Source organism: Streptomyces ureilyticus (genome assembly GCF_011045025.1).
In the GTDB taxonomy this organism is placed as follows: domain Bacteria; phylum Actinomycetota; class Actinomycetes; order Streptomycetales; family Streptomycetaceae; genus Streptomyces; species Streptomyces ureilyticus.
Genome location: NZ_JAAKZX010000045.1, coordinates 1 through 53539, shown reverse-complemented (window position 1 = coordinate 53539; position 53539 = coordinate 1). Strand labels below are relative to the sequence as shown.

The window sequence follows — 53539 nt, the reverse complement described above, 5'->3', positions numbered from 1 at the left end:
GCTCCCCTCCCCCGTCCCCGAGTCCGGCAACGAAGCCGGACGCCCGAAGGATCCGCCATGCCGAAAACCACCACGCCGACGGCACCCGCGGCCCCACCGACCGAGCCCGACCCGTACGCCCTGCGCGCCGAGGACGTCCGCGAGGCGCCCGGTACCTTCACCGGGCGGCTGCGCCATCTCGGCCCCGGTTTCGTTCTGTCGGCCGCCGTGGTCGGCTCGGGCGAGCTCATCGTGACCACCTCGCTCGGCGCCGAGGCCGGGTTCGTACTGCTGTGGCTGGTCGTCATCAGTACGGCGGTGAAGGTGTGGGTGCAGATGGAGCTGGCCCGCTGGACGATCCTCAACGGCCGTACGGCGCTTGACGGTTACCGCGACGTCGGCCCCCGTATCGGCCGGGTGAGCTGGATCAACTGGCTGTGGATCGGCATGGACTTCGCCAAGATGTTCCAGCGGGGCGGCATCATCGGCGGTACGGCGGCGGCCTGTTCGGTGATGTGGCCGGTCACCGGGGAGGCGCTGAGTTTCCGTTCGCTGGCCGTGTGGACGGTGGTGGTCACCGCGCTGGCCGTGATCCTGCTGCGTACGGGCCGGTACAGCGTGGTGGAGCGGGTGTGCTTCGCCTCCGTCGTCGTCTTCACCCTCGTCACGGTGGCGCTGGCGCTCGGCTTGCCGATGACCGAATTCGGGTACGGGGCAGGCGAGTTGGGCGAGGGCTTCAGCTTCCTCATTCCCGCCGGAACGGCCGGGGTGGCGCTGGCCATGTTCGGGATCACCGGGGTCGGCGCCGACGAGATGACGACGTACACCTACTGGTGCATCGAGAAGGGCTACGCCCGCTGGACGGGCCCGGACGACGGGAGCGAGGAACGGGCGCGGCGGGCCGAGGGGTGGCTGAAGGTGATGCGCCTGGACGTCGCCGCCGGCTGGCTGGTCTGCACCCTGTGCACGCTGTCCTTCTACGTCATCGGCGCGGCCGTGCTGCATCCGCAGGGGCTGGTCCCCGAGGGCAACGCGATGATCACCACGCTGTCGCGGATCTACACCGACACGATGGGTCCCTGGGCCGAGTACCTGTTTCTGATCGGCGCGTTCGCCGTCCTCTTCTCGACGCTGGTCGGGTCGACCGCGAGCGTGCCGCGGCTGTGGACCAACACGCTCGGGCTGCTCGGTGTCATCGACTGGCACGACGTGCGCGTACGGCGGCGCACGATCCAGATCCTGACGTGCTGCCTGCCGCCGGTCTGGGCGTCGTTCTTCCTGTGGGTGCAGTCACCCGTGCTGATGGTGCGGATCGGTGGCATCGGCGGCGGTGTCTTCCTGCTCGCCGTGGTGATCGCGGTCTGGCGGCTGCGGTCCACCGGCGTCGACAGGCGCTTCCGCGCCAACCCGTGGCTGACGGCGGCGCTGGCCGTCAGCAGCGCGGCGATCGTGTTCCTCGGCGTCTACGGCGTACTGGACGTCTTCGGCATCAGCCTCGCGGGGTCCTGAGTCGGCCGGGTGCGGGCGGGGTACCCGGGAGCCGCGACACGGTGCCGGCCCGCGGGAGTCACGGGCCGGGGGAAGGAGCCGGACGTGGCTGAGAAGGACCGGCTGCGGACCTACCGCGGCAAGCGCCACTTCGACCGGACCAAGGAGCCGCGGGGAACCGAGGAGCCTCAGGGAGCCGGGGAACCTCGTGGCCAGGACGCGTCCTCGGACGACGGGCGGCACTTCGTCGTGCAGATCCATGACGCGAGCACCATGCACTTCGACTTCCGGCTGCAGGTGGACGACGTACTGAAGTCCTGGTCGGTGCCGAAGGGCCCGTCGGCCGATCCACAGGACAAGCGGCTCGCGATGCCGACCGAGGATCATCCGCTGGAGTACGAGGAGTTCGAGGGGGTGATCGCCGAGGGCGAGTACGGCGGCGGAACGGTCATCGTCTGGGACCGCGGTACGTACCGGCCCATGAGCCATGACCGGCGGGGGCGGCCGGTGCCCTTCGACGAGGCGCTGGAGCACGGTCATGCCAGGTTCTGGCTGGACGGCTCGAAGCTGCACGGCGGCTACGCGCTCACCCGTTTCCGCGGCGGCGAGCGCGAGGCGTGGCTGCTGGTGAAGACGGACGATGAGCGGGCCCGGCCCGGTGATCCCGGTACGCCCGATCCGCGGCGGGCCCGCTCGGTGCGCAGCGGGCGCACGCTGCGGCAGGTCGCCCGGGAGGAGTGAGCGGCGATGACCGACACCGACACCACCGGCCTCCTGGGCACGCTGTCCGCCGACGAGAGCCGGCGGCTGCGCGCGGCACGCCCCGGCGTGGAACTGGCCGACCGGCCGATGCTCGCCACACTGAGCGACCGGCGGGACTTCCCCGGCGGCTGGATCTTCGAGCGGAAGCTGGACGGCGTCCGGGTGCTGGCGGTCCGCGAGAGCGGGCGGGTGCTGCTGCTCTCCCGTACGTACAGGCGGCTCAACGACACGTACCCGGAGATCGTCGAGGCGCTCGACGAGCAGTCGTGCACGGACTTCACAGTTGACGGCGAGATCGTCGCGTTCGCGCACGGCCGGACCGACTTCGCCCGGCTCCAGCAGCGGATGGGGCTCACCCGGCGGCGGGAGATCGAGGCGACCGGTGTGGAAGTGACGTACTACCTGTTCGATCTGCTGCGGCTGGACGGCGCCGACACCACCCAACTGCCGTTGCGCTCCCGCAAGTCGCTGCTGCGTCGCGCCCTGACGTTCCGCACCCCGCTGCGGATGAGTACGCATCGCAACGCGGGTGGAACCGAGTTGCTGGCCGAGGCCTGCGCCCACGGCTGGGAGGGGCTGATCGCGAAACGTGCCGACAGCCGCTACCAGCCGCGCCGTTCGCCGGACTGGCTCAAGCTGAAGTGCTCCCAGGGGCAGGAGTTCGTGGTCGCCGGTTTCACCGAACCGGCCGGCAGCCGCGTCGGGTTCGGTGCGCTGCTGCTCGGCTACTACGACGGGGACAGGCTGCGCTACGCGGGCAAGGTGGGCACGGGCTTCGACCATCGCACCCTGGTCGCCCTCCGCGAGCGCCTGGACGCACTCCACACCTCGGCCTCGCCCTTCACCGACCGGGTGCGGGAGCCGCGTACCCACTGGGCGGATCCGGAGCTGGTCGCGCAGGTCGAGTTCACCGAGTGGACGCGGGACGGCATGCTGCGGCATCCGCGGTTCCTCGGACTGCGAGGCGACAAGACGGCGCGTGAAGTCGTCCGCGAGCGGCCGGCGGGATAGGCCCGCTCGGGATGCGCCGCATAGGCCCGATCGGGATGCTCAAAGTGCTCGGGGCGCTTGGGGTGGTCAGGATGCTCAGGCGACGACGCGGATCGTGCTCAGTTCCGGGTCCGAGGCGTCCGGGAGGTTCATGCCTCCCCGCAGCCCCGTCCGCAGATAGCGCAGGACGGGCTCGGTGAACCGCTCGCCCGGCAGGACGGCCGGGATGCCTGGCGGATACGGCGTGATCATCTCGGCCGCGACCCGCCCGGCCGCCCGCTCCAGCGGAACGGCCTCCGAGGGGCGGAAGTACGCGTCGCGGGGCCGGCAGGCCTGTTCGAGCCGCATGTCGTCACCGCTCGGTACGTCGATGTCCGGCAGCCCGGCCGCCAGTTCACCGGCATGCTCGGCGAGATCGCGCAGGGCATCGGTCAGCGGCCGGGTGGTGTCGACCGAGTCGGCGTGGGTGAGCTGGGCGTTGATGCGCCGGTGGTCCGCGAGGTGTACGTCGATGTGGTGCTCGGTGCGCAGCCAGTCGGCCGCGCGGTAGCCGCTCGTACCGAGACCGCTGACGTCGATGACCGTGGGCAGCGGATCCGAGTCGACGGAGAGGCTGGGGCCCACGAGGTCGTCGTGGCCGAGGACGTGCAGTCCGGGGATCTCGTCGATGGTGCGGCGGACGTCAGCGGCGAGTCGCAGTGCGCCGTCCAGGAGGTCCTTGCCGTGCAGGACCATCTGGCGGCGCCAGGCGTCGAGTCCCGCGTAGATGAGGACCGAGGGGCTGGTGGTGCCGAAGAGGTCGGCACGCGACCGCAGGGTGTTCGTCTCGATCAGGGAGCCCTGGAGGTGGTAGACGGAGCCCTGTTCCAGTCCGCTGCCCATCTTGTGGATGCTGGTGACGCAGACGTCCGCGCCGGCGTCCATCGCCCAGGACGGCAGGCCGGGGTGGAAGGGCAGATGGGCGCCCCAGGCCTCGTCGACGACGAGGGGCAGTTCGCGCGCGTGGAGAACGTCCGCGATGTTCCGCAGGGCGGCGCAACTCCCGTACGGGGTGGGGCTGGTGACAAGGGCGCCGCGTGCGTCCGGGTGGCGGATGAGGGCCTCCTCGAAGTCCTCCGGGCCGGGTGCGTGCGCGAAGCGTTGCTTCTCGTCCCATCGGGGATCGGCCCAGACCGGTTCGATGCCGGAGAGGATCAGTCCGGAGATCACCGACTTGTGGGCGTCGCGTCCCACGATGAGCTTCTCGCCCGGGCCCGCCACGGCGAGCATCGCCGCCTTCACGGACAGGGAGCTGCCGCAGGTGGTGAAGTACGTGTGCTCGGCGTGCACCGCGTCCGCCATGAGCCGCTCCGCCCGCAGCAGCACATCACCTCTCGTACGCCGGTCGTCGAGGCCGCCGGAGGCCAGGAGGTCGGAGGCGTAGACGGCGTCGCCGAGGATGGCCCGGGCCTGCGGTTCGGCGCCTCGCGCCTGCTTGTGGCCGGGCGGGCTGAAGGCCAGTTCGCCGCGCTCGTGATGGCGCCGCAGGGCCTCGAGTACGGGGGCTTGCGTGTGGTCCACGGTCGCCGGCCTCCCTCGGGCGGGGACGTCGGGGGTTGGGGTGCGTGCTGCTCAGTCGGAGCCGCCCACTTCGGTGGCTTCGCGGTTCGCCCGCGTGCTCGGGGTGATGGGGTCGCCCGGTCCGCGGTCCCGGCCCTCGGTGGTGTCCGTGTCGTCCTCGTGCCCCTGCTCCTTGATTTCCTCCAGGGCCTCTTCGGTAGCGGTGCGGGTCTCCTTCTGGCGCCCGGCCGGGCGCCGCATGATCTTGCGCATACGCGGCGGGTACCCGCTGGGCCGGTGGGCAGTCCGGTCCGGCGTCTGTGGGGAGCGGTCCGGTCCACCGCCCGTCATGGCGCAGTCAGGTCCGCCGCCCGTCATGGCGCAGTCAGGTCCGCCGCCTGTCATGGCAGCCGTACCGGCACCGCTCCGGCTCCGGCTCCGGCTCCGGCTCCGGCTCCGGCTCCGGCTCCGGCTCCGGCTCCGGCTCCGGCTCCGGCGAGCCGACACGAAACCCGTCCCGAAAAACGCCTCCGGCGACCGCACGGGCCGAGCCCGATACGGCCGCCGGAGGCTCATCGCGACGGCGAGCCGGGCCTACCGGCCGGTCCTCTTCGCGCGGTCGGCGGGCTTCTGCGCGGCTTCCTGCGCCTGGCCCGATATCTCTTCGGCGCGACCCTCGGCCTCCTGGCTCCGGTCGCCGGTGGCCTTGCCGGTGGCTTCCTTCATCTTGCCCTTCATCTGCTTGGCCTTGCCCTTTGCCTTCGCCATGATGATCCGTCCTTTGCGGGGAGTTGGACTGGCGTATCCACCCTGCGCCCGGGTCTGCACCTTCGCAATTCGTGAACACTTCGCCACGCTGAGTGAGCACATGCACTTCGAGGCGGCCCGCACTGGCACACGGCTGGACAAGTGGCGACGATGGAGGAACACGTCAGCGCTCCGACCCCGGAGGGGACGATGACCTCACATACCCGTTCGGGAGCTGTCGAGCCGGCCGGTGACCCACAGGAGGCGACCGTGCCTGACGAAACGGCCCGGATCGTCGCGTTGCAGGAAGAGGTCGGCCAGTTGAAGGAAGCCGTGACCTCGCATGCCGTCGTGGACCAGGCGATCGGCATGACGGTCGCGCTGGGGCGGGTGACACCCGACCAGGGCTGGGCCGTTCTGCGGGAAGTTTCCCAGCACACGAACATCAGGCTGCGGAATGTGGCGGAGCTGATCATCATCTGGGGACAGAAGGGCGAACTGCCGCCCGATATTCGCGCCACGCTGGAAGACGCCCTCGATCGTCACGGGCCGACACAGATTCCGGGCGAACCACCCCTTGAACCGCCTTCCTGAAGCACCCTTGGGGAATCGCCCCCCTAATCACCTCCGGAAATCCGCACGACGGACCCGGTGATGTGTCTTCAGCATTCCCCAACAGGGCAGGGCGACTGCTTTGTTCGGACGGATCCGAAGCGTTTCGGATCCGTCCTCGTGGTTAGTTCGGACATCGGCGGCACACTGGCAAACCGCTCCCGGGAGGGTTCGGCAGTGAGCTCGCCGCTCGGTCGCCCGGGCCGGGGACACCGGCACCGGGCGACCGAGTTCGTCCGCTCCGGGACACGGCGCGGACACGACGGCGGGCCGGACATCAGACGGCGGCCCTGTCGGCGATCAGACGGCCTTCTCGGCGAGGGCCTTCTCCCTCAGTTCGGCGCAACAGGCGCTGAGCAGCCGGGACACGTGCATCTGCGAGATGCCGAGCTGATGCGCGATCCGGCTTTGTGTCATCCCTCCGAAGAAGCGCAGGTAGAGGATGGTGCGTTCGCGTTCGGGGAGTTCCTGCAGACAGGGCTTCACGGCCTCGCGGTCGACGACCAGATCGAACCCGGCGTCGGGTTCGCCGAGGACGTCTCCCAGTGCGTAACCGTCGTCGCTGCCCGGCAGCTCGGCGTCCAGCGAGAGGGCGGTGAAACTGTCGAGAGCTTCGAGACCGATCCGTACGTCGTCCTCGCTCATCCGCGCGTACTCGGCGATCTCACTGACGGTGGGCCGACGGCCGGACGACGTCTGCGAAAGGTCCTTCACGGCCGTACGGACGCGATTGCGCAGGTCCTGGACCCGGCGCGGTACGTGAAGAACCCACATATGGTCCCGGAAGTGGCGCTTGATCTCGCCGGTGATGGTCGGGATCGCGTAGCTCTCGAAGGCGCAGCCACGGTCCGGGTCGTAACGGGCGACCGCCTTGACGAGGCCGAGGGCCGCGACCTGGCAGAGGTCCTCGACCGACTCGCCGCGCCCCCGGTACTGGGTGGCGATGCGGTCGGCCATGGGCAGCCAGGCCCGGACGATCTCGTCGCGCAAGGCGTCGCGCTCGGGCCCCTCGGGCAGGGCGGCGAGCCTTTCGAAGGCCGCGGCCGTGTCGGGGGCGTCGTCGTGCGGGTGTTGCTTCGATCTGACGGTGACTCGCATGGTGCGTCGCAACTCCCTCAGAAGGTGCCGAGACAGTCACCATGGGAGAAGGCGCACACGGACCGTTCGGAACACACCCGCGATCTGGCGGACCAGCCCCCACGGACGTGCCTCCTGTCCGAAGCACTTATGAGTGCATTTGCCCGGTATTCGCTCACCCAAACGCAATCGTTCAAACCCAGTGGGCAGTACTCGTTCGATCCACCGGCGTGGGAATGGCGTGACACCGAGCTATCAACCGGTCCCGAGATGCGACGAGCCCGGCTGAATACCCGTAATTCGCGGCCGGAAAATGCCGAACGGGAGCCACAAGCCGCTGTTTCGCTCGGCCGCGCCGGGTACTCGCGAGTGATGGACATCGTCACGACACGACTGGCCATCGACTCCGCGGTGGCTGGTGGCGTGGTGCCGTTCCTGGTCGGGCTCATCGTCGTCGGCGGCCTGATCTGGGCCGTGGTGCGCGGCCGCCGGATCCGCGCCCGCGAGCCCGCACCGCCACGCCCCGAGGAGCAGCCGAGGCCGCCCGACTCCGGCCCCGTGCATGAGGTCCGCGAGCGGCGCGAGCCCGTCGAGGTGCCGCGCGGCCGCCACCGGACCACCCCGCACCGGCTACGGGGACACGGCAACCTCCGCACCCGCCGCGCCGCGGACCAGGAGGCGCCGAAGTGCGACGAGAAGTCCAGCGGAGGCTTCGGCAGCGGCGGCCCCGGGCGGACCTGATCCGTCGACGCCCGGAAGGAACGGGAAGGAACACGCACATGAGTCACACCGACCGCGACACCCTGCCCCTGCCCGACTTCGACCATCTGCCGCTGGGCGGCCTGCGGACCCGTATCCGGTCGCTGTCCACAGACGAGGTCGAGCAGATACTGGCCTACGAGCGCGCACACGCGGACCGTACGCCGGTGGTGGAGATGATCAAGGCCCGGCTGTCCGAGCTCGCTTCCGGGGCGGAACCCACGGGCGGCGACCCCACGGCCGTACGCCCCGAACAGTCCCCGCAACGCGCGGGCCGGACGGTCTCACCCGCCACCGCCGCGGAGGCGACCCACCCGCCGCCCCACGGAACTCCGGACCAACGCGGCAGGCCGAAGGGCAACCAGACCTGAGGCTCCGCCTACCCGGTGCCGGGGCCTGCCGGGGCATGTGGCCGACTCCGTATGAGCCGGACTACCGTGGATACCCGTCATCCCCATGAAGGCGCTGATCATCAACTGCACCCTCAAGGCCTCGTCCGAACCGTCCAACGCGGAAGCCCTCGGTGCCGCCCGAGCCCTGGCCGACCGGCGGCCTCTCGGGGCACCTGAGGGCTGAGGCCGCCCCGCGTGGGTGCCCTTCTCGCACTGGCTTCCGCAGCCCTCTACGGCGTCGTCGACTACGCCGGTGGGCTGCGTCTGCTTCCTGGGCGACAGGCCCACGCTCCTGGCCTGGCTCGGCATCTGCGTCACGGTGCCCGCGCTGTGGCTCGTGTCCGGTGGAGAGACCCGCCACGGAGCGGGTGCGACGCCGGCGACCGTGGACGGTCTCCTCGCCAGCCTGGGCGTGGCCGTGCAGTACATCGGCCTGGCGCAGGCGAGCGCGGGCAGTGGGGTGTGGCCGGTGGTGGCGGGGCGGGTGGCCGCGGTCGTCGTGGTGCTGCCCGGCGTCTGGCGGCGTGGCCCGCAGTTCCGGCAGTCCCCGAAGGCACTGGTTCAGGCGGTCGCAATCGGGGCTGGCGCCGCTCTCGGACTGACCCTCTACCTCTGGGCCACTCGGCTGCAGATGCTGGCCCTCGCCGTCGTACTGGCGTCACTCTATCCGGCCATCCCCACGGTCCTCGGGCTCGCGATGCTCCACGAGAAGGTCAGCCGCAGACAGCTGGTTGGCCTGGTGAGCGCGGGCACGGCGATCGTCCTGCTGACCTTGGGGTGATGACAGGGTTCAGCCCTCGATGCCGTACAAGCATTCGAATACAGGCGTAACCTGACCCATGTCCACCCACCTCCAGGGCTCGCTCTTCGACCAGACCGACGACATCCGCCTCGGCCCGCCGCACGGGCTGCGCAGGACCCGGCTCGGTGACGGTGCCTGGATCGATCTGCTGCCGGGGTGGCTGAGCGGGGCCGGTGCGCTGTTCACGCGGCTTGCCGGCGAGGTGCCCTGGCGGGCCGAGCGGCGGCAGATGTACGAGCAGACGGTGGACGTCCCGCGGCTGCTCGCCCACTACGGTGCCGATGACGTGCTGCCGCACCCCGTTCTGGACGAGGCGCGGGATGCCCTTTCCGCGCACTACGCCGAGGAGTTGGGGGAGCCGTTCACCACCGCCGGGCTCTGCTACTACCGGGACGGCAGGGACAGCGTGGCCTGGCACGGGGACCGGACCGGGCGGGGCGCGCGCGAGGACACGATGGTCGCCATCCTCTCCGTGGGCACGCCGCGCGATCTGCTGCTGCGGCCCCGGCGCGGCGGCAGCACCGTACGGCGCCCGCTCGGCCACGGGGACCTGCTCGTGATGGGCGGCTCCTGCCAGCGGACCTGGGAACACGCGGTCCCCAAGACCACGCGGGCGGCCGGACCCCGGATCAGCATCCAGTTCCGGCCGCACGGCGTGCGATGACCGGGCCCTCAGGTCCGGGCCCACAGGTCCATGACCTCAGCGGAGGTCGCTCTCCTTGAGGTAGTCGGAGCCGATGAGCACCCTCTTGTAGTTGCTCTTGTCGACGCTCACCGGCTCCAGCAGGTAGGCGGGCACGACCTTCTCCCCGTTGTCGTACGTGTTCTCGTCGTTGATCGCCGGCCGCTTGCCGTGGACCACCGCGTTGACCATGTACGAGGTGATGAGCGCGAGTTCGCGGGTGTCCTTGTAGACGGTCTGCGTCTGTTCACCGGCGATGATCGACTTGATCGAGGGGATCTCGGCGTCCTGCCCCGTGATGATGGGCAGACGTCTGCCTCCATCGCCGTAGCCGTGAGCCTTCAGCGCTCTGACGATCCCAAGGGACATGCCGTCGTACGGAGAGAGGACCGCGTCGACGCGCTCGTTCTCGTAGTGGGAGTCGAGGAGTTCGTTCATGCGCTTCTCGGCCCTGACACCGTCCCAGCGCAGGGTCGTCATCTTGTCCATCTCGGTCTGCCCGGATCTCACGACGAGTTCGCCGCTGTCGATGTAGGGATCCAGAACCTTCATGGCGCCGTCATAGAAATAGCGGGTGTTGTTGTCGTCGGGCGAGCCGGCGAACAGCTCGATGTTGAACGGGCCCTCGGCACTGCCGTTGACCAGGCCCAGCTGCTCGACGAGGAAGTCGGCCTGGAGCTGGCCGACCTGCTCGTTGTCGAAGGTGGCGTAGTAGTCGACGTCGGGGGTGTCCAGGAGCAGGCGGTCGTAGGAGATCACCGGTATTTTCGCCGACTCGGCCTTGCGCAGCACCTCCTTGAACGCGCGTCCGTCGACCGCCGCGATGACCAGGGCGTCCACACCGTCGTCGATCATCGCCTGCACCTGCTCGACCTGGGCCTTCGGGTCGTCCTCGGCGTACTTCAGGGTGGCGCCGTAGCCGAATCCCTTGACCTGGTCGACCATGCTGCGGCCGTCGCCGATCCACCGCGGGGACTTCGTGGTTGGCATCGCTATGCCGACGCTTTCGTCTCCTGAACTGCCCACGTCTCCACTCTCCCCGCAGGCGGCGAGGGACAGGGACAGGGCTGCGGACAGGGCCGCGGCTACGGTGATGCGGACGCGCATGGTCATCTTCCTCACAGAGTGACAAGTCACCGCACCGGACTCGTTCGTACGGCTCGTACGGCCGGCGGGTGCGCCAGGTGAACCGACACCCGGGAGCGGTGAGCTTCCGGGGTCGGCCGGCCTCACCGGGGCCCCGGCGAGGTGGTGCGGCGGCAGACCGTTCGGTATGTGTCTCGGAGCGGTTTTCCGTTGAACCCGCACACGAGCAGGCCGGAGTGACCGGCCCCCACGCGCGCGGACTCGAACGTGGGGCGACGGGAGCGTATACCGACGGAGACGCTCTGTGGTCGACTTTCGTCACATTGATTGCGTCAGCGCACGACCAACGAGCAAACGTGCAACAGAAAGCGTCCCGATCCGAACCGGAACCGGCCTACAACTCGGCTTACTCTGGGGTCAGTTGGGCAACCAAGTGCTCGGCGAGCGCGCGGACCTGCGACATCAGCCCGTTCCAGGATTCCGTCTCGTCCCCGAGATAGATCGACCGCGCACGGGCCAGTACGGGCCGGTGCCGTTCTGGCAGGCGGTCAAGTGCCCAGTCGGCAGCGGCATCCTTGGAGGTGATCGTTCCGGTTTCCAGCGTGGTCCAGATACGGGCGAGGGTCAGCAGGACGTTGCGGGTGTCCGACTCCAGCTCGGCGAGCAGCTCCGGCACACCGGCGACGATCGCCCGCCGCAGGTCCTCGTGCGGGACGGGATCGAGAACGTCCGCGGGCGGCGGGCCGAACAGCGGAGCGTTCCCGAGCAGCACCATCGTGATCAGCGGCGCGAGATCGGGCGCGGGCGCCGGAGCGGGCACCACCCCGCGCTCGAACTCCTCGCGCAGCCACTCGCCGTAGAGGAACTCGCAGCGGGGCGGATAACGCCAGGGGCGGACGTCGCCCCAGGCCACGACGGTGAGTTCGACGGGACGGCGGCCGGTTCCGCTCGGGGCCTGCCTCCCGGAGACCTCGAGCAGGCCGTGGACCAGGGCCCGCCGCTCCTGCTCCGTCGTTCCCCGTCGTGCGACGACGAACAGGTCGAGATCGCTGCCCGGCCGCAGTCCGCCGAGAACGGCGGAGCCGTGCAGGTAGACGCCGACGACGTCCGTACCGAGTACGCGGTGCACCAGGCGCAGGACGTCAGCGGTCTGGGAATCGGGGAGGGAGCCGGAAGGAGGCGTGCGGTCGTTCACGGTCGGGATCGTAGGGTCAGAGCCCCGCGTCGCAGCACCCCTCCCGCCGCATCAGCCGTCCGACCTCGAGCCAGTCCTCCTTCTCCATCGAGTTCCCTGGCGGGTGCTCCTCCGAGCGCCGGGTCGCGGGCTCGTACGAGGCCACCAGGTCCTCGGTCGTGTACGGCACCCCGCCCCGGAGTACGGAGACCGTACGGACGAGGGTGTCGAAGTCCGTGAAGGGGTCGCCGTCCACCACCGTCAGGTCGGCGAGCCTGCCCGGCCGTACGGTGCCGAGGTCCCCGTCGACGCCGAACAGCCGGGCGGGCAGCACGGTCACGGTGCGCAGGGCCGCCGCAGGGGACAGTCCGCCCCGGTGCAGGGCGCGCAGGCCGAGGTGGAGGGAGAGGCCGACGGGGACAAGGGGCTGGTCAGTGCCGAGCGCCACGAGGCCGCCCGCGGCGAGGATCCGCCGGTAGATGTCGGTCTCGGTGCGCAGCGTCGCCAGCTGGGCGGGGGTCGGGGGCACGCCTGCGGACTGCTGGACCAGCGCTACGTCCCAGGGCGGCATCACGGCGGTGACCCGGGGGTCGTCGGCGAGCCCCGGGTCCGCGCCGAGAAGCGGCGAGGAGGTGAACGGCGTGGCGCTGAGGCCGAAGTTGACTCCCCGCGCGCTGTAGATCTCCACCAGGTCCTGGTAGGCCCGCCCGGAGGCGGTCACCGCATGCCCGAACTCCCCTCGCTGCGTGGCCTGCAGATGGGTCGTCAGGTCCTGGCCGAGCTGGACGCCCGGCGACAGGAGATGGCCACCCGTCCGTACGCCGAGGCGCTCGTGGGCGAACCGCGCGGCCTCCTCCATCACCCAACTCGGCGCTCGCACATAGGTCTTGACGAAGTCCCAGTCGAGCGCGGCACCCCGCTCCAACGAGCGCCGCAGCCCCTCTCTGGTGGCGTGGGCGCGTCCCATGCTGTAGGCGACGCGGGGCCCGTCGAGCAGTTCCCCCGTGGTCAGCAGCCGGGGTCCGGCCAGCTGCCCCGTCGCCACGGCCTCGCGGATCCGGGCCTGCTCGTGGGCGAATCCGCCGAGCGACACGGCGGTGGTGATGCCGTAGGTGAGCTGGCCGACGGTCTGGCGTCCGCCGTAGGTGATCTGCCAGGGGTGAGTGTGGGTGTCCCACAGCCCGGGGACGACGGTGTGGTCCGAGGCGTCGATGCGCCTGAGGGCGCCGCGCCGCCGGTGCGGTTCCACGGCGGCGACGCGTCCGCCGCGTACCACGATGTCGACGTCGTCCCGTACGGATTCACCTGTGCCGTCCCACAGTTGACCGGCGTGCACCACCGTGTCGGCGGGTACGGGTCTGCGCTGATCGAGCGGTACGCGGACCGTCCGCGCCGGTCCGCCGTCGATGTCGGTGAGCCGCGGCCGGGCACCCGACACGTACAGCAGGGTCTTCGAGTCGCCGGACCAGGAAGGGTGATCGGCCGGTTCGGTGGTGAGGGTGCGCAGGGAGCCGCGCGGGGTGCCGTCCGATGCGACGGGCAGCAGGCAGAGCGCGGATTCGACGATCACCGCCATCCAGCGGCCGTCGGGCGACCAGACAGGTCCGGAGTCGTACCGGTCGGCGAGTGAGACATGGGGTGCGACGGAGTGCAGGCGGTCGGTACCGGTGCGGGTGTCGACGACTCGGATGAGGTTGTACCCCTCGCGGAAGCGGAGGTTGAGACGGCCCCGGTCGCAGAGCGCGAGGTAACGGCCGTCGGGCGACCAACTGGGCCGGCCGGGCAGCCCGCCCGCGCCCAGCGGGGTCGCGAGCACCCGTTCCGTACCGGCCTCCAGATCGCGGACGACGAGCCGCCCGGTCATGTCGAGGCAGGCGAGCCGCGTGCCGTCGGGCGAGAGCGCGGGATGCACTCGGCCGCCGGTCGCGAGCGCGGTCTCCCTCCCGGTGGCGAGATCCCGCCGGTACACGCCGAGCAGTCCGTCGCGGTCGTCGGCGTACAGCAAGGAGCGCCCGTCACGGGCCCACACGGGCCCGAGGAGATAGCGGGTGGGGTCCGACCGGCGCAGCCGCTCCGGTGCCCGGCCGCCCGAACTGTCCGCCAGCCACAGCGAGTTGAGCGCTGCGAACGCGATCCGCCGCCCGTCGGGCGACAGGGCGGGCAGGTGGATGCCCCGCACCGGTCGCGCACGCCCCTCCCCCAGGTCGTACTCCTTGACCCGATAACGCGGCCGGTCCACGGGCAGCACGCCCTCGAAGGGGATCGCTTCCGGCTCCGCCGGTCTCTCCGGTCGTACGAGGGTGAACTGGCCGTCCACGGTGAGCAGGAGCTCTCCCGCCGTCGTCCAGCGCGGGGGCACCGGCGCGAGGTCCCCTGCGACCGTGACGAGCTTGCCGTCGACGACCAGCGTGCACGCGCCGTTGGGCGCTGCCGTGACCCGCAGATACGCCAGGCGTCGGCCGTCCGGTGCGAGGGCCGGAGTCATGACCTGCGCGGTCTGCGTCTCGGTGTGCTCCACGACGACCGGTCCGGTGCCGTCGGGCGGCACGGCTGCGATGGTCCGGGCTTCGAGTGCGGGGCCGGAGGCGGTAGTGACGCCCTTGGCGCGTACGAACAGGATCCGCTTCCCGTCCGGCGACCAGGTGGGGTCGAAGTCCTCCCAGGCTCCGTCCTGGAGAGGGCCTTCCTGCCCGGGGAGGCCGGTGACGCGGGTCAGTTCGCCGGTGGACAGGTCGAGCACATGGATGCGGTACGGGCTCCCCGTCACCGGGTCGCCGCCGCGCTCGGAGGCGAGGGCGAGGCGGGTGCCGTCGGGCGACCAGGCCGGACCGCGGTCGTCCCAGGGGCCGTCGGTGCGCTGCCGTACGTCGGAGCCGTCCGGGCGCATGGTCCACACGTGGAAGCCGCCGCCCTCGTAGGCGCAGAACGCGATGAGCTTGCCGTCGGGGGCGTACACGGGCCGGTTCGGTTCGAGCCCGGCTGGGGTGAGGGGGACGGCCTTGCCTCCCGTACGCGGCAGCGACCACAGGACGTTCTGGATCTCGGCGATCAGCCGGTCGCCGCCGGGAGCGAGGGTCGCGGAGCCATTGGTGGCCGCGGTGAAGGACAGCGCGAGCCCGGTGCGCGGCTGTGCCACGGCGGGCGTGGCGCCGACGGCGGTGACGGCTCCGGCGGCGCCCGCGGCGGCGAGGAGTTGCCGACGGGAGAGTGCGGATGAAGGGGACGGCGAGGGGGTGGCGTTGCTCCTGTCACGGTCCATGACTGAGCACGCTCGCGTATCGCGGAGCGCGTGAGCAACAGGGCCATTCAGCCAAACGGGTTGGCCCTTCGGCGGTCAGACGCGCTTCGCGTGCAGGGTGCGCGCGAGCCGGGTACCGAGCCAGCGCTTCAGTCTGCGCAGCGCCTGGAGTTGTTCCGCCGCCCGGTCGATCCGGTAGTAGAGCTGCGGCGGGACGTACGGCAGCAGCGGGGAGTGCCGCTGGCCGAGGAGGGCGAACATCCGGTGCGGAGGGAGGTGGATGTAGCGCGGCAGGTTCTCGTACCACTGTGCGCTGAGGCGGGCCGCGCTCTGTACGGAGAGCAGGGCCGACTTGCGTTCCTTCTCGTACGCGGCGAGGGCGGGGGCGAGTTGGGGCACTCCCTGTTCGGCTCCGCGCAGGGCGGCGGCCAGGGCGATGGCGTCCTGGAGGGCGAGCGTGGTGCCCGCGCCGATGGAGTAGTGCGTGGTGTGGGCGGCATCGCCGAGCAGGACGAGGTTGCCCCGGGACCAGGTGCGGTTGGTGAGGGTGGGGAAGTTGCGCCACCGAATACTGCCGCCGGGGTCTGTACCGCCGGAGTGTGCGCGGCCGATCAGCCGGTGCCCGTCGAGCAGTTGGGCGAAGAGTTCTTCGAGGAGCGCGAGCCCTTCGGCCTCCCCCGCCCGGTCGAGGCCGAGCCCGGTCCAGGTCCGGGGCGAGCACTCGACGACACAGGTGCTGGCGTCCCGGCTGAAGCCGTACGCGTAACACCAGATCCAGCCGTGCGGCGTCTCCACGAAGGCGAACGTGAACGAGTCGAAGACCTTGGTGGTGCCGAGCCACAGGTACTTGTTCCGGCCGAAGGCGACCTCGGTGCCGAAGTGCCCGGCGTGCCGCTCGCGCACCGCGCTGCGGACGCCGTCGGCGGCGACCACCAGGTCGGCTTCCGGCAGTTCCGCCTCGCCCGCGATCTCGTGCCCGAACTCGAGGCGTACACCGAGGGATTGGGCCCGCTCGGCGAGGAGGTCCAGCAGCCGGCGGCGGCCGATGCCGTAGCCCTCGTCGCCGTGGTGCCTGGTCGTACGGTCGTCGATGTGCGCGACCCCGTCGCTCCAGCGGACGGAGCTTGCGCGGATGGCGCGTGTCGACTCCGGGTCGCCGGCGTGCAGTTCGTGGAGGAGATCGCCCCAGTACGTGACGCCCCAGCCGTACGTGGAGCCGGCCGGGTTCCGCTCGTAGACGGTGATGTCGTGCGACGGGTCCTGCCGCCGCATGAGGATCGAGAAGTACAGGCCGGCCGGGCCGCCGCCGACGCAGGCGATCTTCATGGGCACCCCAATGGTCGCTCGTTGTCTCCAGGTGATCAATCGACAACACAGGGTAGGAACGAGGCGGGCGGCGCGCCGGGCGCACCACGCCGCGTGGCGTGCCGCCGAACCGGGAAAGGTGAACCGGAAGAAGCGCACGCAGAAGCGCACTCCGGGACGAGGCGAGGCAGGACGCATGGACACCAGTACGTGGGTTGTGGTCCTCCTGGTCGCCGCCCTGCTGGCCGCGGTCCTCACGGTGGCGGTCGTTTTCCTCGTACGGCTGGTACGGACCCGGCGCGCGCTCCGGCGGGCGGGGCTCCCGACGGGCTCGCCCTGGGTCTTCTGGGGAGCCGTCGCCTACGTCGTCCTGCCGACCGACCTCCTGCCCGACCCGGTCTACCTCGACGACATCGGCGTACTGCTCCTGGCCCTCAGGTCCCTGCGCACTTCCGCGGACCCGCAGCGCTGACGTGGCCCCGGGGCACGGGCCGGTTCACCGGTGCTCTGTGCGCGAGGCGGCGCAGCGCGCCCGGGAACTGGCGTCCTGACGGCACGGGCCGGGAACCCCCGCTCGCCGGTGGGACGTTGTCCGGTCGACGCCCCTCGGGGCGCGGACAGCGATGTAGGGCCTGACATGCCGGACAGGCCCTGAGCACCCGACAGGTGGCGGCACGATGAGCGAGTTGGTTCCCGGAGGCAATCTGGCCTTGCCCGGTGGCGCCCTGACGCTTGAGGTGCCGGGGCCGTTCGACGTGTCCGCGCTGATCACCGATGACGGCGGCAAGGTGCGCTCGGACGGCGACTTCGTGTTCTACAACCAGCCGAGCGCGCCCGGTGTGCGTCTCACCGGCGGGACCCTCGCCGTCGACCCGCCCGCGCTGCGGCCGGGGGCGAGCCGGGTCACCGTGGTCGTCTCTCCCGCCGAGCCCGGCACCCCGCTGGGCCGGCTGCCGGCGCCGAGCCTGCGCGTGACCGGGCCGGGCGGCCGTGTCCTCGCCCGGTTCAATCCGCCGCGGCCCCAGCAGGAGACCGTGCTGCTGCTCGCCGAGATCTACCGCCGGGGCACGGCGTGGAAGATCCGCGCACTGGGTCAGGGGTACGCGGACGGACTGGCAGGCATCGCCCGGGACTTCGGCGTGGAGGTCAGCGAGGACGCGGGCGGGGGCGCGGGCTCGCCTGTTCCTGGAGGATCCCCGGCGTCGGGCTCCAGGGGCGCGGGGGTCGCGACGGCCTTGAGCGTCGCCCGTGCCGGGCTCGACCGGCTGCGCGGCGCCGGGCGCCCACCGGCAGGGCGCCCGGGCGGCCCCGCACCGGCACCCGCACGCGCACCCGCACCGGCACCGGCACCGAGCGCCCGTATCGCGCCTGCCGCACCGGCCGGGGGCTCTCGCGCCGCAGACCCCGACGGCTTTCTCGGCCTGGTCAACTCCGCGCGCGCTGCCGCCGGTTCACCGTCCGTCTCCCGCGACGCCCGGCTCGACGCCGCCGCCCGGGCTCACGCCGCCGGTATGGCCGCGCAGGGACGCCTCAGCTCCGAGGGCGCGGACGGGCTCTCCGTGTACCAGCGCGTCACCGCGGGCGGATACGCATTCCTCACCGTCGGCGAGCACCTGGTCTCCGGCCCGCGCACCCCGGCCGAGTTCGTGGAGTACTGCCTGTCGAACGAGCAGTCCCGCAGCACGCTCCACGACCCGGCGTTCACCGAGACCGGCATGGCGTACGTCCCGGACAGCCGCTCCGGCACGCTGTACTGGACGGCGCTGTGGGCCCGGCCCCTCACTCCCGGCGGGCTCGCGCAGACGGCCGCCGACGTCATCGCGCTCACCAACGCCGAGCGTGCCTCGGCCGGACTGCCGCCCCTCGCCCCGGACCCCCTGCTCACCATGGCGGCACAGGCGCACAGCGCGGACATGGTGGCCCGCGCCTTCTACTCCCACACCTCCCCCGACGGCAGCGAACCCTGGCACCGCGCCGCCGCCGCGGGCAGTACCCGTCGCACCATCGGCGAGAACATCGCCTGCGGCCAGCGCTCCCCCTCCGAGGTCGTGCAAGGCTGGATGAACAGCCCCGGCCACCGAGCCAACATCCTGAAGCCGGCCTTCACCCACATAGGCATCGGCTTCGCGGGCGGCGGCGCGGCAGGCACGTACTGGACGCAGCTCTTCGGCGCCTGAGCGCCTCACCGACCGCATGCACCGATTCGCATCTGCGCAGGTCAGAGGCCTGTTATCGATGATGACAACGGTCACCGATGCAGCCTTTGCCGATCTCCGCAAGGTGCGCTTCACTGCGTGAGTCAGCCATTGATTCGAGGGGGCACACAGATGACCAGCGCGCAGCATGCACACGGGCCGGGCGGGGGCGCCGGGCACGAGGGGCACGCGCACGGAGTGGGCGCGGACACGGACCGCCGCTGGCTCGCGATCGCGCTGACACTGATCGCCTCGTTCATGGCGATCGAGGTCGTCATCGGCATCGTCGCCCAGTCGCTCGCCCTGATCTCGGACGCGGCGCACATGCTCACGGACGCCGTGTCCATCGTGCTGGCGCTGATCGCGATGCGGCTGGCCGCGCGCCCGGCCCGCGGCGGTTTCACCTACGGTCTCAAGCGGGCCGAGATCCTCTCCGCGCAGGCGAACGGGCTCACGCTGCTGCTGCTCGGCGCCTGGCTGGCGTACGAGGCCGTGCACCGCCTGATCGATCCGCCCGAGGTGGAAGGCGGGCTGGTGCTCGTCACCGCGCTCGCCGGAATCGCGGTGAACATCGCGGCGGCCTGGTGCATCTCGAAGGCCAACCGCAGCTCGCTCAACGTCGAGGGCGCCTACCAGCACATCCTCAACGACCTGTACGCGTTCATCGGCACCGCGGTCGCCGGTCTGATCGTGCTGCTCACCGGTTTCGCGCGGGCCGACGCGATCGCGACCCTGGTCGTGGTGGCCCTCATGGTCAGGGCGGGCTACGGGCTCGTACGCGAGTCCGGGCGAATCTTCCTGGAGGCGGCTCCCGCGCACCTCGATCCGGACGCCATCGGGGACCGGCTCGTCGCGCACGGCACGGTGACCGAGGTGCACGACCTGCATGTATGGACCATCACCTCGGGGCAGCCCGCCCTGTCCGCGCACATCCTGGTGGACCCCGGCGCGGACTGCCACACGGTGCGCCGGGACCTGGAGAAGACCCTCCACACCGACTACGGGATCAGCCACACCACGCTGCAGGTCGACCACGCACCCGCGGACCTCCTCGAAGTCCGCGCCGGCGCCTTCGACGACGCCCACTGCGAGCGGCCGCACGGCCCGGTCCACCGCGACGAGCCGCACCCCCACTGACCGGCTACGGCGCGGACGACTGCCCGCTGGTGCCGCTCAACTTCCGCAGTTCCCCGCCGACATCGGCGCGCAGCTTCTTCAGGAGTGCGGGCTTGGCGCCGCCGATCGCCCACTGCGGGCCCACGAGGTACGTACCGCCGTACACGGCGGCGGCATCCAGCCACGTCTCCTTGTACTTCTCCTGCGGGAACGTGGTGATGGTCCAGTCGCCGCGCGCGGTTCGGCACACGCCTTCGCGCAGTTGGTCCGCCTCAATGCGGATCTTCGGCTTGCAGTCCGACAGTGACGCGATGACCTCGACCTTCGCCGGCGCCGCCACCGGCGCCTGGGAGACCGTACTCGGGTTCGGGCTCGGCTTGCTCGCCGGTTCCGCCGAGTCGGCCGCACACCCCACGAGCAGGGTGGTCGACAAGGCCGCCGCGACGGTGCACAGGGGGCGGAGGCGGGATCTCGTCACCGTGGTTTCCTTCCTGGACTGGGCCTGGAGTTGGGCCTCGAGAGGGATTGGTTGTGCCAGGAGGTACGAGACGTGGTGGCGGGACGTTCAAGATTCGCCGAGGGCAGAACGCGTTCCCCTTCCCGTCACGCGTCACGCTCCTAGGCTGGAGCGGTGAGCAGCCACGCGCCCGAAGAAGCCCGCGTCATTCCCTTGCGACCGCGACCGGTACCGGCGGAGCCGGCGGATCCCGCTGTGCCCGCTCCCGCTGTGCCCGCCGAGCCAGCGCGCAAGGAGCCGCTGTGGCGGGACGTCGTGGGTGACGTCCTGCGACGCGAGCGGCTCGCTCAGGAACGTACGCTCAAGGACGTCGCCGACGCGGCGCGGATCTCGATGCCGTACCTGTCCGAGCTGGAGCGCGGCCGCAAGGAGGCCTCGTCCGAGGTCCTCGCGGCCGCCGCCCACGCCCTCGGACTCGGCCTCGCCGACCTGCTGGCCCGCGCCCACCGCCAACTCGTCCGGCCCGCCCGGCCGCTCAGGTCCCGCACCGCGCGCCGCTCCACCGAGGCGCAGTCGCGGTTCGGCGAGGTACGTCTTCTCGCGGCCTGAGCCCGAGCGAACCGGCTCCGTTAGGCCGCGGCCAGCATCCGCCGGCTGAGCACCTCGTCCGCGAGGCCGTACGCCACTGCCTCCTGCGCGGTGAACACCTTGTCGCGGTCCATGTCGGCGCGCAGGGTCTCCACGGAGTGTTGCGTGTGCAGGGACAGCACCTCCTCGACCTGCGAACGGATGCGCATCATCTCCTTGGCCTGAATGCTGAGGTCGGCGGCCGTTCCCCGGGCGCCGCCGCTCGCGGGCTGGCCGAGCAGCACCCGGGCGTGCTCCAGGACGAACCGCCGTCCCGCGTCGCCACCGGCCAGGAGCACCGCCGCCGTCGAGGCTGCCTGTCCGACGCAACACGTCGAGATGGGCGCGTTGACGTAGCGCATCGTGTCGTAGATCGCCATCAGCGAAGTGTTCGAGCCGCCGGGCGAGTTGATGTAGACGGAGATCTCCTGCTCGGGAGCCGACGACTCCAAGTGGAGCAGCTGGGCGATGACGACGTTGGCGACTCCGTCGTCGATCTCGGTGCCCAGGAAGATGATCCGCTCGGCCAGCAGCTTGCTGTAGATGTCGTACGCGCGCTCCCCCTGCGGGGTGCGTTCGACGACGTTGGGGATCGTGTACTGGCTCACGTCAGAGTCCCATCCGTCGCTTCGAGGTGGCCGGGCGCACGTCGTCGAGGGACTCCACGACGCGGTCGACCATTCCGTACTCCCGTGCCTGCTCGGCCGTGAACCAGCGGTCGCGGTCGCCGTCGCGGGCGATCGTCTCCTCGCTCTGGCCGGTGTGCTCGGCGGTGATCCGTTCGACGGTCTTCTTGGTGAACTCGAGGTTCTCCGCCTGGATCTGGATGTCGGCGGTGCTGCCGCCGATGCCGCCCGAGGGCTGGTGCATCATGATCCGCGCGTTCGGCAGCGCGAAGCGCTTGCCGGGCGTTCCGACGGTGAGCAGGAACTGGCCCATGCTCGCGGCGAAGCCCATGGCGAGGGTGGCGACGTCGTTGGGGATCAGCCGCATCGTGTCGTAGATCGCCAGGCCCGCGTTCACGGATCCGCCCGGGCTGTTGATGTAGAGGCTGATGTCGGTGCGGGCGTCCTCGGCGGACAGGACGAGCAGTTGGGCGCAGACCCGGTTCGCGGAGACCTCGTCGACCTGGGTGCCGAGGAACACGATGCGCTGGCCGAGGAGTTGGGCGGCCAGGTGGTCGTCGAACCGTGACGGAGGTGTGTCGCCCTCCTCGGCTCGGGGTGTCAGGGCCGGGGGCCGGCCGGTCGCCGGGGACCGGCCGGTGCTGAGCGGTGCCATCGCTCCTCCTTGTGCTGGCGGGTGGTGGCGCGGCCCGGTTCGCCGCGGTGCTTCCACCCTCGGCCCGGCGAAGGCGTGGCGTAAGGGATCTCGGCCCGCAGCAGATTTGCCAACAGCAGAGCGCGCGCGGGATGCCGGTCAACTGCCGTGCGTCTCCTGCTACTTGGTGACCACGAGCGAGAACTCGTACAGGTCGCCACGGCACAGCGACTCGCCGTACTCCACGACATGCCCCGTGTCGTCGAACGCCGTGCGCCGTACGAGGAGAGCGGCGGACGCCTCCTTGACGCCGAGCAGCCCCGCTTGACGGCCCGTCACGTTCACCGCGCGGATCTGCTGGGTCGCCCGCACGACCCGTACGCCATGGGTGGTCTGCAGGGCTTCCGACAGCGAGCCCGTGAGCAGTGACTCGTCGAGGTCCGGGAAACGCTCGGCGGAGAGGAAGACCGTCTCCAGGCAGATGGGGAAGTCGTCGCCGAGGCGCAGCCGTTCGATGCGGTGGAGGGTGGTGCCGGGGTCGACGCCCAGGGCGGTGGCGTGGTGCAGGTCGGCCTCCAGCCGCTCGGCAGCGAGGAGTTCGGCGCTGGGCCGGTAGCCGCGCGTGCGGAGATCCTCGGAGAACGAGGTGAGCGCCGAGGTCTTGGTGATCCTCGGGTGGGCGACGAAGGTGCCCACGCCCCGCACACTGCGGATGAGGCCGTCTTCGCGCAGCGCCTGGAGGGCGCGCCGGGCGGTCGCCCTGCTGACGTCGTACCGCTGGGCGAGCTGTCGTTCGGTGGGCAGTGCCTCGTCCGGCCGCATCCGGGAGATGTCGGCCTGGAGCCGCCGTCGCAGCGCCTCGTGCTTGTAGGAGTCCATCTCCACGTCCAGGGTGCTGGGCTGCCTGGTACTCCGGCGCCAGTGGTGCGTACGTACCGCCAGTGGTACGTACCACAGATGGCTCAGGCTAGGTCGGCCGTTCCCCGGCGGTCAACGAACTGACGTGTGTTGACGGCAATCTGGGCTGTAATCCCTTCCGGGGGTCTGGGCAGCCGCATGGCGCTTTGGTACGGTCCACAGCCACGTCAGCGACTCCCCAGCCAGCGCCTCCGAAGGGGACTGACGCACCGGTCCGCCCCGACGAGACCACGCAAGGAGGCCGATGATGAAGAGCACGCGGCGCTTACCCCGCCGTATCGCCCAGGCGGCCTGCGCCCTCGCCCTCGTGCTGCCGCTGGCCGCCTGCGATGCCCTGACTCCCGGGAGCGCGGCCACGGTTCAGGGGCCGCGCAGCGTCCCGTCCTCGACCGCCGTGCCGGAGGGCGACGTCACCCTGCGGATTCAGTTCGCCGATGCCCCGCCGATGGTGGACGCGCTGATCGCCGCGTTCGAAAAGGGCCATCCCGGGATCAGCGTGGAGCCGCAGTACAAGACGTTCACCGACTACGTGCAGAACCTCAAGCTCACCATGACCTCCGATTCCGCCCCGGACATCGCGCAGTACGCGGTCGGGATGACCGACCTCGCTCAGGACGGCCACATCCTCGACCTGGCGCCGTACCGGGAGGCGTACGGCTGGGACGACGCCATTCCGCCGGTCAGCCTCGACCAGCTCACCGCGGGGCAGCAGAGCGCAGCCACCGGCGGGCGGGCCCTGTTCGGGGTCCCAGCCGGTCTGTCGATGACCGGCATCTACTACAACAAGGAGCTGGCCAAGAAGGCCGGGATCGACGGTCCGCCCAGGACCCTGGCCGAGTTCGAGGACCAGCTCGCCGCCGCGAAGGACGCGGACCTGACGCCGCTGGGCGTCGGCGGCCTGGACACCGGCGGCCTGCACCTGTGGGCCGCTCTCCTCAACCAGACCATGCCCACCGACGACTACTGGGACTGGGTCAACGGCAGCAAGGACGCCACCGTCGAGAACAAGGCCGGGCTCACCGCCAGCGAGCTCGTCGTCGAGTGGGGTCGCAAGGGGTACTACAACGAGTCCGCCAACGGCACCGCGCAGATCGACTCCACCGCCCAGTTCGCCCAGGGCGACAGCGTCTTCCTGATCAACGGCAACTGGGCGGCCGGGCAACTGGCGACCACGATGGGAGACGACGTCGGCTTCTTCCCGATGCCGGGCGAGCAGGCCGGCGATCCCACGGTGGCCTCCGGCTTCAGTGTCGCCTACGCCGTCTCCTCCCGGACCGAACACCCGGAAGCGGCAGGCGCGTTCCTCGACTTCCTGACCACGCCGGAGGCCGGCCAGATCATCAGCGACAACGGTTTCCTGCCGCCCAACCCCGAGGCCGTCGCGAAGCCGGAAGGCGTGCTCGCCGACGTCGCGGAGGGCCATCGCCGAGCCGTCGACGACGGCGGGATCACGACCTTCCCCGACTTCGCCGCCCCCGCCATGCTCGACCGGCTGCGCTCAGGGGTGCAGAAGCTCATCGCCGATCGTGTCGAGCCCGCGGACTACCTCGACTCACTTCAGGACGAGTGGGAGGAACACCATGCCGAGTAGGCCCCCGGGCGCCCGAGGGCGAAGTCCGTGGCGCGGCTATGTGTACGTGCTGCCCGCATTCCTCGTCTACGTCGCCTTCGCGGTGCTGCCCGCCCTGCACACGGCGTACCTGTCGCTGTTCGAGTGGGACGGCGTGACGCTGGGCGAGTGGGTCGGCCTCGGCAACTACCAGGAGATTCTCCAGGACTCCGTACTGCGCCGGTCGGTGTTCAACGCCCTGGTGCTGGTGGTGTTCTTCTCGTTCATCCCCATCGCGCTCGGCCTGGCGATGACCGGGCTGCTGGCCCGCTACCGGCGGCCCGGCATGGGGGCGTACCGCTTCCTGTTCATGCTGCCGCAGGTCATCCCGCTCGTCGCGGTGGGTGTCACCTGGCGCTGGCTGTACGGGGACGACGGGCTGGTCAACCAGTCGTTCCGCGCCGTCGGCCTGGACGGGGTGACCCGGGCGTGGCTCGGTGACTTCGGCGCCGCGCTGATCGCCGTGGGCCTGGTCGGCACCTGGGTGCTGAGCGGCCTGTGCATGATGCTCTTCCTCAGCGGGGTGCAGAAGGTGGACCCCAGCCTGTACGAGGCGGCACGGATCGACGGGGCGGGCCCGGTCCGGGAGTTCGTGTCCGTCACCCTGCCGCATCTGCGCGGTGAGCTGGCCGTGGCCATGACCGTGACGACGGTGGCCGCGCTGGCCAGCTTCGACATCGTGTACGTGACGACGAACGGCGGCCCAGGCGAGCAGACGACCGTTCCGGGGCTGCTCGTGTACCGGCTGGCGTTCTCCGAGGGCAAGGTGGGGCTCGCGGCGGCCCTGGCCGTCGTCCTCGGCCTGCTGATTCTCGCGATCGTCTATCTCATCAACCGTCTGTCGAGGACCGAGACATGACCGGCGACGTGAGCACCGCCCCGCGTTCGGAACGCTGGTCCGGCTACGCGCTCCTCACGGTCATGGCGATCGCCGTCGTCCTCCCGTTCCTCAGCGTCTTCCTCGCCTCCGTGCAGCCCGCGGGCACACCGGTAGTCGGGCTGACCTGGCCGGAGCAGTGGAGCTGGGCCAACTACGAGCAGGCGTGGTCGGTGGCCGGGTTCTCCGACCTGATCCGGCACAGCCTCATCATCGCCGTCGGGGTCGTCCCCGCCTCCCTGGTTCTCGCCACGCTGGCGGGCTACGCGCTGGGCACCATGCGGCTCCCGGGCGGCAACGCGGTCGCGGCGTTCTTCATCGCCGGCCTCACCATTCCGGTCGAACTGATCGTGGTTCCCCTCTACTTCGACCTTCGGGGCCTTGGTCTGACCAATTCGTTCCTGGGCGTGATCCTGGTGGAGATCGCGCTGTTCCTGCCGTTCAGCGTGTTCTGGATGCGCACCCATTTCCAGTCCACTCCCACGTCGCTGGTGGAGGCGGCCCGTATCGACGGCGCCTCGCCGGCCACGATCCTGCTGCGGATCCTGCTCCCCCTGGCCCGGCCGTCCCTGACGACGCTCGGTCTGCTGGTCTTCATGTGGTCGTGGAAGCAGTTCCTGCTGGTGCTGGTCCTCATCCAGGACACCACCAGGCACACCGCCCCGGCGGGCCTCGGCTTCTTCGTGGGTCAGAACACCACGGACATCCCCACGCTGGCGGCGGGCACGATCATCGTGATGCTGCCGATCCTGGTCCTGTTCGTGATCTTCCAGCGCAGCTTCATCGCGGGGCTGCTTCAGGGAGCGATGAAGGGGTGACGAAGCAGGAGGCGGAAGGCGGGAGACAGGCGGCCGGGCCGCCCGGTCAGGCCGCTTTCCGTGAGTCCGCGGGCGGATGGGACCGCGCGGACTGCGAGGAGCGCTCAGCGGACTGCGGGGCGTGCGAGGAGTGCTCGGCGGGCTGCTGCGGGGTGCGCGAGGCGCGCTCGTAGGCGGCCGCCCACTCCAGCACCAGCCGCTGGTACTCCTCCCGCTGCTCACCGCTGAGCGTGCCACCGGTCCGCAGCCACAGGGCGCGGATCTCCTCGTTGACCTCGGTGGCCGAGCGCCCGCCGGTGGTCGGAGCACGATGTGGAGTGGTGGACATAGCGTGAATCATACGGGCCTCTCTGTGAAGGCCAGGTGAGAGGTCGCTGTCAGCACGGCTACTCGCAAGTAGCGGCTCTGGTGTCCTGACCTCACGCTTCGACGCCTCCGAGGACCAGCACCTGGATCGCCAGTACGGCCGCTCCCCGTGCCCAGTCGTGGAAGTCGGACACCTTGGTCTCGAGGTTGACCGGCTCCGCCCGAGGGTGGCGGTTGGCGCGGATGGCCTCCTCGATCGCCGGGGCCGCCACATCGACCAGGCCCACGCCCTCGCCGGCGAGGAGGATCTTCTGGGGCATGGCGAAGTTGGCGATCTGCGCGACCAGGGTGCCGAGGGCGCGTGCCGCCTCGTCGATGACGCGGGAGGGCATGGGATCACCGGCGGCGGCCAGGGTGAGGATCTCCTCGTACGACAGGTCCTGGCCGGTGGCGGCCTGGACCTGATAGCGGATGTTGGGGATGGTCAACAGGGAGACGGCGCTGCCGCGTTGGCCGTCAGGGGTGAGCGGGCCGTTGGGGTTCACGATCCAGAAGCGGCCGTAGCCCACTCCGTCCTCTGCGGTCGCGACTCGTTTGCCGCCGATCACCAGGGCATACCCGATGCCTGCGCCGATGGTGAGGACCGCGAACCGGTCGAGGCCCCGGCCTGCGCCGAACCAGCTCTCGGCCTCGACGAGCGCGGCCACGTCGTTCTCGACGACGACGGGCAGCCCCGTACGCTCCTCGACGAGCCGGCCCAGGGGCACGTCGTGCCAGTCGAGGAAGGCCGACTCGTCGACGACGGACCGGTCGTGGGCACGGCCGCCCAGGCCGATCCCGATCCCCGCGAGGCCGGGGAAGTCGCGCTCGAACTCGTCCGTCAACTCCCGTAGTACGTCGACGATTTCGTCCGGGTCGAGGCCGGCGAGCGGACGGTCGCGGCGGGCCACGATGTCGCTTCTGAGCGTGGTGACGACGCCGTACACCATGTCCTGCGTGATCTTGAAGCCCACGAACCTGCGCGATTCGGCGACGATGTCCAGGGGTTGGGAGGGGCGGCCCTGGCGCACCTCGGCGAGCGTGGCGCCGTCGGCGACCTCGACCAGCAGGCCCGACTCGATGAGCGGCTTCGTCAGCCGGGTGACGCTGCCCGCGGAGAGGTCGAGCCGCCGGGCGAGTTCGCTGCGCGACAGCGGGCCGTGGGTGAGCACCTCGATGGCCACGGCACGCTCGCCGGGACTGAGCGGCAGCCAACTGGCGGCAAGTGTGGTCATGACCGCATCCTCCCATTTTTTATTTTGCTACGGAAGCAATAGGGAAACGTTAGAGCCATCCACAGGCTGGAAGCACTGCCCGGAGAAGATGCGTGCACGGCTCTTGACGCACAGATTATTCCGCATCGAAAGTAAGTGAGGCCCGAGGACGAGCCGCAGACAGGGAGTCCCCCGATGACCGTCGCCTCCAGCAGCCCACCATCCCGACTGCCTCTGGGCGCCGCCGAGGCGGTGGCGCCCGTCAAGAAGGCCAAGTCCCGCCCCGGAGGTGACGGAGCCCTCGCGGCCCTCTTCATCGCACCGGCCATGCTGGGCTTCCTGGTCTTCCTGCTGTGGCCCACGCTGCGCGGCATCTACCTGAGCTTCACCGACTTCAACCTGCTGACGCCGGCGGAGTGGGTGGGCCTGGGCAACTACGTCCGGATGGTCAACGACCCCATCTTCTGGCAATCGCTCTGGGTCACCGTCGAGTACGTGGTCCTCAACATCGGCGTGCAGACAGTGGCGGCGCTCGCCATCGCCGTACTGCTCCAGCGGCTGACGCAGTCGTCGGTGCTGCGCGGGATCGTGCTCGCGCCGTATCTGATGTCGAACGTCGTCGCCGGCATCGTCTGGCTGTGGATCCTGGACACCCAGCTCGGCATCGGCAACGAGATCATCGCGGGGCTCGGCGCCGATCGCATCCCGTTCCTGGCGGACGAGACCTGGGCGATTCCGACGATCGCCATGATCAACGTCTGGCGGCACGTCGGCTACACCGCGCTGCTGCTGTTCGCGGGTCTCATGGCCATCCCGAACGACATGTACGAGGCCGCGAGGGTGGACGGCGCGAGCGAGTGGCGGATGTTCTGGCGGATCACGATGCCGCTGCTGCGTCCGGTGCTGGCGGTCGTGCTGATCATGACGGTGATCGGTTCGTTCCAGGTGTTCGACACGGTCGCGGTGACGACCGACGGCGGACCGGCCAACGCCACCAACGTGCTCCAGCTCTACATCTACGACTCCGCCTTCGGCCGCTTCCAGTTCGGCTACGCCTCCGCGATGTCCGTGGCCCTGCTCGTCGTGCTGAGCGCGATCACCATCCTCCAGTACCGGCTCACCCGAGCCGGTCAGACCGACCTCGGCTGACGGAAGGGAGACGCCGACATGGCTGCCGTGGCAGAAACGACGACGACCGTACGGCCCGAACGGCGCAGGCCCTCCTTCGGGCGGGTCATGGCCTGGACGGTGATGATCGCGATCGTGCTCATCACCCTGGTGCCGTTCTACTGGATCCTGCGCACCGCGCTCTCCTCCAACCCGGGGCTGAACGCCCAACCGGCCGATCCGCTGCCGGTCGACCTGACCCTCGGCGGTTTCGAGCGGGCGCTCGGCCTGCAGTCCACCGAGGAGGCGGTCGCGCAGGGCGGCGCCGGCGGCGGGCTGAAATTCTGGCGCTATCTGCTCAACTCGGTGTTGGTCTCGACGCTGATCACCGCCTGTCAGATCTTCTTCTCCGCGATGGCCGCCTACGCCTTCGCCCGGCTGCGCTGGCGGGGCCGTGACACGGTGTTCGCCCTGTTCCTGGCCGGGCTGATGGTGCCGACCATCTTCACGCTGCTGCCGAACTTCGTGCTCATCAAGGAACTCGGCCTGGTGGACAACCTGCTGGGCATCGCGCTGCCGACGATGTTCATGACGCCGTTCGCGGTGTTCTTCCTGCGCCAGTTCTTCATGAACGTCCCCAAGGAGGTCGAGGAAGCGGCACTCCTCGACGGCGCCGGCAAGGTGCGCATCTTCTTCCGGGTGCTGCTGCCGATGGCGTCCACGCCGGTCATGACGCTGGCCGTGCTGACGTACATCACGTCCTGGAACGACTACTTCTGGCCGCTGATGGTCTCCTACAGCGACAGTTCGCGCGTGCTGACCGTGGCGCTGGCCATGTTCCGGGCACAGACCCCGCAGTCCGGCATCGACTGGTCGGGCCTCATGGCGGCGACGCTCATCGCGGCCCTGCCGATGCTCGTGCTGTTCGGCTTCTTCGCGCGCCGCATCGTCAGCTCCATCAGCTTCACCGGGCTCAAGTGAGGGAATGGTCATGCGATTTCGATTCCGTACGGTCGGCGCGCTGGCCGGGGCCCTGGCACTGTCCCTGGCGACCGGGTGTGCCCAGGGCGATGGCACCGGCTCGTCCGCGAAGAACACGGTGACGTACTGGCTGTGGGACGCCAACCAGCTGCCCGCCTACGAGGCCTGCGCCAAGGGCTTCGAGAAGCAGAACCCGGGACTGAACGTCCGGATCACCCAGATGGGCTGGGACGACTACTGGACCAAGCTCACCGCGAGCTTCATCGCGGGCACCCAACCGGACGTCTTCACCGACCACATCCAGAAGTTCGGCCAGTTCGCCGACCTGCAAGTGCTGGAGCCGCTGGACGACCTCGGCATCAACGACTCCGACTACCAGCCGGGCCTGGCCGCCAACTGGACCGGCCAGGACGGCCACCGCTACGGCGCCCCGAAGGACTGGGACACCGTCGCCCTCTTCTACAACGAGAAGATGGCGCAGGACGCCGGCCTCAGCGCCGAGCAGCTCAACACCCTGTCCTGGAACCCGAAGGACGGCGGTTCCTTCGAGAAGGCCATCGCCCACCTCACGATCGACAGGAACGGCAAGCGGGGCGACGAGCCCGGCTTCGACAAGAAAAACGTCAAGGTGTACGGCCTGGCATCCAAGGGCGGTGGCTACGCCGACGGCCAGACTCAGTGGAGCAGTTTCGCCGCCTCCGCGGGCTGGGACTACACCGACAAGAAGCGGTGGGGCACCGAGTACCAGTTCAACGACAAGACCTTCCAGTCGGTCATCAAGTGGTACTTCGGCCTGGCGGAGAAGGGCTACATGGCACCCCTGTCCGACTGGAACTCCCAGTCCAACGAGGGCAACGTCCAGGTGGCCGCGGGCAAGGCGGCGTCCTCGCTGGACGGCGCGTGGATGATCTCGACGTACGCCGGTTTCAAGGGGATGAAGACCGGCACCGCCCTCACGCCCGAGGGTCCCACCGGCAAGCGCGCCACGATGATGAACGGCCTCGCCGACTCCATCACCAAGAACGCCCGCAACAAGGAGGGCGCCAAGAAGTGGGTGAAGTACCTGGCGTCGAACGAGTGCCAGACGACGGTGGGCCGTTACGGCATCGTCTTCCCGGCCACGCCCGACGCCACGGACGCCGCGGTGGCCGCGTACAAGAAGAAGGGCATCGACGTCTCGGCGTTCACCGAACCGGTGGCCGACAAGAAGGACTTCACCACCTTCTCCTACCCGATCACCGGCTATGCGGCGGACGTGCAGGCGCTGATGGAGCCCGCCATGGAGGACATCTACGGCAACGGCAAGCCGGTGAGCAGCCTCGACGAGACCAACGACCAGATCAACCTGATTCTCGACCAGTGACTCGACCAGTGAAGGGCACCCCTACATGACGTTCTCCCTCGGCATCGTCGGTGCCGGACAGTTCTCGGGCCAGTTCGCCAAGCTGTTCCTGGCCCACCCCGGCGTCCACGCCGTCCACATCACCGACCTGCTCCCCGAGCGGGCCGAGCAGCTCGCCGCGGCCGAAGGCCTGACCGGCACCTTCCCGTCGTACGAGGCGATGCTGGAGTCACCGGCGGTCGACGCCGTCGCGATCTTCACCCAGCGCTGGACGCACGGCCCGCTGGTGGTCCAGGGGCTGAACGCCGGCAAGCACGTGTACTCGGCGGTGCCGATGGCGATCAGTACGGAGGAGATCGCGGCGATCATCGATGCCGTACGGGCCACCGGTCTGACGTACATGATGGGCGAGACCAGCCAGTACAACCCGGCGACCGTGCACGCCCGCAACCAGATCGCCGAGGGCGCGTTCGGGCGGCTCTTCTACGCCGAGGGCGACTATGTGCACGACATGGACCTCGGGTTCTACGAGGCCTATCAGTACAGCGGCGGCGAGGACTGGAAGTCCACGGCCAGCTATCCGCCGCTCCTTTACCCGACGCACTCGGTGGGCGGTGTGCTGGGCGCCTGGCAGACGCATGCGGTGAGCGTGTCCGCGATCGGCGTCAAGGACGATCGCGGTGACGGGGTCTTCGACCAGGAGGTCAGCCAGTTCGGCAACGACTTCTCCAACGCGACCGCGCTGTTCGAGGTCGCGGGCGGCGGTTCGTTCCGTACGAACGAGTTCCGGCGGGTCGGCTATCCCTCGCACATCAGGGAGTCCCGGTTCCGTTTCTTCGGTACGGACGCCAGCATGGAACAGCTCGCCACGGTGGCCCTGTGGCAGGACAAGAAGGGGGTGAAGGACATCAGCGAGCTGCTGGAGCCCAAGCCGACCATGTCTCCCGACGATCCGTCGCTGCAGCACATCGCACCCGACCTGCGGGCGGCCTTCACCTCCGGTTCGGCGCCCGTGCACGACCGGGCCCGGCTGCCGCGGGAGTTCGACCATCTGCACAACGGCCACGAGGGCAGCCACCACTTCCTGGTGGACGACTTCGTGACCGCGGTGAACACGCGCAGCCTGCCGTCGGTGAACGCCTGGGTGGCCGCCCGCTACACCCTGCCGGGCATCATCGCGCACGACTCTGCGCGGCAGGGCGGGGCGAGGCTGGAGATACCGGACTTCGGGGACGCGCCCGAGGAGTGACCAGCCCCGCGTCGACTTCGGCCCGGCTGCCTCTCGGGGGAGCCGGGCCGACCTGTCAGGTGCCCGGCTTGCGGCCGTACACGAAGACGTCGTCGTTCTTCTTGAGGAGCGACCAGTACTTCTTGGCGTCGGTCTTCGTCATGTTGGTGCAGCCGTGTGAGCCGGGCGGGTTCCACATGCTCACGCCGGCGGAGTGGAAGGCCTGGCCGCCGTCGAAGAACTGGCTGTAGGGCATCGGCACGTCGTAGATGGTCGAGACGTGGTCGATGTTCCGCCAGTAGATCTTCTTCAGGCCGGTGCGGGTCTCGTATCCGTTGCGTCCGGTACGGACCGGAACGGGGCCGTAGACGAGCCTGTTGCCGTCCTGGATCCAGCTGAGCTGCAGCGTCAGGTTCACGCAGGCGATGCGGCCCTTGTTGACCGGGCACTTGCCGTCCCTGTTGGGGTTGTTGCCGACGGCCTTCTGCTTCTTCATCAGGTCCATCACGCCCCAGGTGACCGACCCCGCGTACCCGATGTTCGGCTTGATGCCGTGCTTGGTCTGGAAGGCCTTGATCGCCCGGCAGTCGGCGGCGGACTGCCTGCCGTCGACGGTCCGGCCGAGGAACCTCTCCACCTGCTTCTGATACGGACCTGCCTGCGTGCTGCAGCTCGCCGCCTGCGCCGGCGCCGCGCCCAGCGCGACGGTCAGCGGCGCCACCAGCGCCGTGACGCCCAGTACGACGGCTCCCCGTCTGCGTATGTCCCCCATGGCGGGCCTTTCCCTTTCCTCGACCTGCGTGGTGCACTCTGTGCCAGCTAGACGGGCACCAGTGGGGGTGGGTTGTAGCTCGGCCCGCGCTGAGACGAAACGGTTACGCAGTCCGCCGTCACCGAGATGAAACGGTTACGCAGCCCGCCGTTCTGCGGGAGACTTCCGCCGGACGGCGGGACCCGCTGTCACTCGGGGAAGGTGAGTATCGGCGTCAGGCAACGACGCCGAACTGAGGAGAAACCCGATGACCACCAGTCCCCCGCCGCCCTTCGACCCCGAGCTGGCCGCGGCGCTCGCCGTAATGGGCGAGCAGGCGCCCACCACCCTTCTGCCGGAGTGGATCCCGATGGTGCGGGGGCTGGGCGACGACGGCCCCTTCGACCTGCCGACGAACGAGGACCTGAGCCGGAACGGCGCCTTCGAGGTCGAGGAGCGTACGGTGCCCGGTCCCGAGGGCGCACCCGATATCTCCCTCCTGATCTGCCGGCCCACCGCCGCGCCCGGTCCGCGGCCGGTGCTCTACCACTCGCACGGCGGCGGCTTCGTGCTGGGCAACAACCGGCTCGGCCTCGGCGTGACGATGGAGTGGGCCGCGGAGCTGGGCCTGGTCGTGGTGTCGGTGGAGTACCGTCTCGCTCCGGAGCATCCGAACCCGGCCCCGGTAGAGGACTGCTACGCGGGTCTGCTGTGGACGGCGGAGAACGCCAAGGAAATCGGTGGCGACCCGGACCGCATCATCCTGGCGGGCGGCAGCGCGGGCGGCGGGCTCAGCGCGGCACTGGCTCTGCTGGCCCGTGACCGGAAGGGGCCGCGTCCGATCGGCCAGATGCTGCTCTGCCCGATGCTGGACGACCGCAATGACACCCCGTCCACCTACCAGATGGCCGGTCTCGGCGTCTGGGACCGCACGGCCAACGAGACCGGCTGGAGCGCGCTGCTCGGTGAGGCACGCGGCACCGCGGACGTCTCCCCGTACGCCTCCCCGGCCCGCGCCGAGGACCTGTCCGGTCTTCCTCCGGCCTTCATCGACGTCGGCTCGGCCGAGACCTTCCGCGACGAGGACGTCGCCTACGCGTCCCGGATCTGGCAGTCGGGCGGCCAGGCCGAGCTGCACGTATGGCCGGGCGGCTTCCACGCCTTCGACGATCTCGCCCCGCAGGCCGCGCTGTCCCAGGACGCCCGGGCGGCCCGGCTGAGGTGGCTGCACCGACTGCTCGGTGAGTGACACGTCACTCACCGGCGGACAGCACACGGTGACGCCGTGACTCATGGCACCAAATGGTGATTCCTGACCGAGAATGAGCAGATGGAAGAGCTGGCTGGCCGCCTGGCCGCGCTCGACCCGGACGCCGGAGCCGCCGTCCAGGTCATCGCCTACTTCGACCGGCTGGTCGAGGGGCGCGCCGGGCTCGAGGCCCTTGTGCGGGGTGCGGCGGTGTTGTCCGGCTGCCCCGCGCGGCTCGTCGACAAGACCAGGCAGGTACGGGTCCGGGTCGAGCCCGACGGGCGGCGGCGCGACGAGAACGGACCCGTGCGCCCCGAGTGGCCTTCGGTGCCGCTGACCCCGGGCGGGGCACCAGCAGTGTGGCTCGAGCGCACGGGGCCGCGGACGGTGGTCGACGCCATGGTCCTTGAGCGGACCGCGAGCGCCGCCCGGCACGTCCTGGACCGCACCCGTGGGCGGGCGCCGGTACACGGCCCGGCCGACGATCCGGCCCTGCTGGAGACGGTGCTGGACCCCACCGCCGCGGAGGCCGCCCGGCTCCACGCGGCGCGCGGGCTCGGTCTCGACCCGGACGGGCGGGCTCGCGCGATCGCACTCCGCGGTGGCCCACAGATGCAGGCCTCTCTGAGCCTCGCCTCCGGCGAGCGAGCCCTCGTTCAGCCGGTCCCCGGCCCGGAGTTCACGGACGAGAGCCGGCTCGGGGTGGGCCCCGCGGTCCCCGTACTGGAACTGCCGCGCTCCTGGTCCGCCGCCCGCACGGCCCTGCGTTTCACGGCCGAGGGCACCGACCAGGACCCGGGCCCCCGCATCGTCCACGCCGATGAACTCGGCACGCTGGCCCTCCTGGCCGTCGTGGTCACCCCGGGCACGGAGCCACCGCCCGACGTACGCGCCCTTGACCAGGCCGCCGCGGCGAGCCCGTGGCTCCTGCCCACCCTGTACGCCGTCATCACCTCCCCGAGCCGGCGCACAGCGGCCACCGCACTGAACGTCCACCACTCGACGCTCCAGGACCGCCTGGCCCACGCGGAGTCCCTGCTCGGCTGGCCGGTACGTACCCCGCAGGGCCATCTGCGGCTCCAACTCGCCCTGGCGGCCAGGCTGCTCACCCGCAACCAGCTCTGAAGTCACCGGTGCGTTGGCTCTCCGGGCACTTCCACCGCGGGCCCCGCTGTGCTTGTCTGGGGGCCGTTTTCGGTGGCTGGGGCGGGAGTTGTCCGTATGCGCAGGACGTGGGCCGGCGGGGTGCTGGCGGGTTTGCTGCTGCTCGCAGCATGTGGAGACCCCTCGTCCGAGCCGGGGACAGCGCCGCCCGAGCGGCCGGCTTCAGCAGCACCGGCGGCGAAGGCTCCGGGCCCGTCGCCGTCCTCGACCACACAGCAGCAGCGGCCTCCCGCCTCCCCCGCGGCCGAGGCTGAGGCTGAGGTGCCTGCGAAGCGGCCCACTGTGCTGTACCTCGGTGACTCGCTCGCGATGGAGAACCAGAAGGTCCTCGGCGGGCTCCTCCAGGATGAGTTGAAGGCGCGCTACACCAGCGCCCCGTACTCCGGGACGACGCTCTGCGACTACCTGGAGGGCACCGGCGAGAAGTCGCTCGTACCACCCAGGGACAAGGCGGCTGCTTTGGTGCGTTCGCTGCGGCCGGACTTCGTGGTGCTGCAGTTCTGGGCCAACGCCTGGGACTACACGTGGTGCATGGACGGGATCACGCACGGCAAGGATCCGGCCACGTACTTCGCGCGCTACACCTCCGACGCCCGCAAACTGACCGACCAGATCACGAACGCGTCGGGTGCGAAGCGTCCGAAGGTCGTATGGGTGCTCCAAGGCCCGGACCCGATCACCCCCGACCGGGTCCGCCGCGTCAACGCGATCTACCAGCAGCAGGCGGAGGCTTCCGGCGGCCTGGTCGCGGACGCCGGCAAGGAGGTCGGCCCGGCCGACGCCCGCTACACCTGGGTTCAGCACCTGCCGTGCACGCCGTACGAACGCGACCACCCGGCGTACTGCACTCAGCCGGGCGGCAACCGCACGGCCCTGCACCGCGACGACGACTACCTGCACTTCTGCCTGGCCCCCACCACCGCGAAGTCCAGGCCCTGCCCGGTCCCCTCCCCCGGCATCCTGCGCATGACCCGGGCGATCACCAAGACGCTGGCCGCCGCGGTGAACTGACAGAGCCGTGCACAGCAGATGCCCGGGTCCGCTGACCTCTCGACGGACCCGGGCACCCGCGTGGATACCGGCGGCGCGGCGCCCTCATCGCCGCGCCGCCGGTGGTCATGGCGTCATCGGGTCTCCCTCGCGTACGGGGCGACGGTGATCCGGTCGATCAGCGGCGCGTAGCGGGAGCGGAGCAGTACGCCGGGGAAGGTGTCCGAGGCGTACGAGGTGCCGTCGAAGTTCGGCAGCTCCTCGGAACGGAAGGCGATCGTGTTCTGCCCCTTCTTCAGCTGGACGGGGATGGTCAGCTCCCAGAAGTTGTTCTGGTGGAAGCTGTGCGGGAAGCCCACTCGCTGCACCTTGCCGCCGTTGATGCTGATGTCGGCGTGGCGGGCGAGCGGGTCCGGGTTGTAGTGGGTGGCCTCCGACTGCTCCGGGTTGGAGTAGCGGACCCGCAGCGCGTGCAGACCGGATCGGTCGGCCTTGACGGTGAACGTCGCGGTGTTGCCGTTGCCGGGGTCACCGCCGATGTCGGTGATCGCCGTGCCGTCGGTGGCCAGGGAGAGCTCAGCGAGCTTGGCCGAACCGGCGAGCTTGGCGTCGCCCGCCTCGTACGTACGCGCCGGCAGCGCGCCCTCGGTGGGCGTGACCCGGAGCCGGTCGACGAGGGTGGTGGCCGAACCTCCGGTCACCGTCACCTTGTTGACGCCGCCGGTCAGCGAGACCGCCGCGCTGCCGCCGCCCTTGCCCAGGCGCAGGACGTCGTGCCCGTTGACGGACATCCGGGCGCCCGAGCCGGAGAGGGTGTCGACCTTGAGGGTGGCCTCGCGGTCGGCGGGTGAGTAGACCCAGAACGTGGCGGTCCCGTTCTTCGGGAGCCGGACCGCGCCCGAGCCGGTGGTGGGCCGCTTCGGAGTGGTGTAGACGGGCTCCGCGCCGCCGCCCAGCCAGGCCAACTCGCCTTCGTACACCTGGGTGTTGGCGGATGCCTCGGGGAGCGAGAGGGTGAGGCGGTCGACGATGGCGTCGCCCTTCGTGGCGCCCTTGCCGTCGGCACTCTTCGCGGCCAGCGTGATGGTGTGCTTGCCCTTGGTGAGCTTCACCTTGGTGTCGGTGTGGTCCCACACCACCCACTTGTAGCCGAGCGGCAGATGCAACTCCTGCTCACTGTCCGCCTTGCCGTCCACGCGCAGGAAGACGTTGGTCGGGCCCTGCTCCTTCACTCTGTCGAAGGTGTTGAGGGAGTTGGCGAAGACGCTCAGGTCGTAGGTGCCGTCCTCGGGGGCGTCCACCGTGAAGTCGAGCGTGACGTCCGAGCCGGTGCGCAGACCGCCCACGTCGTAGCCGCCGGAGGTGTAGAACTTCGACACGTCGCGCGGCGAGCCCTCCGGGCCGTTCTTGGTGTAGCCGGACCCGGTGTGGGCGGCGTCCTCCGCCTCGTACGAGTCCTTCCAGCGCACGGGCGGGGACTGCGTGTCCTTCGCCTTCCCGGCCGGGCTGAGGACGATCTCGTACGACGAGGACTCCTTCAGCTTCGGCAGCGCGCCGTCGCCGAAGTCGACGACGACCTTGCCGTCGGCACCGACCTTCAGGTTCTGCTCGGCGAGCAGCTTCGGGCCGGAGTTGTCACCGACCTGCCCGCTCCACTCGATCTCCTTCACCCAGGCGTGCACGCGGTCCCCGAAGAGCTTCTTCGGGACATTGTCGAAGGTGATGTGGCCCTTGCCGTCGGAGCCGCCGAAGATCAGCCGGGACTGCTTCTTCTTCTCGTCGAGCGTGGCGACACCCTGCATGGTGTAGTTCTCGCCCGGGAACGGCGGAGTCACCTTCACCGTGTGCCCGCTCATCGAGGCGTACGAATTCAGCAGCCACCACTGCCCATTGCCGCGGTTGGACTGCACCGCGGAGTCCGAGAGATTGCCGTCGATGTTCCAGTACGCGATGTCGGCGTCCACCTTGGACTCCTCGATCGCGGACACCCACTGGATCATCTGGCCGGGGACGGAGGTGTGGTAGTTGAAGGCGTACTCGTTGATGTTGATGGGGAGTTGCTTGCCTTCACGGTCGGTGCCCTTGAAGAGGTCTTTCTCCCATTCGCGGTACTTGGCGACGCTGTCGCGCACCGCCTCCGGGTGGCTCAGCTCGTGCCAGCTGATGACCTCGGGGAGGGTGCCGGCCTCCAGGGTGTGGGTCAGGAAGCCCTTCACCTGGTCATACAGGACGCTGGTGTTGGGGCCTGCGATACGGGCCTCGGGCAGCTTGCCCTTGATGAGCTTGTAGAAGTCGTCCCAGGTGGCGAAGAAGTCGTCCGGGTCGTTGAGCCAGCTGGTCTTGTTGTAACTCCACTCGCCCGTACCGAACATGTTGCCCTCGGGCTCGTTGAACGGCACGAAGACGACGTTGTCCTGGTACTCCTTCGGCAGCTTGAGCACCTGGTCGACCTGCTTCTCGACCTTCTCCCGGTAGAGCTTGACCTTCTCCTGGGGAGTGTCACCGGGCCACTGGTACGGGAAGCCGCGGTGGATGTCCGTCATGTAGATGTACACGTCACCGTCGGTGGAGTCGGCCAGCGGCTTCACCACCTCCAGCGCGTCGGCACCGGGATGCTGCGGACCGTCCTGCGCCTTGGTGGAGACCGTGCGCAGGCCCATGCCCTCGATGAGGTTGTTGGTGGGGACGTCCGGTCCGTACACGCCGTAGAGGGTGCCGGAGGCGCCGCCGTGGAACTTGCCGGTGTCCGAGCCGAGGTCGACGGTCAGCTGGCCCTCGCGGACCACGGTGACGGTCGCCTTCACCTCGCGCCCGGCCGCCTTTCCGGCCACCGTGAACGTCCCGGGCTGGGCGTACTTGTCGGCCGGTATCTCGTCCCAGGTGATCGGGGTGTCGCGGTCGTAGCCGTCGGAGTAGGTGGAGCGGACGGCGGCGGTGAGGGTCGGGGCGGTCCCGTTCGTCGTACGGGCCTCGAAGGACGTCTTCGAGAGCTCCTGGAGGGTGGGGACGCTGCCGACCAGGCCGGCCACCTCCTCGGAGCTGAGCGCCGCATGCCACACGGTGAAGTCGTCGACCGCGCCCTCGAGCAGCGGATCCGGCCACAGGGACTTGCCGATGTAACCGGCGGCCGTGGCCGAACTCTCCAGTACGTCCCTGGCCTTGATGCTGGTCTCGGCGGAGGAGACCGCCACACCGTCGACGTAGGTGGTGAGCCGGCCTGCCGAGGTGTCGAGGGTGACGGTGACGGTCTGCCACTTGTCCGCGGGGAGCGGCGCGTAGCCCTTGACCTGGTTCTCGGCGCCGCCTCCGCCGGTGGTCACGGAGGTCTGCATGACGCCGTCGCCGTTGTACGGGGTGGCGAAGAAATACTTGGTGGTGTTGGTGCCCAGATCGAAGATCCGCTGCCAGGACGACTTGCCGCCACTCCACTTCACGCGGGCGGAAACCGTCAAGTCCGTTGCGTCGCCCACGATTCCGCGGGGCAGGCGGACGTACGCCCCGTTGGACGTGTCCGCCCCGCCGGGCAGGGCGAGCGCCTTGCCGCCGCCCGTGCCCTCGACGGACTGGGCGGTGGAGCCGTTCACCAGGTCCGCCGTCAGTCCGTTGCCGGAGCTGTCGGTGATCTTGCCGGAGGCGAGGTCGTCCTGGTCGAAGGTGTAACGGGCGGTCGGCTTGGGCGGCTCGGCCGCTTGCGCGGGGCCGGCCGGTGCGGCCAGCAGGCCCGCGCCGAGGGCCAGCGCCACGGCGGCCGGGGCTCTGCGCCGCGCGCCTCTGTCAGCGGATGGCATGGATGACGTCCTTTCAGAAGGGCCGTCGCCGTCGAACCGGTTCGACGACGTGGCCACGCTCAACTCGACCCAGCCGTACGGCATTTCGAACACAGTTCGTAGCGTCGGCGGCACCGTAGGTGTGTGATCGAGTCACGGTCAAGACTTTGCGCAACACCTGTCACGGCGGAATCACACCGGTCGGGTTCGGGGCAGGCCGACATCCCAACCGGTCGGATTGCGCCAATCCATAGCAGCAATTGCGTCAGGCCGCACCGACATGACCGAGTACCGACGGTAAGGGCTTGCTATGGCGGCGCCTCGGACGCGAATCTTCCCCTTCCAAGTAGCCATGCCTCGGGGGGAATTGGCATATGCAAGGCACAGTGGACGGATTCAGCTACGGCGTTGTCACTCCGGTGGCCGCCTATCTCATGGCCTGCCTCGGCGGGGCCCTGGGGCTGCGCTGCATCGTCCGGACCCTGTTCAACAACAAGCAGTCGTGGAAGCCCGGTTGGCTCGGGCTCGGCGCGGTGTCGATCGGCTGCGGCATCTGGACGATGCACTTCATCGCGATGATCGGCTTCCAGGTCGAGGAGACCCGCCTCAGCTACGACGTGGGCCTGACCGTGCTGAGCCTCTTGGTGGCGATCGCCGTGGTCGGCATCGGCGTCTTCATCGTGGGATACGGCGGCGCCTCCGGTGGCACTCTGTCCATCGCGGGAATCGTCACCGGGCTCGGCGTCGCCGCGATGCACTATCTGGGTATGGCGGCGATCCAGATGGACGGGAGCATCCATTACGCGCTTGGCACCGTCGCGCTCTCGATTGTGATCGCCGTCGTGGCCGCGACCGCCGCGCTCTGGGCGGCCGTCTCCATCCACGGCTTCCTTACGAGCCTGGGCGCCAGCCTGGTCATGGGTGTCGCCGTGAGCGGCATGCACTACACGGGCATGGCGGCGGTCAGTGTGCATCTGCACGACACGACCGGCGGGGCGCGGGGTGGCGATTCGCCGCTGTCGCTGCTGCTGCCCATGCTGCTGGGGCCGGTCATCTTTCTGGTGCTGGCCGGAGCGATCGTTATGTTCGATCCTCTGCTGGTCACGGGGGACGGGGATGAGGGGCGGGCTGCCTCGCAGCGGCGGGCCGCGTCCGCGGACGCGGACGCGGACGGGAGCGACGGCGAAGCGTCCGCGGGGCGGGGCGGCTCGCTCTTCGAGGGGTTCGAGGGCGTCGAGGGCCGGCAGGGGGCCCGGGGTTCCGACGTGCCGCCCGGCTCTGCGGGACGTCCTCGTGGGCAGTACGAGTACGAGGCTTCGAAGTCCGCCTACGAGTGGTGAGTTGGCTTTTGCGGCGGCGCACAGCGCCGGTCATGCCGCGGTGATGTGCGGCGGGCCAGCCGCTGTGCACCGCTGCAGGTCGGCCGCTGTGCGCCGCTGTGGGTCACCCGCCTGCGGCGGCTTTCTCCAGGGTGGCGATGTCCAGCTTCGACATCTTCATCATCGCCTCCATCGACCTGGCCGCTTTCTCCTCGTCGGGGTCGCTGAGGAGCTCGAGGAACCTGGTCGGGACCACCTGCCAGGAGACGCCGAACTTGTCCTTCAGCCAGCCGCAGGGGCCCTCCTGGCCGCCGCCCTCGGTGAGCTTGTTCCAGTAGAAGTCGACCTCGTCCTGATCCTCACAGCGGATCTCGAAGGAGACGGCCTCGTTGAACTTGAACTCGGGGCCGCCGTTCAGGGCGACGAACTTCTGGCCGTTCGCCACGAACTCGACGGTTACGACGGTGCCGGCGGGGCCGGGGCCGGCCTTCGTGTAGCGGAGGACTCGGCCGAGCTGGGAGTTCTTGAAGACCGAGACGTAGAAGTTCGCGGCGTCTTCGGCCTGGCCGTCGAACCAGAGGCATGTGGTGAAGCCGTCGGTGGTCATGGGGACCTCCTGGTCGGTGAACGCTGTCACCTGTGTCGACTGGTCCTCGTCGGAAAACTCATCGCTCCGCGGGTTACCTCCGCGGTTGGGTTCGTTTTCGGGTGCGGGTGCGTTGTGGCGCGGCCGCGACGCGGAGTGTCACCCACCAGCCCCGTAGGCGCCCTGCTTCACGTGCTCGGGATCGGCTCGGAGCCGTTGTTGGCCGGGGGTTCCGGGGAGCCTTGGTCGGGGGGTGAATCGGCGGGGTCCTCTTCGTACGGAGTGGGCTCGTCCGGTGGGGGTTCGGAGGTCTCGGGCTCTGGGTACGTTTCCTCGTCCGGAGACGTCGTTTCCGGGGTCGGTGTAGACGGTGTGGGCGGTGAGGTCTTCGGGGACGGAGGCAGCGAGCTCTCGGACGGGGTCGGGCGCTTCTCGGGGGGCTTCGTCTTCTTGTCCTTGGTGCCGGTGTCGCCCTTGTGGCGCTCGATCCACTCGTCGTTGTCGGGGTCGTAGAGGACGAAGGTGTTGATGACCTGGGGCGCGGGCGAGATGACCACGACGTTCGACGAGCGGTACGAAGGCCAGGAGTCGCCCGTCCTCTCTGGGGTGCCCTTCTGTGCGACCGGTGGCGTCAACGGGTTGCCGCAGGCGCAGCGCGCCCGGGGTACGCCGCGGTCGTCGACGAGGACGGCGGTGCCGGACTGCAGGACGGCCTGGTAGCCGGTGCCGGCGCCATCGCGGTAGCCGTGGTTGGTGACGCGGGTGTCCATTCGCAGCTGTACGGGGGTGAGCGAGCGGAGGTATCCGGGAACGCCGGAGGGTTCGAGACCGAGGGCGGAGGCGAAGGCCTCGTTCTTGGCCGGGGACTCCTGTAGGTAGTTGATCTGCTTCTCCACGTCGCAGCTGGCCTTGTTGCGCGTACCGCCGTAGAGGCCGGGGGCCGAACCGTCCACGCCCCGCGTCACGTTGGCGGAGTCCGAGGTGGTCGTGGGCGAGGGCGTCTCCGGGAGGGTCGAGCTGTCCTCTGCCGTCGACTTCGTGAACGGGTCGGGGCCCGACTTGCCCGCGGCCTGGAGGAAGACCTCGCTGCCAGAGCTCGAGGTGCCGCCGTCGGGGCGGGTGAGGACGACGGCCAGGACCACGGCGGCGACGGCCACCAGGGCGATGACCGCGACGCGGGGCGCGGACCTCCACCACGGCCGGCCGGGTCCGTCACCGGGGCCGGGCTCGGCCGGACCGAGTGGGCCGCTGGGGCCGGAAGGGCCGCCGCCTCCCGGGCCTCCGGCTTCCGAGCCGCCGCCCGACGGGCCCAGCGGGGCGCGGTCACCCGGCGGAGGAGGCTGGGGCGGACCCGACAGCGGGCCCGAAGGGGGTCCGGTGGGGCGGTCGGAGGACGGCGGTTCGACGCTCACGAGCTCTTCTTTCCGGCGTAAGGGTGCACTGCCTTTCGCAAATTTCATATGTTTCGTGACAATTCGGCCGCTATGCATCCATTGTGTGTGCTGGTTCCCTATCACTCGCAAGCTGACGCGGTCAGCCCTCTCGGCAGGCGCGGTGCCGGAGGCCTGCCTAGCGTGGCAGCGTGAGGACGCAGACACCCGCTGACCAGGCAGTGGCCCGCCATGGCTGGGCCGAGGCCGTCGTAACGGTCCTCGCAGGAGTGATCGTCATGCTCGTGGTCGCCGCGCTCGGGCTGTGGGCGGCCGGGGCGACGGATCTGCCCGAGGGCGCGTTTCCACGGGTCGTCCTGGCCACCGTGGTGGCGGCGGTCGGCGGTTCGGTCGAGTTCGCGGGCAATGCCGGAGCCCTCGCCGAGACCCAGGCGAACCTGACGGTGCTCCCCCTGTCGGTGGCCCTCGCCGGAGTGCTGGTCGTCGCCGCCGGATTCCTGCGGCCGTTGCGCCACCGGGCCGTGGCCGGGGCTCCGGAGCTGGCGGGCTGGGCCGTCCGTATCGCCGTCGTCTGGCTCTTCGCGCTGGTCGCGCTCTCGGTGCCGGCCCGCCAGACCTTCGACATCTCGCTCGGGGAGGACGGTCTCGGCGACATCGGCGACTTGTTCGGGGAGGTGGCGTCGCCCCGGGTGGGCTTCGAAGCCGAGGTACCGGTGACGGTGTTCTTCGGGCTGCTGTGGCTCGCGGGAGTCATGATTCTCGCGCTGCTGGTCTCGCGAAAGGCGCCGCTTCCGGCCCGGCTGCTGCGCTTCCAGGAGTCGGTGCGGCCCGCCGCGTTCGCGATGGTCGCGCTGCTTCTCGCCTACGTCGTCCTCGGCCTCCTCATCGCCCTGGTCGTGGCGGCGACGCGCGGGCATGCCGCCGAGACCTTCGCCGTGATCCTTCTCGGGCTGCCCAATCTCGTCTGGCTCGTCTTCACCATCGGCCTGGGTGCCTCGTGGGAGGGGCGCGTCGACGGGCCGTTCGGGCTGCCCATGCCACGGTTGCTGGACCTGGTGATGCGTACGCCGGACATCTCGACGATCGATCTGCGCTCGCTCTCCGAGCACGACGGCAGGGTGTGGTGGCTGGTCGTCGTCAACGCCGTGCTGGTGGTGGGCGCCGCGTTCCTGATGGCCGCGCGTTCACCGGCCCGGACGCGTCTGTGGCAGCACGCCCTCCACATGGCGGTGGCGCTTGTGCTCACGGTGCTCGCCGTCTGCCTGGTCGGCAGGATCCACGCGCACTACGGCCTGTCGCTCCTCGGCATCAGTGACCTGGGCGGCGGGCTGTCCGGTGACCTCCTGCTGCGGCCACGGTTGTGGACCGCGCTGGGGTTCGCCGCGCTCTGGGGGCTGGTGACGGGGTTCCTGGGCGGGCTGCTCGCCTGGCGTGTGCACCGGCGGGGCGAGGTGGCCAGTACCCGACCGTGATGTCAGTGAGGCGTACTACGGTACGGGGCCATGATCGAGCCGGACTTCCTGCACACGACCCGTACGGGGTACGACTCCGTAGCCGCCCGTTATGCCGAGGCGTTCGCCGACGGGCTCGAGGACTGGCCCCTGGACCGGGCGATGCTCGCCGCGTTCGCCGAGTTCGTGCGGGCGGACGGCGCCGGGCCGGTCGCGGACCTTGGCTGTGGGCCCGGCCATGTGACCGCTTTGCTGCACGCGCTGGGGCTCACCACGTTCGGCGTCGACCTGTCGGCGGAGATGATCGCCATCGCCCGCAAGGCGCATCCGGAGCTGCGGTTCGATCAGGGCTCGATGACCGCGCTGCCCCTCGGCGACGGTGAACTCGGCGGGATCCTCGCCCGGTACTCGATCATCCACACCCCGCCGGAGCGGCTGCCGGAGGTGTTCGCCGAGTTCCACCGGGTGCTGGCGCCGGGCGGCCATCTGCTCCTCGCGTTCCAGGCCCTCGACGATCCCTCTCAGCTCGCCGAGGCGTTCGACCACAAGGTGGCGCTCGCCTACCGATGGTCGCCCGGTCCTGTCGCCGACCTGCTGCGCGCGAGAGGGCTCGTCGAGGTGGCGCGTCTGGTGCGCGAGCCCGACGAGAACGACGAACGGGGCTTCCAGCAGGCCCATCTGCTGGCTCGCAAGGGCGAACCGGCGGCTTTCCGACAGCCGTTGCCCACGAGACGGAAGAATTCCGCCTGATTCCCCGGCACGGCCTGTCATTGCGGGGTTAGAGTCGCCTCATGTCCCACAGCGATGCCATAACCCGCGTGTCCCTCAAGAGAATTACCCCCGACGTCTCCGGAGCGATGGGCGCTCTGCACGGTGCCGCCGTTTCCGCGGCGCGCGATGCCAAGGTCGAGCCGGAGCTGCTGGAACTGCTCAGAATTCGCGCGTCCCAGATCAACGGCTGTGCGTTCTGCCTCGACATGCACACGAAGGACGCCCGCGCCCAGGGCGAGACCGAGCAGCGCGTCTACGCGCTGAACGCCTGGCGGGAGACCCCGTTCTTCACCGAACGGGAGCGCGCCGCACTGGCGTTGACCGAGGCAGTGACCCTGGTACACGACGGGCAGGTCCCGGACGGGGTGTACGCGGAGGCTGCCGAGGTCTTCGACGAGGAGCAGATCGCGGCACTGATCTGGGCGGCCACCGTCATCAACGCGTACAACCGCATTGCCATCGCGCAACGTATGGCTCCGGGCGCCTATGAGCCAAAGAAGAAGACCAACTGAGGTCATAGAGAAGAGTCTCGGATGTGAATCCGGTCTGAATTCGGAAATGGGTCGAGGGCGCCGGGCGATTTCATTCGTCCGGCGCCTTCGGTTTCGGATGTGTGGTTTTCGTCGCGGGTCGCAGAAGCATCCCCTCGCACGTCGATTTCAGGTGACCGGCAACGGCTCCATGATGTCGTCCAGCCATTTCCTCCATTCCTCGGCCCGCAGCGCCGGGCCCGCCTCCAGCGGTCTGCCCTCCCACGCGACCACCGGACGGATCCCGTGCAGGGCGTTCACCAGCCACACCTCGCGGCCCTCCAGCTCCTCCAGGGTCCGCTCGCGCTGGGCGAGGTGGACGCCGGTGGCCTCGGCCCGTTCCTGGATGAGCCCGAGGGTGACCCCCGAGAGCAGGGGCAGCCGCGTCGGGGGTGAGCAGAGGGTGTCGTCCTCCCACCACAGGAGGCTGGAGCTCGATCCCTCCAGGACGAGGCCCGAGGGCGCGATGAGTACGGCTTCATGGGCGCCCTGTCCGGCTGCCCGCTGCCGGACCCGGGCCAGGACGTCGAGGTCGGGACCCTTGCGGCGGGGCACGGTCCGCGGGTCGAGCTGGCCCGCCGCCCATACGCGTACTTCGGGGGCGAGTTCCGGGGCGTGCCGCAGCAGGAGTCTCAACTGGAGGGATCCGCGGACGAGTTCGACGCGCGGGAACCAGGCTCCCGTTCGGGGCAGTGCGGCGGTCATCTCCCGCCAGAACTCGGTGAGTTGTCCGGCCGGTGGGGCGCCGGAGTCGGCGCAGGCGCGCTCGAAGCGTGCCCGGTGCCGCTCGAAGCCGCGCACCAGTCCGTCGCGCAGCAGCCACGAGTCCGCGGCCAGCAGTCGGGTGTCGGCCGCCAGACCCCGGGTCAGACCACTGCCCGGGTTCCAGGCCAACAGGCCCTCCGCGGTTGCGGGTTGCGTCATAGAGACTCCTCTCATTTCACTCCGTGTCTCATCGGGTGCCCTGGTAACAGGTGCCCTAGTACTTTCGGCCCGCGCTCGCCGGTGAGCCGTTGCGCGGCCCGTACGGAGCGTGCTCCAGCCAGGCTCCGCACCACGGCAGTACGGGCGCGAGTGCCGCTGCCGCGCGCTGTTTGGCCCGTACGATCCGCCGCCGCGGCCGCAGATGGTCCAGTGCGGTTCCGGCAGCGGCGCTGTTGAACAGGGCAGCCGCGCGCCGGGCCGCCGCGAAGTGGGCGACCGCTTCCGGCACTCCGGTGGCGATGGCCTCCGCTGCCGCCGCCGCGTCGGCGATCCCGCTGTTCATGCCGCGCGCGCCGAACGGCGGGAAGAGGTGCGCCGCCTCGCCGACGAGCAGCACCCGGTGGTGCGGGTCGGTGAAGGTGGCGGCGACCTTGCGCAGGAAGCGGTACGTCGACACCCACAGGATCCGCTCGGCGTACCCCTCCCCCACCACGGCCGGCAGCCAGCTTCGTACGGACTCCTCGGTGCCGTACGTCTCCTGGCGGTCGTCGTCTCGGCACTGGAGGTCGAGCTGGAAGCCGCCGGTGAACGGCACGCGCATCACGCTGCGTCCGCCGACGCCGGGATGCTCGTAGTGGAAGACCCGTTCCAGCGGAAGTTCCGCGCCCGGGATGTCGGCGACGTCCACGACGACGTGGAAGCCGTTCGCGTGGCTGCCTTCCAGGGAGATGCCCAGTTCGCGCCGCAGTGCCGAGCGGGCGCCGTCGGCGGCGATGACGTGGCTGCCGGTCCAGGTGCGGCCGTCGTCGTCGGTCAGGGTGACGCCGGTCGGGCCGGTCCGTACGCCGACCACCTCGGCGCCCCACACGAACTCCACCCCGGCGTCCTTGCAGGCGGCGAGCAGGAAGCGTTCGGTGTCGACCTGGCGCAGGCTGGTGAAGGGCGGTGGTCCCGAGGGGGGCGGGAAGGTGCGGGAGTAGACCTCGCGGCCCCGGTACAGGGTGCGCTTGGTCTGCCAGGTGCGTCCGTACGCGGTGATCTCGTCGGCCAGTCCCGGTCGCATCGACTCGAGCAGGTGCAGGGTCTCCCGGTGGACGAACAGGGCGCGGCTGCCCGGCCGTTCGCGGCCCTCGGGGTCGGCTTCCAGGAGGGTGACCGGCAGGTCGCGGGCGCGCAGGGCGAGGGCGGCCGACAGGCCCACGGGTCCGGCGCCCACCACGATGACGGGGCTCATGTGCGGGTGCCCTCGGTCAGCATGCGGGTGATCTCCACCCGCTTCACCTTCCAGGTGGCGGTCATCGGCAGCTCCTCGAAGCGCCATTGCCGGGGTTCCGCCATGGCGGGCAGGTCACCGGTGGCCTCCTTCCATCGCTCCATGTCCAGGGGCGCGTCATCGCGGACGCATACGACCGGTACAGGTTCGCGCTCGGCGCCCCGCACGATGACGACCTCGCGCAACTCCTCCAGGCGGGACATCAGGGTGTCCTCGACCTCCAAGTTGCTGTGCACCGAGTCGATCTGGTCGATCTCACGGTCGATCAGATACAACGCGCCCAGGCGGCTCTGGTAGCCCATGTCGCCCATCTGCCACCAATCACCGTCGAGTTGGCGCAGGTACTGCTCCCGAGCGCCGAGGTAGGTGAGGATGCGCCCTCTGGTGCGGGCCTCGATCGGTCCGGGTGTGCCGGGCCTGGCCCGCCCGCCGGAGCCGTCGGAGATGCGTACGCGCGTGAAGCCCGGGATGCCGGTGCCGACCCGGCGGCCGTCGGCGCGGGCGGCGCTGCGCCGGGTGAACCACTGGAAGGCGACCGGGCCCGTCTCGCTCTGCCCGTACAGCTGGATCAGATACGGCGAGCGGCGCTTCGAGGCGTCCAGCAGCCGCCGTACGGTCCGTGGATGGATGGCGTCGAAGGTGGAGCCGTACGAGCGGACCCGGGACAGCGGTGCTCCGGGGGCGTCGGCCAACTCCTCCCACAGGACGAAGGTGTTGGGGTGGGTCTCGACGATGCCGGGGCGGTGGCGGGTGAGGAGGGGGCCGACCGAGGCGGGTTCCGGGTGGGTGATCAGCACCAGTGGGCTGCCGAAGTGCAGCAGCACGCCGAGGAGGTGATAGAAGCGCGAGTGCACGAACGACATGTGCAGTGCCGCGATCTCGCCGCGGGTGGGCCAGCCCATCGCCTTCTGCGGCAGGAGGCGGTTCCACATGGTGTTCGGGCAGTGCACGGCGAGCTTGGGCACGCCGGTGGTGCCCGAGCTGTGCGTGATCAGGGAGGGTTCGCGGGGGTGGAGGCGTACGGGCGGGGGCGGCTTGCTGCCGGCGTACCGCTCCAGGGGGACGGCTCCGGGTGCGTCGTCCACGGAGAGCGTCTGCCGTACGAGCGTGGGGAGTTCGACGTCCTTGAGCGGTCCTTCCAGCTTGGCCCGGTCGGTGATCAGCCAGGGCTTGTGAAGGCGTTCGAGGAGCTGTCCGGCCACCGGGCCCGCCAGGGCGGGCGCGAGCAACGCCGGTACGGCGCCGATCCGGGAGACGGCGCAGGTCAGCAACACGATGTCGACGTTGTCCGACTTGTGGATGACCACCTCCTCGGACGGCCTGACCCCGGCCTCCCACAGCCGGCCGGAGAGCTCGTCGACGAGGTCCGCGAGCACGGTGTAGCTGAGGTAGACCCCGAGGTCGGGGTTGACGTCCAGTGGCCGGTCGAGCGTGACGAAGGCCGCTCCGTGGCGGTCGGCCGCCTGCCGGAACATCGGGCCCAGGTAGAAGCCGCGGTCGGGGAGCAGGGGCTGCTGCTGTCGCATGCGCCCAATCCTTTCTGCAGTGGTGACTGAGGCCGGGGTCGACGAGTCGGCGCTCATGGTCACCACGCGCCCTGGCGGACGAGGTGGCGGCGTAGTTTTCCGGTGGAGGTGCGGGGCAGTGTCGGGACGAAGCTGACGCTGCGGGGGACCTTGAAGGCGGCGAGGCGGTCGCGGGCCAGGGCGATGAGTTCGGCTTCGAGGCCGGCCGGTATCGGGGTGACGGGGACGACGAAGGCGCGTAACCGGTTGGCGCCGCTGCGGTCGGTGACGGCGGCGACGGCGATCTCCTTCACCGCCCGATGGGTCCGCAGTGCGGCTTCCACCTCCAGCGGGGAGACGGTGATGCCGCCGACCATCTCCATGTCGTCGGCGCGGCCCAAGTGCCGGATGGTGCCGTCGGGTTCGCGGCGCGCCCGGTCCCGGGTGGCCAGCCAGCCGCCGACCAGGGTGCGCTCGGTCTCCTCGGGCCGGTTCAGGTAGCCGGGTGTCAACGTCGGCCCGCGGACCCACAGTTCGCCCGCTGTGCCGTCGGACACCGGGCGGCCGGCGCTGTCGCGCACCTCCACCTCGAAGCCGGGTACGGGGCGACCGACGGTGCCCGGGTGGTTGTGCTGGAAGCTGTTGGCGCAGAAGGCGTGCCCGGCCTCGGTGGAGCCGATCTGTTCCAGCACGGGCGCGCCGAGGAGTGCGGTGATCTGTTCGCCGAGCCCGGCGGGCATGCCCTCACCGGCCGAGATGGCGGCTCGTACGGAGGCGAAGCAGGTGGTGTGGCCGCCGGCCCGGTCGGCCACGAGGGCGGCGTACGCCGACGGTACGGAGTAGAGGAGGGTGACCCGGTGCCGTACGACGATCTCGTCGATGGCCGCGGGGGTCGGGCGGCGGTCCACCAGTACGGCGGAGGAGCCGGAGAACAGCGGGAAGGCGAAGGTGTTGCCGAAGCCGTAGGCGAAGAACATCTTCGACACCGACAGGGTGACGTCCTCCGGGGTGATCTTCAGCAGCCGTCGGCCGATCAGGTCGTGGTAGGTCTTCGGGTCGCCGTGGCAGTGCACAACTCCCTTGGGATTTCCGGTGGTTCCGGAGGTGTACTGGATGTAGAGCGGGCTGTGCGCGTCGACCGGGTGGGCCTCGGCGGTCGGCTCGGCGGTCCGGGTGAGCGCGACCAGCTGATCGGCGCCGAGGCGGGCGCGGTCCGCGAAGCGGTCCTCGAGGCCTGGGCCGGTCACGCAGAGCGCGGCCCGGGTGTCCTCGGCCATGAACTCGTGCTCGGGGGCGGTGAGTTCGGGGTTGACCAGCACTGCGACGGCTCCGAGCCGGGCGGTGGCGAGAAAGGTCGTCACCCAGGCGACGGAGTCGGGCAGCGCGATCAGCACCCGGTCACCGGGAGCGACGCCGTGGTCGGCGAGCACGGTGGCCGCTCGGGCCGCGAGGTCGTGCACCTCTCCGTGGGTCCAGGACTGGTGGCCCTGGTGGAAGGCGGTGCGTGTGGTCCAGTCACGGCGCTCGGCGAGCGCGGCGAGATGGGCGGCCAGGTTTCCGGGGGCGCCAGCGTCGGCGAAGGTCCGCGTGGCCTGAAGGGTCGTCAGACTGGTCGGGGACTGCGCGGTCGGCCGGTCTGTGTGCGTGGTGGTCATCGGGTCGGCTCCTCGGCAGCGGCGGGGACAGCGGTGTGCTCCTGGTGGACGGCCCGCATCTGTGCCGCGGTCTTCAGCAGCATTTCGTCGTACTCAGCCTCCGGATCGGAGTCGAGGACGATCGCCCCGCCGGCCCCCAGGTGCATCAGGCCGTCGGCGAACACGGCGGTGCGGATGACGATGCTCAAGTCCACTCCGCCGCCGCAGCCCAGGTAGCCGAGGGCGCCGGAGTACACGCCGCGGGCCTCGGTCTCCAGGGAGTCGATGATCTCCATGGTGCGCAGCTTGGGCGCGCCGGTCATGGAGCCGCCGGGGAAGCAGGCACGTACGCAGTCGACCGCGTCCGTGCCTTCGCGCAGCCGTCCCTCAACGGTGGAGACGAGCTGGTGGACGGTGGCGTACGTCTCGGTGGCCATGAGGCGGGAGACCCGAACCGATCCGGTCTCGCAGACCCTGCCCAGGTCGTTGCGGAGCAGGTCGACGATCATCAGGTTCTCGGCGCGGGTCTTGGGGTCCGCGGCCAGCGCGTCCCGGAGCCTGGTGTCCTCGTCGGGGGTGCCGCCGCGGGGTGCGGTGCCCTTGATGGGCTTGGCCTCGGCGATGCCGTCCGCCGTGATCCGCAGGAAGCGCTCGGGGGACGAGCCGGCCACGTCGAGGTCGCCGAACCTCAGGAAGGCCGCGTAGGGCGCCGGGTTGACGCGCCGGAGCACCCGGTAGAAGTCGTAGGGGTCTCGCGGTGCGGGTAACCGGGCGGCGTTGGTCAGGCAGATCTCGTAGCTGGTGCCTGCCCTGAGTTCCCGCTGGCAGGCCTCGATGTCCGCAAGGTAGGTCCCCCGGTCGCGGACCAGCCACGGTTCGGCGGCTTCGAGGTCCGGCTCGGAGGTGACGGGCAGCGGCGGCTTGTCCGTCGATACGAAGCTGAGCTGGGCCATCGCGCTGTCGAGCCAGTCGGTGGCCTCGCGGGTGGCCTGCGGGGTGTCCTCGGCCAGGCAGACGGCGTAGGTGAAGCCCTCCTCGTGGTCGACGGCGACCAGCCGGTCGGCGAACAGCCAGCAGGAGTCGGGGGTTTCGGCCCGGTGACGGTTGTCCGATCCGCAGTCGGCCTTCAACTCGTAGCCAAAGTAGCCGACATAGCCGCCGGTGAAGTCGAAGGGCAGCCCCGTGCCGTCGACATGACGGGTCGCCAGCTGCCGCTTCAGGTAGTCGAAGACGGAGGAGCGGACCTTACGCAGGGGCCGTCCGGGGCGCTCGACCTCGCAGAGGCCGGTGTCCACGTCGTAGCGTACGAACTCGGCGAGCGGGCCCCTGCCGTCCCCGAAGAACGAGAAGCGGGACTGCCCCTCCTCGACGCGGGAGCTGTCCAGCCAGAACGCCCGCGGGGCGTCGGCGCACATCCGGGTGAAGGCGGCCTCGGTGTCCACGGCGGTGGCGATGCGGCGGGTGTGCAGCCGGTGGCCGGGGACCACCGGCGTCAAGCTGTCCCACCC

At 70.1% G+C, this 53539-nt stretch carries 49 protein-coding genes; 26 read left to right on the top strand and 23 right to left on the bottom strand.

Features of this window, described 5'->3' with window-relative positions; all coding sequences use genetic code 11:
• Nucleotides 1–57: 57 nt before the first annotated feature.
• From G6048_RS16840 to ligD, 3 genes are all read left to right on the top strand, one after another.
• The gene (locus tag G6048_RS16840) at nucleotides 58–1488 is read left to right on the top strand and encodes an Nramp family divalent metal transporter (RefSeq protein ID WP_165340356.1); all 1431 of its coding nucleotides are present in this window, start codon (nucleotides 58–60) and stop codon (nucleotides 1486–1488) included.
• Nucleotides 1489–1572: 84 nt separating this feature from the next.
• Nucleotides 1573–2208 carry a DNA polymerase ligase N-terminal domain-containing protein gene (locus tag G6048_RS16835; RefSeq protein ID WP_165340355.1) on the top strand — a complete coding sequence of 212 codons (636 nt, stop codon included), beginning with the start codon at nucleotides 1573–1575 and terminating at the stop codon, nucleotides 2206–2208.
• 6 nt (nucleotides 2209–2214) lie between these two features.
• Nucleotides 2215–3240, top strand: a complete 1026-nt coding sequence (gene ligD / locus G6048_RS16830; protein WP_165340354.1) for a non-homologous end-joining DNA ligase — start codon at nucleotides 2215–2217, stop codon at nucleotides 3238–3240.
• Between the two features lie 75 nt (nucleotides 3241–3315).
• Here the strand turns inward: ligD and G6048_RS16825 are convergent, their stop codons facing one another.
• The 3 genes from G6048_RS16825 to G6048_RS16810 all read right to left on the bottom strand — a co-directional run bounded on the left by G6048_RS16825 (nucleotide 3316) and on the right by G6048_RS16810 (nucleotide 5526).
• The gene (locus G6048_RS16825) at nucleotides 3316–4779 is read right to left on the bottom strand and encodes an aminotransferase class I/II-fold pyridoxal phosphate-dependent enzyme (protein WP_165340353.1); all 1464 of its coding nucleotides are present in this window, start codon (nucleotides 4777–4779) and stop codon (nucleotides 3316–3318) included.
• A gap of 51 nt (nucleotides 4780–4830) precedes the next feature.
• A complete protein-coding gene (locus G6048_RS16820; protein WP_165340352.1) occupies nucleotides 4831–5031 on the bottom strand; it encodes a hypothetical protein in 201 nt (66 codons plus the stop codon).
• A 321-nt stretch (nucleotides 5032–5352) separates the two neighbouring features.
• Complete coding sequence (locus G6048_RS16810; RefSeq protein ID WP_165340351.1) at nucleotides 5353–5526, bottom strand: CsbD family protein; 174 nt, start codon at nucleotides 5524–5526, stop codon at nucleotides 5353–5355.
• A gap of 249 nt (nucleotides 5527–5775) precedes the next feature.
• Here G6048_RS16810 and G6048_RS16805 point away from each other — a divergent pair, with 249 nt between their 5' ends.
• Nucleotides 5776–6099 carry an ANTAR domain-containing protein gene (locus G6048_RS16805; protein WP_328826162.1) on the top strand — a complete coding sequence of 108 codons (324 nt, stop codon included), beginning with the start codon at nucleotides 5776–5778 and terminating at the stop codon, nucleotides 6097–6099.
• Nucleotides 6100–6417: 318 nt separating this feature from the next.
• Here the strand turns inward: G6048_RS16805 and G6048_RS16800 are convergent, their stop codons facing one another.
• Entirely contained in the window at nucleotides 6418–7215 is a 798-nt protein-coding gene (locus G6048_RS16800) for an RNA polymerase sigma factor SigF (protein WP_165340350.1), read from the bottom strand.
• A gap of 351 nt (nucleotides 7216–7566) precedes the next feature.
• On the opposite strand from G6048_RS16800, the gene G6048_RS16795 reads away from it, so the two are divergent.
• The 4 genes from G6048_RS16795 to G6048_RS16780 all read left to right on the top strand — a co-directional run bounded on the left by G6048_RS16795 (nucleotide 7567) and on the right by G6048_RS16780 (nucleotide 9811).
• Entirely contained in the window at nucleotides 7567–7935 is a 369-nt protein-coding gene (locus G6048_RS16795; protein WP_165340349.1) for a DUF6479 family protein, read from the top strand.
• A gap of 38 nt (nucleotides 7936–7973) precedes the next feature.
• Nucleotides 7974–8324 carry a hypothetical protein gene (locus G6048_RS16790; protein ID WP_165340348.1) on the top strand — a complete coding sequence of 117 codons (351 nt, stop codon included), beginning with the start codon at nucleotides 7974–7976 and terminating at the stop codon, nucleotides 8322–8324.
• A gap of 274 nt (nucleotides 8325–8598) precedes the next feature.
• Nucleotides 8599–9126 carry an EamA family transporter gene (locus G6048_RS16785; protein WP_328826159.1) on the top strand — a complete coding sequence of 176 codons (528 nt, stop codon included), beginning with the start codon at nucleotides 8599–8601 and terminating at the stop codon, nucleotides 9124–9126.
• A gap of 58 nt (nucleotides 9127–9184) precedes the next feature.
• A complete protein-coding gene (locus tag G6048_RS16780) occupies nucleotides 9185–9811 on the top strand; it encodes an alpha-ketoglutarate-dependent dioxygenase AlkB (protein ID WP_165340346.1) in 627 nt (208 codons plus the stop codon).
• A gap of 36 nt (nucleotides 9812–9847) precedes the next feature.
• Here G6048_RS16780 and chvE read toward each other — a convergent pair whose 3' ends face one another.
• The 4 genes from chvE to G6048_RS16760 all read right to left on the bottom strand — a co-directional run bounded on the left by chvE (nucleotide 9848) and on the right by G6048_RS16760 (nucleotide 16653).
• Entirely contained in the window at nucleotides 9848–10942 is a 1095-nt protein-coding gene (gene chvE / locus G6048_RS16775; protein ID WP_165340345.1) for a multiple monosaccharide ABC transporter substrate-binding protein, read from the bottom strand.
• A 379-nt stretch (nucleotides 10943–11321) separates the two neighbouring features.
• Nucleotides 11322–12110 (bottom strand): aminoglycoside adenylyltransferase family protein, encoded by a 789-nt coding sequence (locus tag G6048_RS16770; RefSeq protein ID WP_165340344.1) that lies wholly within the window; start codon nucleotides 12108–12110, stop codon nucleotides 11322–11324.
• A gap of 16 nt (nucleotides 12111–12126) precedes the next feature.
• Entirely contained in the window at nucleotides 12127–15348 is a 3222-nt protein-coding gene (locus tag G6048_RS16765) for an amidohydrolase family protein (protein ID WP_165340343.1), read from the bottom strand.
• A gap of 75 nt (nucleotides 15349–15423) precedes the next feature.
• On the bottom strand, nucleotides 15424–16653 hold the full coding sequence (locus G6048_RS16760; protein ID WP_206341672.1) for an FAD-dependent monooxygenase: 1230 nt from the start codon (nucleotides 16651–16653) through the stop codon (nucleotides 15424–15426).
• A 175-nt stretch (nucleotides 16654–16828) separates the two neighbouring features.
• On the opposite strand from G6048_RS16760, the gene G6048_RS16755 reads away from it, so the two are divergent.
• The 3 genes from G6048_RS16755 to G6048_RS16745 all read left to right on the top strand — a co-directional run bounded on the left by G6048_RS16755 (nucleotide 16829) and on the right by G6048_RS16745 (nucleotide 19964).
• Nucleotides 16829–17104, top strand: coding sequence for a YkvA family protein (locus tag G6048_RS16755; protein WP_165340341.1), 276 nt, complete (start codon nucleotides 16829–16831; stop codon nucleotides 17102–17104).
• 205 nt (nucleotides 17105–17309) lie between these two features.
• A complete protein-coding gene (locus tag G6048_RS16750) occupies nucleotides 17310–18809 on the top strand; it encodes a CAP domain-containing protein (RefSeq protein ID WP_165340340.1) in 1500 nt (499 codons plus the stop codon).
• Between the two features lie 150 nt (nucleotides 18810–18959).
• The gene (locus G6048_RS16745) at nucleotides 18960–19964 is read left to right on the top strand and encodes a cation diffusion facilitator family transporter (RefSeq protein WP_165340339.1); all 1005 of its coding nucleotides are present in this window, start codon (nucleotides 18960–18962) and stop codon (nucleotides 19962–19964) included.
• 4 nt (nucleotides 19965–19968) lie between these two features.
• Here G6048_RS16745 and G6048_RS16740 read toward each other — a convergent pair whose 3' ends face one another.
• Entirely contained in the window at nucleotides 19969–20421 is a 453-nt protein-coding gene (locus tag G6048_RS16740) for a hypothetical protein (protein WP_165340338.1), read from the bottom strand.
• Between the two features lie 153 nt (nucleotides 20422–20574).
• Between G6048_RS16740 and G6048_RS16735 the strand changes: the two genes are divergently transcribed.
• Nucleotides 20575–21009 (top strand): helix-turn-helix domain-containing protein, encoded by a 435-nt coding sequence (locus G6048_RS16735; protein WP_165340337.1) that lies wholly within the window; start codon nucleotides 20575–20577, stop codon nucleotides 21007–21009.
• Between the two features lie 20 nt (nucleotides 21010–21029).
• Here the strand turns inward: G6048_RS16735 and G6048_RS16730 are convergent, their stop codons facing one another.
• The 3 genes from G6048_RS16730 to G6048_RS16720 all read right to left on the bottom strand — a co-directional run bounded on the left by G6048_RS16730 (nucleotide 21030) and on the right by G6048_RS16720 (nucleotide 23166).
• Nucleotides 21030–21635 (bottom strand): ClpP family protease, encoded by a 606-nt coding sequence (locus G6048_RS16730; protein ID WP_165340336.1) that lies wholly within the window; start codon nucleotides 21633–21635, stop codon nucleotides 21030–21032.
• Between the two features lies 1 nt (nucleotide 21636).
• A complete protein-coding gene (locus tag G6048_RS16725; protein WP_165340335.1) occupies nucleotides 21637–22308 on the bottom strand; it encodes a ClpP family protease in 672 nt (223 codons plus the stop codon).
• Nucleotides 22309–22467: 159 nt separating this feature from the next.
• Entirely contained in the window at nucleotides 22468–23166 is a 699-nt protein-coding gene (locus G6048_RS16720) for a GntR family transcriptional regulator (RefSeq protein WP_165340334.1), read from the bottom strand.
• 286 nt (nucleotides 23167–23452) lie between these two features.
• Here G6048_RS16720 and G6048_RS16715 point away from each other — a divergent pair, with 286 nt between their 5' ends.
• Genes G6048_RS16715 through G6048_RS16705 form a run of 3 tightly spaced genes read left to right on the top strand, consistent with a single transcriptional unit; the run spans nucleotide 23453 to nucleotide 26509 of the window.
• Nucleotides 23453–24796 carry an ABC transporter substrate-binding protein gene (locus G6048_RS16715; protein ID WP_165340333.1) on the top strand — a complete coding sequence of 448 codons (1344 nt, stop codon included), beginning with the start codon at nucleotides 23453–23455 and terminating at the stop codon, nucleotides 24794–24796.
• The gene (locus tag G6048_RS16710; RefSeq protein WP_165340332.1) at nucleotides 24786–25673 is read left to right on the top strand and encodes a carbohydrate ABC transporter permease; all 888 of its coding nucleotides are present in this window, start codon (nucleotides 24786–24788) and stop codon (nucleotides 25671–25673) included. Before G6048_RS16715 ends, G6048_RS16710 begins: the two co-directional genes overlap by 11 nt.
• Nucleotides 25670–26509 (top strand): carbohydrate ABC transporter permease, encoded by an 840-nt coding sequence (locus G6048_RS16705; protein ID WP_165340331.1) that lies wholly within the window; start codon nucleotides 25670–25672, stop codon nucleotides 26507–26509. The genes G6048_RS16710 and G6048_RS16705 overlap by 4 nt, the downstream gene beginning before the upstream one ends.
• Nucleotides 26510–26555: 46 nt before the next feature.
• Here G6048_RS16705 and G6048_RS16700 read toward each other — a convergent pair whose 3' ends face one another.
• Both G6048_RS16700 and G6048_RS16695 read right to left on the bottom strand, forming a co-directional pair.
• Nucleotides 26556–26837, bottom strand: a complete 282-nt coding sequence (locus tag G6048_RS16700) for a hypothetical protein (protein WP_165340310.1) — start codon at nucleotides 26835–26837, stop codon at nucleotides 26556–26558.
• A 91-nt stretch (nucleotides 26838–26928) separates the two neighbouring features.
• On the bottom strand, nucleotides 26929–28089 hold the full coding sequence (locus G6048_RS16695) for an ROK family transcriptional regulator (protein ID WP_165340330.1): 1161 nt from the start codon (nucleotides 28087–28089) through the stop codon (nucleotides 26929–26931).
• Nucleotides 28090–28263: 174 nt separating this feature from the next.
• On the opposite strand from G6048_RS16695, the gene G6048_RS16690 reads away from it, so the two are divergent.
• From G6048_RS16690 to G6048_RS16675, 4 genes are read left to right on the top strand one after another with little or no spacing between them, the layout of a single operon-like run.
• Nucleotides 28264–29217, top strand: a complete 954-nt coding sequence (locus G6048_RS16690) for a carbohydrate ABC transporter permease (protein WP_165340329.1) — start codon at nucleotides 28264–28266, stop codon at nucleotides 29215–29217.
• Nucleotides 29218–29235: 18 nt separating this feature from the next.
• Complete coding sequence (locus G6048_RS16685; protein ID WP_165340328.1) at nucleotides 29236–30156, top strand: carbohydrate ABC transporter permease; 921 nt, start codon at nucleotides 29236–29238, stop codon at nucleotides 30154–30156.
• A gap of 10 nt (nucleotides 30157–30166) precedes the next feature.
• Nucleotides 30167–31519: an ABC transporter substrate-binding protein gene (locus tag G6048_RS16680; RefSeq protein WP_165340327.1), complete on the top strand. Its 1353-nt coding sequence runs from the start codon at nucleotides 30167–30169 to the stop codon at nucleotides 31517–31519.
• A gap of 25 nt (nucleotides 31520–31544) precedes the next feature.
• Nucleotides 31545–32747, top strand: coding sequence for a Gfo/Idh/MocA family protein (locus G6048_RS16675; RefSeq protein ID WP_165340326.1), 1203 nt, complete (start codon nucleotides 31545–31547; stop codon nucleotides 32745–32747).
• A gap of 55 nt (nucleotides 32748–32802) precedes the next feature.
• Here G6048_RS16675 and G6048_RS16670 read toward each other — a convergent pair whose 3' ends face one another.
• Nucleotides 32803–33498, bottom strand: coding sequence for a L,D-transpeptidase family protein (locus tag G6048_RS16670; protein ID WP_165340325.1), 696 nt, complete (start codon nucleotides 33496–33498; stop codon nucleotides 32803–32805).
• A gap of 247 nt (nucleotides 33499–33745) precedes the next feature.
• On the opposite strand from G6048_RS16670, the gene G6048_RS16665 reads away from it, so the two are divergent.
• The 3 genes from G6048_RS16665 to G6048_RS16655 all read left to right on the top strand — a co-directional run bounded on the left by G6048_RS16665 (nucleotide 33746) and on the right by G6048_RS16655 (nucleotide 36901).
• Nucleotides 33746–34726: an alpha/beta hydrolase gene (locus G6048_RS16665; protein WP_165340324.1), complete on the top strand. Its 981-nt coding sequence runs from the start codon at nucleotides 33746–33748 to the stop codon at nucleotides 34724–34726.
• A gap of 81 nt (nucleotides 34727–34807) precedes the next feature.
• On the top strand, nucleotides 34808–35851 hold the full coding sequence (locus tag G6048_RS16660; protein WP_165340323.1) for a helix-turn-helix domain-containing protein: 1044 nt from the start codon (nucleotides 34808–34810) through the stop codon (nucleotides 35849–35851).
• Nucleotides 35852–35947: 96 nt separating this feature from the next.
• Complete coding sequence (locus G6048_RS16655; protein WP_165340322.1) at nucleotides 35948–36901, top strand: SGNH/GDSL hydrolase family protein; 954 nt, start codon at nucleotides 35948–35950, stop codon at nucleotides 36899–36901.
• A gap of 113 nt (nucleotides 36902–37014) precedes the next feature.
• Here the strand turns inward: G6048_RS16655 and G6048_RS16650 are convergent, their stop codons facing one another.
• Nucleotides 37015–40668, bottom strand: a complete 3654-nt coding sequence (locus G6048_RS16650) for a LamG-like jellyroll fold domain-containing protein (RefSeq protein ID WP_165340321.1) — start codon at nucleotides 40666–40668, stop codon at nucleotides 37015–37017.
• Nucleotides 40669–41021: 353 nt separating this feature from the next.
• Between G6048_RS16650 and G6048_RS16645 the strand changes: the two genes are divergently transcribed.
• Entirely contained in the window at nucleotides 41022–41987 is a 966-nt protein-coding gene (locus G6048_RS16645; RefSeq protein WP_165340320.1) for an MHYT domain-containing protein, read from the top strand.
• A 103-nt stretch (nucleotides 41988–42090) separates the two neighbouring features.
• On the opposite strand, the gene G6048_RS16640 is transcribed toward G6048_RS16645, so the two are convergent.
• Together G6048_RS16640 and G6048_RS16635 are read right to left on the bottom strand one after the other, a co-directional pair.
• A complete protein-coding gene (locus tag G6048_RS16640; protein WP_165340319.1) occupies nucleotides 42091–42573 on the bottom strand; it encodes a VOC family protein in 483 nt (160 codons plus the stop codon).
• A gap of 167 nt (nucleotides 42574–42740) precedes the next feature.
• A complete protein-coding gene (locus G6048_RS16635; RefSeq protein WP_165340318.1) occupies nucleotides 42741–43964 on the bottom strand; it encodes a DUF6777 domain-containing protein in 1224 nt (407 codons plus the stop codon).
• Nucleotides 43965–44134: 170 nt separating this feature from the next.
• Here G6048_RS16635 and G6048_RS16630 point away from each other — a divergent pair, with 170 nt between their 5' ends.
• The 3 genes from G6048_RS16630 to G6048_RS16620 are packed head-to-tail and all read left to right on the top strand — an operon-like array spanning nucleotide 44135 to nucleotide 46677.
• Nucleotides 44135–45415 carry a streptophobe family protein gene (locus G6048_RS16630; RefSeq protein WP_165340317.1) on the top strand — a complete coding sequence of 427 codons (1281 nt, stop codon included), beginning with the start codon at nucleotides 44135–44137 and terminating at the stop codon, nucleotides 45413–45415.
• A gap of 30 nt (nucleotides 45416–45445) precedes the next feature.
• Nucleotides 45446–46144: a class I SAM-dependent DNA methyltransferase gene (locus G6048_RS16625; RefSeq protein ID WP_165340316.1), complete on the top strand. Its 699-nt coding sequence runs from the start codon at nucleotides 45446–45448 to the stop codon at nucleotides 46142–46144.
• A 41-nt stretch (nucleotides 46145–46185) separates the two neighbouring features.
• Nucleotides 46186–46677: a carboxymuconolactone decarboxylase family protein gene (locus G6048_RS16620; RefSeq protein ID WP_165340315.1), complete on the top strand. Its 492-nt coding sequence runs from the start codon at nucleotides 46186–46188 to the stop codon at nucleotides 46675–46677.
• Between the two features lie 147 nt (nucleotides 46678–46824).
• Here the strand turns inward: G6048_RS16620 and G6048_RS16615 are convergent, their stop codons facing one another.
• The 5 genes from G6048_RS16615 to pabB form a co-directional block, all read right to left on the bottom strand.
• Entirely contained in the window at nucleotides 46825–47619 is a 795-nt protein-coding gene (locus G6048_RS16615; protein ID WP_165340314.1) for an aminotransferase class IV, read from the bottom strand.
• 55 nt (nucleotides 47620–47674) lie between these two features.
• Nucleotides 47675–48853, bottom strand: coding sequence for an FAD-dependent monooxygenase (locus tag G6048_RS16610; RefSeq protein WP_165340313.1), 1179 nt, complete (start codon nucleotides 48851–48853; stop codon nucleotides 47675–47677).
• Entirely contained in the window at nucleotides 48850–50418 is a 1569-nt protein-coding gene (locus tag G6048_RS16605; protein WP_165340312.1) for a class I adenylate-forming enzyme family protein, read from the bottom strand. The genes G6048_RS16610 and G6048_RS16605 overlap by 4 nt, the downstream gene beginning before the upstream one ends.
• Nucleotides 50419–50477: 59 nt before the next feature.
• Nucleotides 50478–52052, bottom strand: a complete 1575-nt coding sequence (locus tag G6048_RS16600; RefSeq protein WP_165340311.1) for an AMP-binding protein — start codon at nucleotides 52050–52052, stop codon at nucleotides 50478–50480.
• A partial coding sequence (gene pabB, locus G6048_RS16595) for an aminodeoxychorismate synthase component I (protein ID WP_235989959.1) occupies nucleotides 52049–53539 on the bottom strand: 1491 nt, incomplete at its 5' end. The genes G6048_RS16600 and pabB, both read right to left, overlap by 4 nt.

Bases quoted from the DNA above. Each gene is read 5' to 3' on its own strand.
- G6048_RS16840 (WP_165340356.1), top strand. From the start codon at position 58: ATGCCGAAAACCACCACGCCGACGGCACCCGCGGCCCCACCGACCGAG.
- ligD (WP_165340354.1), top strand. From the start codon at position 2,215: ATGACCGACACCGACACCACCGGCCTCCTGGGCACGCTGTCCGCCGAC.
- G6048_RS16820 (WP_165340352.1), bottom strand. From the start codon at position 5,031: ATGCGCAAGATCATGCGGCGCCCGGCCGGGCGCCAGAAGGAGACCCGC.
- G6048_RS16810 (WP_165340351.1), bottom strand. From the start codon at position 5,526: ATGGCGAAGGCAAAGGGCAAGGCCAAGCAGATGAAGGGCAAGATGAAG.
- G6048_RS16800 (WP_165340350.1), bottom strand. From the start codon at position 7,215: ATGCGAGTCACCGTCAGATCGAAGCAACACCCGCACGACGACGCCCCC.
- G6048_RS16795 (WP_165340349.1), top strand. From the start codon at position 7,567: ATGGACATCGTCACGACACGACTGGCCATCGACTCCGCGGTGGCTGGT.
- G6048_RS16790 (WP_165340348.1), top strand. From the start codon at position 7,974: ATGAGTCACACCGACCGCGACACCCTGCCCCTGCCCGACTTCGACCAT.
- G6048_RS16780 (WP_165340346.1), top strand. From the start codon at position 9,185: ATGTCCACCCACCTCCAGGGCTCGCTCTTCGACCAGACCGACGACATC.
- chvE (WP_165340345.1), bottom strand. From the start codon at position 10,942: ATGACCATGCGCGTCCGCATCACCGTAGCCGCGGCCCTGTCCGCAGCC.
- G6048_RS16765 (WP_165340343.1), bottom strand. From the start codon at position 15,348: ATGGACCGTGACAGGAGCAACGCCACCCCCTCGCCGTCCCCTTCATCC.
- G6048_RS16760 (WP_206341672.1), bottom strand. From the start codon at position 16,653: ATGAAGATCGCCTGCGTCGGCGGCGGCCCGGCCGGCCTGTACTTCTCG.
- G6048_RS16755 (WP_165340341.1), top strand. From the start codon at position 16,829: ATGGACACCAGTACGTGGGTTGTGGTCCTCCTGGTCGCCGCCCTGCTG.
- G6048_RS16750 (WP_165340340.1), top strand. From the start codon at position 17,310: ATGAGCGAGTTGGTTCCCGGAGGCAATCTGGCCTTGCCCGGTGGCGCC.
- G6048_RS16745 (WP_165340339.1), top strand. From the start codon at position 18,960: ATGACCAGCGCGCAGCATGCACACGGGCCGGGCGGGGGCGCCGGGCAC.
- G6048_RS16725 (WP_165340335.1), bottom strand. From the start codon at position 22,308: ATGGCACCGCTCAGCACCGGCCGGTCCCCGGCGACCGGCCGGCCCCCG.
- G6048_RS16720 (WP_165340334.1), bottom strand. From the start codon at position 23,166: ATGGACTCCTACAAGCACGAGGCGCTGCGACGGCGGCTCCAGGCCGAC.
- G6048_RS16715 (WP_165340333.1), top strand. From the start codon at position 23,453: ATGAAGAGCACGCGGCGCTTACCCCGCCGTATCGCCCAGGCGGCCTGC.
- G6048_RS16710 (WP_165340332.1), top strand. From the start codon at position 24,786: ATGCCGAGTAGGCCCCCGGGCGCCCGAGGGCGAAGTCCGTGGCGCGGC.
- G6048_RS16705 (WP_165340331.1), top strand. From the start codon at position 25,670: ATGACCGGCGACGTGAGCACCGCCCCGCGTTCGGAACGCTGGTCCGGC.
- G6048_RS16700 (WP_165340310.1), bottom strand. From the start codon at position 26,837: ATGTCCACCACTCCACATCGTGCTCCGACCACCGGCGGGCGCTCGGCC.
- G6048_RS16695 (WP_165340330.1), bottom strand. From the start codon at position 28,089: ATGACCACACTTGCCGCCAGTTGGCTGCCGCTCAGTCCCGGCGAGCGT.
- G6048_RS16690 (WP_165340329.1), top strand. From the start codon at position 28,264: ATGACCGTCGCCTCCAGCAGCCCACCATCCCGACTGCCTCTGGGCGCC.
- G6048_RS16685 (WP_165340328.1), top strand. From the start codon at position 29,236: ATGGCTGCCGTGGCAGAAACGACGACGACCGTACGGCCCGAACGGCGC.
- G6048_RS16680 (WP_165340327.1), top strand. From the start codon at position 30,167: ATGCGATTTCGATTCCGTACGGTCGGCGCGCTGGCCGGGGCCCTGGCA.
- G6048_RS16675 (WP_165340326.1), top strand. From the start codon at position 31,545: ATGACGTTCTCCCTCGGCATCGTCGGTGCCGGACAGTTCTCGGGCCAG.
- G6048_RS16670 (WP_165340325.1), bottom strand. From the start codon at position 33,498: ATGGGGGACATACGCAGACGGGGAGCCGTCGTACTGGGCGTCACGGCG.
- G6048_RS16665 (WP_165340324.1), top strand. From the start codon at position 33,746: ATGACCACCAGTCCCCCGCCGCCCTTCGACCCCGAGCTGGCCGCGGCG.
- G6048_RS16660 (WP_165340323.1), top strand. From the start codon at position 34,808: ATGGAAGAGCTGGCTGGCCGCCTGGCCGCGCTCGACCCGGACGCCGGA.
- G6048_RS16655 (WP_165340322.1), top strand. From the start codon at position 35,948: ATGCGCAGGACGTGGGCCGGCGGGGTGCTGGCGGGTTTGCTGCTGCTC.
- G6048_RS16650 (WP_165340321.1), bottom strand. From the start codon at position 40,668: ATGCCATCCGCTGACAGAGGCGCGCGGCGCAGAGCCCCGGCCGCCGTG.
- G6048_RS16645 (WP_165340320.1), top strand. From the start codon at position 41,022: ATGCAAGGCACAGTGGACGGATTCAGCTACGGCGTTGTCACTCCGGTG.
- G6048_RS16640 (WP_165340319.1), bottom strand. From the start codon at position 42,573: ATGACCACCGACGGCTTCACCACATGCCTCTGGTTCGACGGCCAGGCC.
- G6048_RS16625 (WP_165340316.1), top strand. From the start codon at position 45,446: ATGATCGAGCCGGACTTCCTGCACACGACCCGTACGGGGTACGACTCC.
- G6048_RS16620 (WP_165340315.1), top strand. From the start codon at position 46,186: ATGTCCCACAGCGATGCCATAACCCGCGTGTCCCTCAAGAGAATTACC.
- G6048_RS16615 (WP_165340314.1), bottom strand. From the start codon at position 47,619: ATGACGCAACCCGCAACCGCGGAGGGCCTGTTGGCCTGGAACCCGGGC.
- G6048_RS16610 (WP_165340313.1), bottom strand. From the start codon at position 48,853: ATGAGCCCCGTCATCGTGGTGGGCGCCGGACCCGTGGGCCTGTCGGCC.
- G6048_RS16605 (WP_165340312.1), bottom strand. From the start codon at position 50,418: ATGCGACAGCAGCAGCCCCTGCTCCCCGACCGCGGCTTCTACCTGGGC.
- G6048_RS16600 (WP_165340311.1), bottom strand. From the start codon at position 52,052: ATGACCACCACGCACACAGACCGGCCGACCGCGCAGTCCCCGACCAGT.